The following is a 55,940-nucleotide window of genomic DNA, read 5'->3' as shown; positions in this document are numbered from 1 at the left end:
TCGCCCGCAAAAAATCTGTGAATAATTGAAAAAAGGTATGGAAATTTTGACGCATATCTGCTAGTATATAATGGATAACGCGAAAGATGGCCCCGTATACCGCCGATGCGCGGCGGGACAGGGCTGACAGGAGGAAGTAAACAACATGAATGTCAAGAGCGTCGAGAAGCAGGAGAAGAGCACCGTCGAGCTGGTGATCGAGATCGGCAAGGAGGAGTTCGAGGCCGCTGTCGAGAAGGTCTACAAGAAGCAGCGCGGCAAGATCAGCGTGCCCGGTTTCCGCAAGGGCAAGGCCCCCCGGAAGATCATCGAGGGCATGTACGGCTCCGGCGTGTTTTATGAGGATGCTATCAACGACTTGTACCCCGAGGCCTATGCCCAGGCTATTGAGCAGGAGAAGCTGGATGCCGTGGCGTGGCCCAAGGTGGAGATCGTGGATGTGGGCAAGGAGGGCCTGACCTTCAAGGCCCTGGTCACCGTCCGCCCCGAGGTGAAGCTGGGCGAGTACAAGGGCCTGACTGCTGAGAAGGCCGAGGTCGCCATCTCTGATGAGGACGTCGACAACGAGCTCAAGCCTTTCATCAACCGCGCCACCCGCATGGTGACCGTGGAGCGGGCGGCCGAGACCGGCGACACTGTGGTGATTGACTTCGAGGGCTTCCTGGACGGCAAGCCCTTCGACGGCGGCAAGGCCGAGGGCCACAGCCTGGAGCTGGGCTCCGGTTCCTTTATTCCCGGCTTCGAGGAGCAGCTCGTGGGCACCAAAGCCGGCGACGAGAAGGAGCTGAACGTCACCTTCCCCGAGGATTACCATGCCGCCGAACTGGCCGGCAAACCAGTCGTTTTCAAGGTGAAGGTTCACGAGGTCAAGGCCAAGGAGCTGCCTGAGGTGGACGACGAGTTCGCTAAGGATGTGTCCGAGTTCGATACCCTCGCCGACTTTAAAAAGGATCTGGGTGAGAAGCTGAAGGAACGCCGCGAGACTCAGAACCAGCGTGACTTCGAGGCCGCTCTGATGGAGCAGGTTATGGACAACATGGAGGTCGAGATTCCCGACGCCATGGTGGAGTATGAGGCCGATAACCTGGTCAACGATATGGCCCAGCGCATCCAGGCCCAGGGTATCCCCTTTGACCAGTATCTGGCCATGACCGGCATGACCATGGATATCATGCGGGAGCAGGCCAAGGCCGCTGCTCTGGAGCGCGTGCGCCGTGAGCTGGCGCTGGGCGCCATCGTGGCTGCCGAAAATATCACCATCTCCGACGAGGAGCTGGAGGAGGAGTACAAGCGTCTGGCCGAGCAGTATCACATGGAAGTGGACAAGGTGAAGGCCGCAGTGACCGCCGACAGTATCCGCAAGGAGCAGAGCTACCACAAGGCTGAGCACGTGGTCTACGACAGCGCCAAGGTCGGCAAGGCCCCCGCCAAGAAGAAGTCCACCAAGAAGAAGGCGGAGGAGAGCGCCGAGGGCGAGGAGAAGCCCAAGAAGACCGCCCGCAAGGGCACCTCCCGCAAGAAGGTGGAGGAGACCGCCGAGGCGGCCGTGGAGAAGACGGAGGAATAAGTTTCCAAACGATGGGCATACTCTGTTTGTGAGCCTGCCCGTCTGCGGTAGGATGGTGGGGCGCCCTGCACCCCGACATCAAAATTAAAGGAGATCCTTCATTATGAGCCTAGTTCCTTATGTAGTAGAGCAGACCAACCGCGGCGAGCGTTCCTATGACATCTTTTCCCGCCTGCTAAACGACCGCATTGTGTTCCTGGGAGAAGAGGTCAACGCCACCACGGCCAGCCTGGTGGTGGCCCAGTTGCTGTATCTGGAGGCCCAGGACCCGGACAAGGACATCCAGTTTTACATCAACAGTCCCGGCGGCTCCGTCACCGACGGTATGGCCATTTATGACACGATGCAGTATATTAAGTGCGATGTATCCACTATTTGCATCGGCATGGCTGCCAGCATGGGCGCGTTTCTGCTCTCCTCCGGCGCCAAGGGCAAGCGCTTGGCTCTGCCCAACGCGGAGATCATGATCCATCAGCCCTCCGCCGGCACTCAGGGACAGATCACCGATATGGCCATCCACCTGAAGCGCCTGGAGATTATCAAAAAGCGCATGAACCACATTCTGGCGGACAACACCGGTAAGCCGCTGGAAGTGGTTACAGCCGACTGCGAGCGCGACAATTTCATGTCCGCCGAGGAGGCTAAGGAGTACGGCCTGATTGACAAGGTCATTTATACGCGATAAAATCCAACAGAGGGAGCGGGGAAGCAAACGCCCCGCTCCCTCTGAGCCTTAGAAAGACTTGAGGGAGCAAACCATGCCGAAAAATGACGAGCGCAAATCCGTGCGCTGTTCCTTCTGCGGCAAGCACCAGGAACAGGTCGCCCGCATCATCGCCGGTCCGGGCGCCTATATCTGCAACGAGTGTGTCCACCTGTGCATGAGCATTCTGGACGACACTTACGATCCCGAGGAGCAGGCCGGGCCGGACATCCCCGATGTGATCCCCACCCCCAGGGAGATCCGCGACGTGCTGGACCAGTATATCATCGGGCAGGAGGACGCTAAAATCGCCTTGTCCGTGGCGGTCTACAACCACTATAAGCGCATCTACTTCGGCGGCGGGGAGGACGTGGAGCTCCAGAAGAGCAACATCCTGCTCATGGGGCCTACGGGCTGCGGCAAGACCCTGTTCGCCCAGACCCTGGCCCGGATTCTGAAGGTGCCCTTCGCCATCGCCGACGCCACTACCCTCACCGAGGCCGGATATGTGGGCGACGACGTGGAGAACATCCTCCTGCGACTGGTGCAGGCTGCCGACTACGACATCGAGCTGGCTGAGCGCGGCATCATCTACGTGGACGAGATCGACAAGATCGCCCGCAAGAGTGAGAACACCTCCATTACCCGCGACGTGTCTGGCGAGGGCGTGCAACAGGCCCTGCTGAAAATCCTGGAGGGTACTGTGGCCAACGTTCCGCCCCAGGGCGGCCGCAAGCATCCCCACCAGGAGTTCATCCAGATCAACACCAAGAATATCCTCTTCATCTGCGGCGGCGCTTTCGACGGGATGGAGAAGATCATCGAGCAGCGCCTGGACAAAAAGACCATTGGCTTCGGCGCGGACATCCAGAGTAAGAAGGAGCGGGATACTACCTCGGTGCTCAAGCAGGTACAGCCCCACGATCTGCTCAAGTTCGGAATCATCCCGGAGCTGGTAGGCCGCCTGCCGGTGATCACCACCCTGAACGCTCTGGACAAGGGACAACTGGTGCGCATCCTCACCGAGCCGAAGAATGCCCTGGTGAAGCAGTACCAGAAGCTGTTGGAGTACGACATGGTGGAGCTGGACTTCGATACCCAGGCGCTGGAGGCTGCCGCCGACCGGGCCATCGAGCGCGGCATCGGCGCCCGCGGCCTGCGGGCCGTGCTGGAGGAGGTAATGACCCCTCTGATGTACGAGGTGCCCTCCGATCCAACGATCACCCGGGTGACGATTACGGCTGAGAGCGTGAAAGAACACGTTTCCCCCGCCGTTGAGCACGATCCCGACCGCACCCAGCGGCCCCGTCTTGGCGGTGCCGCCCTCCATGCGGAGCAGGGGGGCGTATCCCCCAAGGGAAATGTCTCTTAAACAGCAACTGAACCGGTGGGGCGGGGGAGCATCCCTCGCCCCATTCTGCATCAAATCCCTGCCCTGGAAGGAAGTGAATGTGTGATGGAAGAACTGAACCGGCAGCAAACTATGCCTGCTCTGGCCCTGCGGGGGCTGACCGTCTTTCCACAGATGCTGCTCCACTTCGATGTGGGACGGCAGGCGTCCATTCAGGCACTGGACGAGTCCATGGCCTCAGGCCAGCCGATTTTCCTGGTGGCCCAGCGGGAGCTGGCCGTTGAAAGCCCGCAGGAAAAGGACCTTTACAGCATTGGGACCATCTGCAATGTGCGCCAGATTCTGCGCCTGCCCGGAGACAACGTGCGGGTGATGGTGGAGGGGATCAGCCGCGGGCGGCTGTGCCTTCTGCCCAAGACCACGCCCTACCTGAACGCCCTGGTGGAGGAGCTTCCGGCGGAACAGCCGGTCCGCCGCTCCGCCCGGACGGAGGCCCTTATCCGCCAGACCTACGAGCTGTTCGAGCGGTTCATCGAGCTGGCTCCCAAGATGACCCCCGATGTGCTCCTCTCGGTGCTCTCCAGTGAGGATCCGGGCTACATCGCCGACTACATCGCCCAGAACCTGCCCATGCGCACGGGGGACAAGCAGGCCATTCTGGAGGAGCTGCGGCCGGTGCGCCGCCTGGAGCGCCTGTGCCAGAGCCTCCGCCGGGAGGTGGAGATTCTGGAGTTGGAACAGGAGATGCAGGGCAAGGTGCGGGAGCAGCTCACCCGCAGCCAGCGGGACTATGTTCTGCGGGAGCAGCTCAAGGTTCTCCGGCAGGAGCTGGGGGAGGAGGGTGCCGGCGGCGACAGCGAGATTGCCGAGTACCGCCAGCGCATCGCCAAGGCCAAGCTGCCCCAGGAGGTGGCGGACAAGCTCACGAAAGAGGTGGGCCGGCTGGAGAAGCAGCCCTTCGGCTCCGCCGAGGCCACCGTTCTGCGCAATTACCTGGATACCGTGCTGGAGCTGCCCTGGGGCAAGCACACCAAGGAGCGGGTCAACGTGGAGGCGGCCCGCAAGGTGCTGGACGCCGACCACTACGGCCTGGAGAAGGTCAAGGAGCGCATTTTGGAGTTCCTGGCGGTCAAGCAGTTGGCCCCCGGGCTGAAGGGACAGATCCTCTGCCTGGTGGGGCCTCCCGGCGTGGGCAAGACCTCCATCGCCATGAGCATGTCGCGGGCCTTAAACCGTAAGCTGGCCCGTATCTCCCTGGGCGGCGTCCATGACGAGGCGGAGATCCGCGGCCACCGCAAGACCTATGTGGGGGCCATGCCGGGCCGCATCATTGCCGCCGTCAAGCAGGCTGAGAGCTGTAATCCGCTGCTGTTGCTGGATGAGATCGACAAGCTGGGCAATGATCAGCGGGGCGATCCCGCCTCGGCCCTGCTGGAGGTGCTGGACGCCGAGCAGAACAGCACCTTCCGCGACCATTTTCTGGAGGTGCCCTTCGATCTCTCCGACGTGCTCTTTATCACCACCGCCAACACCCTGGATACCATCCCCCGGCCCCTGCTGGACCGGATGGAGGTCATTGAACTGACCAGCTATACCGATGAGGAGAAGCTGCAGATCGCCAAGCGGCACCTGCTGCCCAAGGAGCTGAAACGCCACGGGTTGACAAAGGCCCAGCTCAGGCTGACCGACGACGCCATCCGGGAGCTGATTCGGGGCTATACCCGTGAGGCCGGCGTCCGTGTTCTGGAGCGGAAGCTGGGGGCACTGTGCCGGAAGGCGGCTATGGACATTGTGTCAAATGGTGTAAAGTCGATTCACATCACAGGAGATAACCTGGAGGACTATCTGGGTATCCGCCGCTATCACCCGGAGCGGCTGCCCCGGACGGAGCAGGTAGGCGTGGTCAACGGCCTGGCCTGGACCCAGGTGGGGGGCGAGATCCTGGAGGTGGAGGCGGGCGTGGTGCCCGGCTCCGGCAAGGTAGAGCTCACCGGCAACCTGGGCAGCGTCATGAAGGAGTCCGCCCAGGCCGCCCTGTCCTACATCCGCAGCCGCGCCGTCCAACTGGGAATCGAGGCGGATTTTTACAAGACGAAGGACATTCACGTCCACTTCCCGGAGGGAGCAGTGCCCAAGGACGGCCCCTCCGCCGGCATTGCCATCACCACCGCCATGGTGTCCGCCCTCACCGGCGCGCCGGTGAGGCGGGAGATCGCAATGACAGGTGAAGTTACTTTACGGGGCAGAGTGCTGCACATTGGCGGCCTGAAGGAGAAGACCATGGCCGCCTACCGCAACGGCATCAAAACCGTGTTCCTGCCGGCGGACAATGTGCCGGATCTGGAGGAGATCGACCCCACCGTCCGGGCCGCTCTGCACTTTGTTCCGGTGGAGCAGGTGGATTCGGTGCTGGCCGAGGCGCTGGAGCTGAAGACCTGCGACCCCCTTCGGGATGACGCGCTCCCGCCCCCTGAGTCCGGCTCCCGGAGCCGGGAAGTACCCACCTTCCGACAGTGAGGAATTGACATGAGTGTGAATTTACAGAAGGCGGAGTTTGTGCGCTCCGCGGCCAAGGCCGGGGACTTTCCCCGGGATCGCCTGCCTCAGGTGGCCTTTGCCGGCCGCTCCAACGTGGGCAAGTCCTCGGTGATCAACCGGCTGCTCAACCGGAAGAATTTTGCCCGGGTGGGCGCGGCACCGGGCAAGACCACCCACATCAACTACTTTTTGATCGACGGCGCTTTCTACCTGGTGGATCTCCCCGGCTATGGCTACGCCAAGGTGTCCCAGGCGGAGAAAGCCCGCTGGGGTCGCCTGATGGAGGAGTGGTTCGCGGACAACTCCCTGATGACCCTGGGACTGATGATCGTGGATGCCCGGCACAAGCCCACGGCGGACGACTGCACCATGGCGGAGTTTTTCAAGAACAGCGGCCGTCCCTTTGCGGTTGTGGCCAACAAGCTGGATAAGCTGCGCAAGAGCGACATAGAGCCGAACCTGGCGCGCATCCGGGAAACTCTTGAGCTGGACGAGCCTGTAAAGCTGATTCCCTTTTCAACCGAGAAGGGAGACGGCAAACAGGAGCTGCTCAATCTGATCCTGGAGCACGCGGAGGGAAGCGTATGAGATTTGTCAAACTGCTGCGAGAAGGAAGGGGCGTGTGGGGGGTGCTCCACGGCGATGTGGTGCGCACTCTGACAGAGCCGCCCTTTGAGGGTGTCCGTTATGACGGAGAGAGCCTGCCCCTGTCCGGCTGCCGCCTCCTGGCTCCCTGTGAGGCCACAAAAATTGTCTGCATTGGAAAGAACTATTTCGACCACATCCATGAAATGAAGTCCATGTTGGATGCCTCCAACACCCCCGACCGGCCCACCCTGTTTCTCAAGGCCCCCAACGCCCTCAACGCCCACCTGGGGACGGTTCACGCCCCAGACTTTGTAGGGCGGCTGGATTACGAGGGAGAGCTGGCCGTGGTAATGAAGCGGCGTGCCAAGGATGTGCCGGAGGAGGAGGCGCTGGACTATGTGCTGGGCTACACCTGCCTCAACGATATCACCGCCCGGGATGTCCAGAAGGCGGACGGCCAGTGGGCCCGCGGCAAAAATATGGATGGCTTTGCCCCCATGGGGCCTGTCGTCACCGACGAGGTGGACCCGGAACACCTGACCATCACCACCCGACTGAACGGTCAGGTGGTGCAGCAGGGGAGGACAGAGCAGCTCATCACTGGTGTACGGGCGCTCATCTCTTTCATCACCGCCTCCATGACCCTGGAGCCGGGGGACGTGATCGCCACCGGCACCCCCGCCGGTGTGGGCCCCATGCAGCCAGGCGATACAGTAGAGGTGGAGGTTTCAGGCATCGGAATCCTATGCAACTCCATTGTATGAGAGGACGGCGGACGCTCAGGGGAGGGCTCCGCCGCTTTTCCTTGAGTTTCTCCTGGAAATTTGCTATAATTGACACGATCTTTGTGCTAGGGGGGCGGACGCTTGGGCTCCATATCCGACTTTCTCAACAACATGGACTGGTGGGGCCTGCTCACCCTCCTTATCAGCGCCGCGGCAGCTCTGCTGTGCATCACCCTGCACGAGCTGTCCCACGGCTTTGTGGCTTGGCGACTGGGAGATCCCACGGCCAAAAATGCCGGGCGGCTGACCCTCAATCCCATCCGGCATCTGGATGTGGTGGGTCTGCTGATGATGCTCGTGGCCAAGGTGGGCTGGGCCAAGCCGGTGCCGGTGGATATGCGCTATTTTAAGCACCCCAGGCAGGGAATGGCGCTTACCGCCCTAGCCGGACCGGCGGCCAACTTCCTCACCGCCCTGGCGGCGGTGGGAGTCAGCTCCGCCGTGTTCCATCTGGCCCCTCTGGGCCCGGCGGCGGTGTTCGTGCTGTGCTTCCTGTCCAACATGGCCCTGTTGGGGGTGGGGATGGGGCTGTTCAACCTGATCCCCCTGTCGCCCCTGGACGGCTCCAAAATCCTGTTCGCCCTGCTGCCCGACCGAATCTACTACACCATCTTGCGCTATGAGAAGTATGTGATGGGAGTGGTGATCCTCCTGGTGCTGGTGGGGGTGTTCGACAAGCCCCTGTCCTTCCTGATGGTCCATGTCCTACGGGGCTTTTGCACCCTCACCGGAATGCCTCTGGGCGGGTTGCTGCTGTTCCAGGACGCGTCTGCTATTTTAAATCTGTTTTGAGGTGAGGCGCCATCGAAACGCCGATTTTTCATCTGGAAAAGGTGGTCAAGGCCCGGGATGAGGCTATGGAGGACTTCAACGGCCCACTGGATTTGATCCTCCACCTGCTGAGCAAGAACAGGATGGAGATCAAGGACATCCAGATCTCCCTGATCCTAGACCAGTATCTGGAGTGGATGGATCAGCGCAAGCGGCTGGATCTGGAGGTGGCGAGCGAGTTTGTCACTATGGCGGCCCACCTGGTGTTCATCAAGACGCGGATGCTGCTCTCCATCCACGACGAGGAGGCCATCTCCGAGATGGAACAGCTCATTGCCTCTCTGGAGGAGCACCAGCGCCACGAAAACTTTGCCAAGATCAAGGCCATCGTGCCAGAGCTGTCCGACCGCTACGCCATCGGCCGGGACTATATTCCCAAGGTGCCCGAGGCCCTGCCGGTTAATAGGACCTACCGCTACGTCCACAAGCCGGAGGATCTGCTGCGTGCCATGACGGCGGTGCTGGCCCGGGTGGACCACCGCCTCCCGCCACCCATGGCGGCCTTCGAGGGCATCGTGGGCCGGGAGCCCTACCCGGTGGCGGACAAGGCCGGCGAAATTCTGGAACGGCTCAGCCGCTTCGGTGTGACCCGGTTCCGGGCTCTGTTCAAGGGCAACCGGAGCCGCTCGGAGGTGGTGGCCACCTTTATCGCAGTGCTGGAGCTGTGCAAGGCCCGCCGCCTGCGGCTGGCAGGCACGGAGAGCGACTGCACCGTGACCTGTACCGAGGAGGGCGGGGGAGAGCTGGAGCTGACCACCGATGGGGAGAAAACGGCAGATTGAGGGTATACTATGGAATTGAAGGAAATTGAATCCGCCATTGAAGGGGTCCTCTTTGCCGCCGGGGAGCCGGTGGGGGTGGAGCGCCTGTGTTTGGCGCTGGACATCGACCGGATCACGGCGGACTCCGTGTGCCAACGCCTGGCCGATGCCTACCGCTATGAGCGGCGTGGCATCCGCCTGGTGCGGCTGGACAACAGCTATCAGCTCTGCTCTGCGCCGGAGTTTGCCGACTGCATCCGCCGGGCGTTTGAGAGTCGGCGGCCCGCCCGCCTGAGCCAGCCCGCCCTGGAGGTGCTGGCCATCATCGCCTACTACCAGCCTGCCACACGGGCCTATGTGGACCAGATCCGCGGCGTGGACAGCTCCTACACCGTCAGCCTGCTTCTGGAGCGTGACTTGATCGAGGAGTGCGGCCGCTTGGCCGTGCCGGGTCGCCCCATCCAGTACCGCACCACCCAGACCTTCCTGCGCTCCTTCGGACTATCCAATCTGGATGAGCTGCCCGAGCTGCCCAACACCACCCCGGAGGACGGACAGCTTACCCTGGAGATGCAGGCGGCGGTGGAGCGGCTTCAGGCCGCCCAGACCGCGGAGGGGACAGAGGAGGTCACCGAGGAGGAGCTGCTTCAGGCGGCCCGGGAGATAGCACAGGCCGAGGAGGAGGCGTAGGGCCCGATGAAAGCAATCCTGATCCTGGGCGCGGTGCTTCTGGCGCTGGGGGCGCTCCTCCGCCTGGTGCGACTGGGCGCGTTGGCGGAGTACTCCACCGCCGGACTGCGGCTCAAGCTGAAGGTAGGGCCGCTGCGCCTGATGCTCTATCCCAGAAAGCCGAAGCGGCCCCGCCGAAAGGCTGGGAAATCGTCCCAAAGGGAGAAAAAACGGGAGGAACGCCCGCAGCCGGAGCTGGGCGGCGGGCCGCTGGCGCTGGTGAAGCGGTTTCTTCCGCTGATCGCCGAGGCGGCGGGGCGCTTCCGGCGCAAGCTGCGCATCGATGTGTTCCAGCTTGAAGTTACCGCGGCGGCGCCGGACCCCGCCGCCGCCGCCCTGTGCTTCGGCGGGGCGAACGCATTTATCGGTATGATCTGGCCGCTGGTGGAGCAGAATTTTAACGTGAAGGAGCGGAGGCTGCGCACCCGGGTGGACTTTAACGCGGAGCGGCCCTCCGTCTATCTCTACGCGGCGGCCACCCTGACCGCCGGCCAGGCGCTGGCGCTGGGCCTGCGCCTGACCACACGGTTTCTGGCAGAGTTCTCCAAGTACCGCGCCGAGGCCGGGAGCCCGGCGACAAGCAAGCAGAAAGAGGCGGTTTAACGTATGGAAAAGCAGCATCCCATCGGTGATCTGATGACCACCACTATGCAGAAGCTCCGGGAGATCGCGGACGTCAACACCATTGTGGGCAAGCCCATTTTGGCCGGTGAGATCACCATCATTCCCATCTCCAAGCTGACGGTGGGCTTCGCCTCCGGCGGCAGCGACTTTACCTCCAAGAACCAGAAGCCGGAGGACGACAACTCCTTCGGCGGCGGCAGCGGCGCGGGAATGAACCTGTCCCCGGTGGCCTTCCTGATTGTCAAGGGGGACTCGGTGCGCCTGATGCCCGTAGCGCCTCCGCCCGGCACCGCCGTGGACCGGGTGGTAGAGATGGTGCCCGATGTGATTGACAAGGTCACCGGCTTTATCGAGAAGCAGCAGGACAAGGATAAATCCCAGGGCTGACACGCATACTAGCAGCATCTATCCCCTGAGGTGATGCTGTTTGAAACGGTTTGCCGCCGTCCTTTTGACACTGGCTGTTCTGCTCTGTCCCTCCGTCCGGGCCGCCGGGCCCGGCATCTCGGCTGCCTCCGCCATCCTGATCGATGGGGAAAGCGGCCGGGTCCTTTATGCCCAGAACGCGGAGGAGGAGCGCCCCATTGCCAGCATTACCAAGCTGATGACCGCGCTGGTGGCGGTGGAAGCTCACCCTGATCTGTCCGAGGTAGTCACCATCCGGCCCGAGTGGACCGGAGTGGAGGGCTCCTCCATGTATCTGAAGGCGGGGGAGGAGCTGACGCTGGAGGCGCTGCTCTACGGGCTGCTGCTCGCCTCGGGCAATGACGCGGCGGTGGCCATTGCGGGCTTCTGCGCCGGGGACGTAGACACTTTTGTGGCCTGGATGAATGACAAGGCCGCCGAGCTGGGCATGGAGCACACCCACTTTGAAAACCCAAACGGGCTCAACGACGAGGGGCACTACTCCACCGCCGCCGACATGGCTGCCCTGGCCCGGGTGGTGATGGAGCACGAAGCGCTGGCAAAGATCGTGGGTACCCGTTCCATCACGGTGGCAGGGCGCACCCTCACCAATCACAACAAGTTACTCTGGCGGTATGAGGGCTGCACTGGCCTCAAGACCGGCTACACGGACAGGGCGGGGCGGACGTTGGTTTCCTGTGCGGAGCGGGATGGGCAGCGCCTGATTGCCGTTACGCTGAATGATCCCAACGACTGGGCAGACCACGCCGCCCTGTTTGACTATGGCTTTGCCCACTACCGCAGCGCCATGCTGGCCCTGGCGAACCGGACCTTCCGCATGCTCCCGGTGACGGGCAGCCTCAACCGCTTTGTTCCGGTCTATACGGCCTCCGATGTGTACTATCCGCTGACGGAAGGAGAGCTGGTCAAGGCCCGTGTGGAGCTGCCGGAGCGGGTGGAGGCCCCGATCCAGGGCGGAACCATTGCCGGTCGGCTGCTCTTTACGCTGGACGGCGCGGTAATCGGCGAGACCTATCTGCTCTATGCCGGCGATGTGGCGGACGACCGGGCCGGCCGCGGCCTGTTCGGCCGGGTGCTGGACTGGTTCCGGGCGGGGGAGGCCGACACGCTGGCGACGGTCTGCTGCCGCTGGATCTCTGATTCGAATTTATAAAAAGGGGGGAGCGGCCATGGAAGAGCGGCTGCAGAAAATCCTTTCGGCCCACGGCGTGTCCTCCCGGCGGGCGGCGGAGGGCTATCTCTCCGCCGGGCGGGTGACGGTAAACGGATGTACCGCGCGGGTGGGGGACAAGGCCGACCCGGAGCGGGACGACATCCGAGTGGACGGGCGGCCTCTGCGGCGGCCCGCCCGCCGTACTTATCTGATGCTCAACAAGCCCAGGGGCTACGTAACCACCCTCTCTGATGAGAAGGGGCGACGCACCGTGGCGGAGCTGGTGGCCGGCTGCGGCGCCCGGGTGTGGCCGGTGGGGCGGCTGGATCTGGACTCCGAGGGGCTGCTCCTCCTCACCGACGACGGGGCGCTGACCCACGCCCTTCTCCACCCCAGCCACGAGGTGGAGAAGGAATACCGGGTGTGGGTGGAGGGCGACGTGGACACCGCCCTCCCGGTGCTGCGGGGCCCTATGGAGCTGGATGGGTACGCCCTCCGTCCGGCCCAGGTCACTCCGGTGGGGGAGGGGGTGCTCTCCGTGGTCATCCATGAGGGGCGCAACCGGCAGGTGCGCCGGATGTGCGCCACAGCGGGCCTGCGGGTGCGCCGCCTCCAGCGGGTGCGGGAGGGGGAGCTCTGCCTGGGCGCGCTGCCTGTGGGAGCATGGCGGCGCCTGACAGGTGAGGAGCTTTGTCTCCTGCGAAAATGATCTCTTTTTTGCAAGGAGATCAGGAAAACTTGCAGAAAAGGGATTGCTTTTCCGGTCAATTCTCGGTATGATAGGGACGAATCAAAACACAGCGTGGTATCATTCCCGCCACGGGCGGGCAGAAATGCGAGGGATCGTCCACAATGTCCAAAGATATCCTTTCGGTCATTCAGACCAATATGAGTACCTTTTCCAAGGGACAGAAGCTGATTGCCGGCTTTATCCTGGAATCCTATGACAAGGCCGCTTTCATGACTGCCAGCCGCCTGGGCAAGACGGTCAACGTCAGTGAGTCTACCGTGGTGCGCTTTGCCGCTGAACTGGGGTATGACGGTTATCCCGCTATGCAGAAGGCCCTGCAGGAGATGATCCGGAGCAAGCTCACCTCCATCCAGCGCATTGAGGTCTCCAACGACCGCATCGGCAATCAGGACATCCTGTCCATGGTCATGCAGTCGGATATGGATAAGATCCATATGACTCTGGAGGAGACCAACCGGGAGGACTTCGACCGGGCGGTAAGCGCCATTGTGGACGCCCGCCACATCTATATCCTTGGCGTGCGCTCCGCGGCGGCCCTGGCCAGCTTTCTGGGCTTCTACTTCAACCTGATTTTTGACAATGTCACCGTGGTACACGCCACCTCCACCAGTGAGGTATTCGAGCAGCTCTTGCGCATCGGTCCCAACGATGTCATTGTGGGCGTCAGCTTCCCGCGGTATTCCCGCCGGACGGTGAAGGCCATGCAGTTTGCCCACGACCGGGGGGCCGCCACCATCGCCCTCACCGACAGCGAAACCTCCCCCTTGGCTCCCATCTCCACCCTGACCCTGCTGGCCAAGAGCGATATGGCGTCCTTCGTGGACTCCCTGGTGGCTCCGCTGTCGCTGATCAACGCGCTGATTGTGGCCATCGGCCGCAAGAAAAACGACGACCTCTCCCAGACCTTTGAGACACTGGAGCAGATCTGGGATGAATATGAGGTCTATGAGAAAGTGGAAGAGATCACTTGAAGCATGTAATTGTCATCGGCGGCGGTGCGGCCGGCTGTATGGCCGCCGTCGCCGCCGCCCAAAAGGGTGCAGCCGTCACCCTGCTGGAGCGCAATCCCAAGCTGGGGCGCAAGCTCTACATCACCGGAAAGGGCCGCTGCAACGTGACCAACGACTGTGCGGCGCCGGAGGTGCTGCAGAATGTCCCACGCAACAGCCGGTTCCTCACCAGCGCCGTCACCCGCTTTCCCCCGGAGGCGGTGAAGGCGTTTTTTGAGGGCCTGGGAGTGCCGCTGAAAACAGAGCGGGGGAACCGGGTCTTTCCCTGCTCCGACAAAGCCGCCGACATCATCGACGCCCTGCTGTTGGCCCTGCGTCGGTCCGGGGTGCACATTGTGCAGGACCGGGCCCGCGCCCTGCGACGGGAGGGTGAGGTCCTCACCGGCGTGGAGGGGGAGCGCGGCTTTTACCCCGGCGGGGCGGTGGTCATCGCCACCGGCGGGGTTTCCTATCCGCTGACCGGCTCCACCGGTGACGGATATGCCCTGGCTGAGGCGCTGGGCCACACCATTCTGCCGCCCAGAGGCAGCCTTGTGCCACTGGTGGCGGAGGGGGATGCCTGTGCAAAAATGCAGGGCCTGTCGCTGCGCAACGTGGCCATTCAGGTGCGCAACGGCAAAAAGAAGACCGTCTACGCCGGGCAGGGGGAGTTGCTGTTCACCCACTTTGGCCTGTCCGGGCCGCTGATTCTCAGCGCCAGCGCCCATATGCGGGACTTTGACACAGAGCACTACTACATCAATCTGGATTTGAAGCCCGCACTGGATGAGGAGAAGCTGGACCGCCGTCTGCTGCGGGACTTTGAGGAGAACGCCAACCGGGACTTTCACAATGTTCTGGAGGGCCTGGCACCCCGCCTGATGGTGCCGGTGCTGGTGGAGCGTACCGGCATCCCGGCGGCGGAGAAGGTTCATTCGGTGACGAAGGCCCAGCGCCGCCGTCTGCTGGAGGTCCTCAAGTGCCTGCGCATCGACATACAGGGGCCCCGCCCGGTGGAGGAGGCCATCGTCACCTCAGGTGGGATAAAGGTATCCGAGATCAATCCCACCACTTTGGAATCCAAGAAGGCCCCCGGCGTTTATTTTGCCGGGGAGGTGCTGGATGTGGATGCCTACACTGGCGGCTTCAACCTGCAAATTGCCTGGTCCACCGGCCACGCCGCTGGAGAGGCCGCCGCACAAGACATAGGAGGAATCAACCCATGACAAAGCACAAGAGCATCGCCGTGGACGGCCCCTCCGGGGCGGGAAAGTCCACCCTGGCGAAGCTGCTGGCCCGCAGGCTGGGCTTTTTGTATGTGGATACCGGGGCCATCTATCGGACCGTAGGTCTGCGGGCCTACCGGGCCGGAGTGGACCCGGAGGACGAGGCGGCGGTGACCGCTCTGCTGGACGGCCTGGACATCGAGCTGAAGTATGGCGCGGACGGCCTGCAGCATATGTATCTGGACGGCGAGGATGTGACCGATGCCATCCGCCAGCATGTGATCTCCCGGTATACCTCCGGCGTGTCGGCCATCCCGGCGGTGCGGGCCTTTCTCCTGGAGCGTCAGCGGGACATGGCCCGGGAGCACGATGTGATCATGGACGGCCGGGACATCGGCACGGTGGTCCTCCCCGGCGCGGATGTAAAGATTTTCCTCACCGCCTCGCCAGAGGACCGGGCCCGCCGCCGCTTTGACGAGCTGCGGAAGCGGGGGCAGGAGGCGGACTATGACACCGTGCTCCGGGATATCATTCTCCGGGATGAGCACGACACCCGGCGCTCCGCCGCGCCGCTGCGGCAGGCGGAGGACGCCCTGCTGGTGGATACCACCGGAAATTCCCTGGACGAGAGCCTGGACGTCCTTCTGGAAACCATAAAGGAGCGTCTGAAGGCATGAAGAAGCGAAAGAAAAATGTCATTTACTGCATTGCCTATATGGTACTCTGGGTCGTGTTCCGTATCGTGATGCCCACACGGTGCATCAATAAACAGAACAGGCCCGAAGGGGGCGCGCTGCTGTGCGCCAACCACACCCGCACCAATGACCCGCTGTTCATCGCCTATGCACTGGGGTGGCATTACCAGATCCACGTCATGGCCAAGGAGGAGATTATGCACTGGCCCCTCATCGGCTGGGTGCTGAAGCACGGCGGCATTTTCGGCGTCAAGCGGGGCAAGGCGGACGTGGCGGCTATCAAGACGGCGATGAAGTACCTGAAGGACGGTGAACTGCTGCTCATGTTCCCGGAGGGCACCCGCCACCAGGACGGCGAATTCGGCGATGCCAAGACCGGCGCGGCCATGCTGGCCCTGCGTACCGGCGTGCCCATCGTCCCCATCTATCTTCCTGCGGAGAAAAAGTGGTTCCGCTGGAATCCCGTCGTGTTCGGCGAGGCATACTATCCTAAGGCACCCGAGGGGCGTAAGCCCACGCCGGAGGACTACCACGCGGTGGCCGATGATCTGATGGAGCGCATTGAGGCTTTGAAGCCTCAGGCTGGCCGGTGAGGCTGGAGCTGGCCCGCTCCGCCGGCTTCTGCTACGGAGTCCGCCGGGCGGTGCAGATGGCGGAGATGGCGGCGGAGGGGGGCCGGCCGTGCGTCATGCTGGGGCCCATCATCCACAACCGGGACGTGATCGCCTATCTGGAGTCCATAGGGGTGGGCCTGGTGGACACCCCGGAGGAGGTTCCGCCTGGGACGGCGGTGCTTATCCGTTCCCACGGGGAGGGACGGCCCGTCCATGAGGCGCTGGCGCGCCTGGGCCGGCCGGTCATCGACGCCACCTGCCCCAATGTGTCCCGCATACACCAGATCGTCTCCCGCGCTGAGGAGGGGGGGCGGCAGGTGCTCATCATCGGCACCCGCACCCATCCGGAGGTGGCCGCCATCGCCGGATGGTGCCGGCGGCCGGTGGTGCTGGAGGGGGTGGCGGAGCTGTCGAACTGGCTGGAAACCGCGCCGGAACGGCGGGACATACCTCTCACTATGGTCTCACAAACCACCTCCACCCGTTTTATTTGGGATTCCTGCGTAGAAAAAGCAAAAAAAGAGTGTACAAACTTAAAAATTTTTGATACAATATGTAATGCTACGTGTAAACGACAGTCTGAGGCCCAGGCGCTGGCCGCGCGCTCCGATGCTATGGTCGTCATCGGAGGGCGGGAGAGCTCCAATACCAAACGGCTGGCCGAGTTATGCGGGGCACTCTGTCCCATGGTCGTTTGGATCGAACGGGCGGCGGAGCTGGAACCTTCCAACCTGTGTCGGAAGGCTTCTATTGGAATCACTGCGGGCGCGTCCACGCCTGAGTGGATTATAAAGGAGGTCTATGACAAAATGAGCGACGAAAACATTGAGATCGAGGAATCCTTCGCTGAAATGCTGGAGAAGTCGATCAAAACTTTAAATACAGGGGAGAAGGTTACGGGCGTTGTCACTGGCATTACGCCTACTGAGATCTATGTGGATCTCGGCACCAAGCACGCCGGTTACATACCGGTGTCCGAACTGACCGACGACCCTACGGCCAAGGTTGAGGACCTGGTAAAGATCGGCGACGAGATTGAGACCTATGTCATGCGTGTGAACGACCAGGAGGGTGTGGTCACCCTCTCCAAGAAGCGCCTTGACACCGTGAAGAGCTGGGATGACATCGAGCAGGCCCGTGAGGAGCACACCACCGTTGAGGGTGTGGTCACCGAGGAGAACAAGGGCGGCGTCGTTGTGTCCATCAAGGGTGTGCGCGTCTTTGTGCCCGCCTCCCAGACTGGCCTGCCCCGGGAGACCCCGATGAGCCAGCTGCTCAAGCAGCATGTCCGCCTGCGCATCACCGAGGTCAACCGCGCCCGCCGCCGTGTGGTGGGCTCCATCCGCGCCGTTGAGGCCGAGGAGCGCGCCGCCAAGGCCGCCGAGGTGTGGGCCAACATTGAGGAGAACAAGCGCTATACCGGCACTGTGAAGAGCCTGACCTCTTACGGCGCTTTTGTGGACATCGGCGGCGTGGACGGTATGGTTCACATCTCTGAGCTGTCCTGGTCCCGCATCAAGCATCCCTCCGAGGTCGTCTCCGTGGGTGACACCGTGGAGGTCTATGTCATCTCCTTCGACAAGGAGAAGAAGAAGATCTCCCTGGGGATGAAGGACCGCTCCCAGAACCCCTGGGAGGTGTTCACTGGCAAGTATCAGCCCGGCGACGTGGCCAATGTCCGCGTAGTCAAGCTGATGACCTTCGGCGCCTTTGCCGAGGTTGTGCCCGGTGTGGACGGCCTGATCCACATCTCCCAGATCGCCGACCACCGCATCGACAAGCCCGGTGACGTGCTGAGCGAGGGCCAAATGGTGGATGTGAAGATCATCGACATCGACTACGACAATAAGAAGGTCTCCCTGTCCATCCGCGCCCTGCTGGAGGGCGGCGACGAGCCCGCTGAGTCCGAGGATGTCAACGAGGAGTAATCACATTCCTACAATGAAACCGTGCTGTTTCCGCTTGGAAACCGCACGGTTTTTTTCATTTTTACAAATAAGACACACAAAATGACTTGCAAAGGGTGAGGAATGCGTCTATAATACGATATGTAGGGTAAAAATGAAGTTATACGCATCGGAATGTTCTGCTGGGAGGTGGGAGCGTGTTTCAGGTTGGAGACAAGATTGTGCATCCAATGCACGGTGCCGGTATCATTGACAGCATCGTGCAGAAAAAAGTCAACGGCGTGGTAAGGGATTACTACATTCTCAAGCTGCCGGTGGGCGGCATGCTGGTCATGATCCCCACGGCAAACAGTGAGGAGATCGGTGTTCGCCCGGTGGTGAAGGGCGACGAGGCGGACCGGGTGATCGCGGCCATCCCGGACATCGAGGTGGACATGACCCCAAACTGGAACCGGCGCTACCGGGAGAATATGCTTCGCCTCAAGAGCGGGAATCTGCTGGAGGTGGCCCGTGTAGTCAAGGGCCTGATGCTCCGCGAGGAGGAGCGCGGCCTGTCCACCGGGGAGCGGAAGATGCTCCACTCGGCCAAGCAGATTTTGATCTCAGAGATTGTGCTCTCGCAGGATGCCAGTTATGAAGATGTTGAGGCGCGCATAAATACCGCCTTGGCCTAATACAGTCTGTAGGGGCGGTCCGCTGTGACCGCCCACCGGACCCCTGGAGGGAAACGGGGGAGGAGCCGAAACGGCTCTTTTTTTGTGGAGGAGGAATGGACATGGCCGGACTGCTTGGGCGGCTGTTCCGGCGGCAGCGGACACCGGAGCTCCGCTGTTCCGCCGTGGTCCCCGCGGCCGGGAGCTCCACCCGGATGGAGGGCCAGGACAAGCTGCTCCTTCCCCTGGAGGAGCAGCCCGTTTTGCTACATACCCTGCGGGCGCTGGAGCTGTGCCCCTATCTTGCCGAGATTATCGTGGTCACCCGGGAGGATCTGATCGTCCCCATTGGCCAGCTCTGCCGGGATGCCGGCTTGTCCAAGGTCCGCAAGGTGATAGTGGGTGGGGCTACCCGCACCCACTCGGTTCTGGCCGGGCTTGGGGAGCTCTCCTCCGGCGCGGAGTTGGTGGCCATCCACGACGGGGCCCGCCCCCTGGTCAGCCAGGAGGTGCTGGAGACGGTGATTTTCCGCGCCGCAGAGTGCGGCGCAGCCGCCCCGGCGGTGCCGGTGAAGGACACCATAAAGCGGGCGCGGGACGGTCTGGTGGAGGCTACGCTGGAGCGTTCGGAGCTCTTTGCCGTGCAGACACCCCAGGTGTTTCAGGTGGATCTGATCAAGGCCGCCCTGGTCAAGGCCCTGGAGGACGGGGCCGCCCTGACTGACGACTGCGGAGCGGTGGAGCGGCTGGGCATCGGCGTATCCCTGACGCAGGGGGACTACTGCAATTTGAAAATCACCACCCCGGAGGATCTGGCGGTGGCGGAGGCGCTTTTCGCTTGGAGGGAGCAGCAGTGAGAATTGGACATGGATATGACGTACACCGCCTGGTGGAGGGCCGGCGGCTGATTCTGGGCGGTGTGGAGGTGCCCTTTGACAAGGGCCTGCTGGGTCACTCCGACGCGGATGTGCTCACCCACGCGGTGATGGACGCCCTGCTGGGCGCCTGCGCCCTTGGAGATATCGGGCACCTGTTCCCGGACAGCGACCCGGCCTACGCGGGGGCGGACAGCCTGCGGCTGCTGGACGAGGTGGTTTCCCGCCTCCGTCAGAGGGGATACCGGGTAGGCAATGTGGATGCCACCGTGCTGGCCCAGGCCCCAAAACTGGCCCCCTATCTGGAGCAAATGCGCCGGAATCTGGCCTGGCGGCTCCAGGTGCCGGTGGACGCTGTCAGCGTCAAGGCCACCACAGAGGAGGGCCTTGGCTTTACCGGCACGGGAGACGGCATTGCCGCCCATGCCGTCTGCCTGGTGGAGAACCTTCTGTAACCGGCGAACCAGACGCTCCTCCGGTGCATACACTGCACTGAGAGGAGCGTTTCTATATGGTTTACTATCTCATTGTCTGCCGTTCCCTGACCTACGCCCAGCGGACGGCCTCCGCTCTGGAGCGGGCGGGCATTACGGCCCACATCCTCCGCTCGCCAAAGATGATTTCCGGGGAGGGGTGTAGCCACTCCGTCAAGGTTTCGGAACGCAATCTGGCCCCGGCGCTGCTGATTTTGGGCCGCGTCGGGCTGACGCCCAAGCGCATCTATATCATGTCCAGCGACGGCAGCTATAAAGAGGTTCTGCTATGATCTATCTTGACAGCGCGGCCACAACCTTACAAAAACCGCCCGCCGTGGCGCGGGCGGTTTCGTCCGCAGTGGGGCGCCTGGCAACCCCTGGCCGCGGCGGGCATGTTCCCGCCATGCGGGCGGCAGAAACCGCCTTTCTCTGCCGTCAGGCAGCGGCGGAGCTCTTTCAGGTGGAGAGCCCAGAACAGGTGGTGTTCACCTCCAACGCCACCCATGGGCTGAATCTCGCCATTCATTCCCTGTTGAAGCCCGGGGACGCCGTGGTGATCTCCGGCTATGAGCACAACGCCGTCACCCGACCGCTCCACGCCCTTGGTGTCAATATCCGGGTGGCTGCAGGCCCGCTCTTTGATCCGGAGGCTCAAGTCCGCGCCTTTGAGCGCCAGCTGGACGAGACGGTGAGGGCCGTCATTTGTAACCATGTGTCCAACGTGTTCGGCTTCATCCTGCCGGTGGAGGGCATCGCGGCCCTGTGCCGGGAACGTGGAATTCCCTTTGTGCTGGACGCCTCCCAGTCGGCCGGGTGTCTGCCCGTCCACATGGGGGAGCTGGGCGCAGCCTTTGTCGCCATGCCGGGACACAAGGGACTTTACGGTCCCCAGGGCACCGGCCTGCTGCTCTGCGGGGCGGAGACCCACCCACTACTCATGGGCGGCACCGGAAGCGCCTCGGCGCTCCAGGCCATGCCCGATTTCCTGCCCGACCGCCTGGAGGCAGGCACCCACAACATGCCCGGCATTGCCGGCCTGCTGGAGGGACTTCGTTATGTTCAGACACAGGGGACGGAGCGTATTTTGACCCATGAGCGCCGCCTGATCCGCCAAGCGGCTGCCGGACTGTCCCGCATTCCCGGCGTGACTGTCTACGGGGATGGGGGAGCCGTCCAGGCCGGCGTGCTCTCCTTCCAGATAGACGGAATGGACTGTGAAGCGGTAGGCGAGGCCCTGGGCGCCAGAGGGATTGCCGTCCGTGCCGGCCTGCACTGCGCGCCGCTGGCCCATCAGTCGGCCGGGACGCTGGAGGCTGGGACAGTCCGCGCCAGCGTCTCCGCCTTCAATACACCCCGGGAAGTCGAGCGCTTCACACAGGAGGTTGCGCGGCTGACCGCCGGGCAAAAATAGCCGCGTCTGCGGCTATTTTTTGTGTCTGCACACAGGGCCTGTTCACAGAAAATTGATTTCCCTTCTACTTGTCAACCGCCTGTGAATACAGTATAATAAATCAGTTAAAGGATATACATGTACTCTGCGGGAAGCAAGGATGCCGGCGCGGCCGGAAGCGGGAGACGAGGAAATGGAAGGCATTTTGTATTTGCTCCAGGAATTCAAGGGAAAGGTCGTCCTGTTTGGTATCTCTGATGTGGTTGATATCGCGATCATGGCCTTTCTTATCTATAAGGTGATTATGCTGATGCGCCGCACCAACTCCGGCGCGGTGGCCAAGGGCGTACTGCTGCTGCTGTTTGCCCTGGGTGTCTCCACCTTCTTCCACCTCAACACGGTCAGCTATCTGCTTCAGCAGCTCATGGTGTGGGGTGTGGTAGCCCTGGTGGTCATTTTCCAGCCTGAAATCCGCCGCTTTCTGGAGCAGATGGGCCGCACCAGCCTCGGGAAGGTGTTTACACCGGAGGAGGCACGCAACGAGCTGGACAGTGCCATCACTCAGACGGTGGATGCCTATACGTCCCTTTCCAAGAGCAAGACCGGCGCGCTGATGGTGTTTGAGCGGAAAAACATGCTGGATGATGCCATCAAGACCGGAACCGCGCTGGACTGTACGGTGAATGCCGAACTGCTGAAAAATATCTTCTGGAACAAGGCCCCGCTCCACGACGGCGCGGTGATTGTCCGCGCTGGACGGATTGTGGGCGCGGGCTGTATGCTTCCCATGTCGGGCAATGTAAATCTGTCGCGGGAGTTGGGCATGCGCCACCGGGCAGGCATCGGAGCAAGTGAGCACACGGACGCCGTGGTGGCTATTGTCTCGGAGGAGACCGGCTCCATCTCCGTGGCGGTGGGCGGCATGCTCAAGCGCCACCTGGCGCCGGAGACTCTGGAGCGCCTGCTCCGCAATGAGCTGCTTCCGGAACGGGAGAATGACGAGGCCGCGTCCAAATTCAAGCTGGGCAATCTGCTCCGCTTTGGAAAGGGGAAAAAGCAGGATGGGAACGAAAATTCTTAACAGCCGGTGGTTCTATGTGGTGCTCTCCATCCTGCTGGCGTTTCTCCTCTGGGTCTACGTCGGCAACGACCCCAACTCGGTGGACACCGGAACCCTGCGGAATGTCCGGGTGGTATTCAGTGGATTGGAAAAGCTTGAAGAGCGGGGACTGATGATCTCTGAGGGAGCAGAGCAGACGGTCAATTTGCAGCTGTCTGCCCGCGGCGAGGTGTGGAGCCGCCTGAACCAGGGAGATACCACTGTGGTGGTGGATGTCTCCGGTATTACCGAGCCAGGGGAGCAGAGTGTGGCTATTACCTCACGCAACATCAATTTTCCCCGCTCCATCACCATAATCGACTCCATTGACGTACGCTACACCAGCCCAAGTACCATCGACTTCACCGTTTCCCGCTGGAGCAGCAAGGAGATCCCGGTTCAAGGAACCTTTAACGGCAGCGTGGCCGAAGGCTTCCAACGCCGTGACTTCTCCTTCGCGCCGGATACCATTACCGTCAGCGGCCAGGAGGAGTTGGTCAGTCAGGTGGATCACGCCCAAGTCACCATCTCTCAGGAGGATATGAATTCCACCTACAGCGCCGACTGTAGCTATACCCTCATCGGCACCAACGGCCAGCCCATCGCCGCCGGCCTGGTGGAGACGGAACCGGAGACCGTGCTGGTTACCCTCCCGGTGGAGAAGATGAAGGAGGTGGAGCTAACCGTGGATCTCATTCCCGGCGGCGGCGCCACCGCAGATAATGTAACCGTAGACATTGAGCCCAGAACCCTGATGGTAGCGGGCAGCGCAGAGATCCTGGATCAGTTGGACCGCATCAGCCTGGGGGAGATTGACCTGTCCAAGGTATTTGGCACCCTGACACAGTCTATGACGATTAATTTGGACCCATCCCTGACCAATGTCAGCGGCACTACAGAGGCCAAGGTAACCGTCACCGTGGAGGGCTTGGTCACTAAGACACTGGAGGCTGGAAATATTGAGATTATCAATAAGCCGGGCGGCTATGAGATCACACGCAACACCCAGTCCTGCACGGTTTTGATCCGCGGCACCCAGGAAGCCGTAGATGCGGTCACGGCCTCCCAAGTCCGGATTGTGGCCGATCTGTCCAACCTGGATCTGTCCACCGGAAGCCGGACAGTGCCGGTCAAGGTCTATCTGGATGGCAGCAGCGAGGTGGGCGTGGTCGGTGAGTACAACATTTCCATTTCGGTCTCAAGATCGTAGAAATCAGGTGAAAGTATGGTTCAAACAGCAAAGGTAACCCGCGTCCTGGCTGACGGCAGGGCGGAGGTGGCCGTCAAGCGTCAGTCTGCCTGCGGCCACGACTGCTCCAAATGCGGCGGAGGCTGCAGCGAACTGATGGTCAGCTCCACCGTAGCAGTGATTGCCGCCAATCCGGTCCGGGCCATGCCCGGCGACATGGTGACGGTGGAGTCCTCCACCAGCCGGGTACTGGGCGCGGCTGTGATCGTCTATCTGGTGCCCTTCCTGCTCTTTTTCGCCGGCTATTTCCTCTGTGCGGCTTTCCGGCTCTCTTCGGGAGTCAGCGCGGCCGTCGGGGTGGCCGGGTTCGCACTAGGGCTCCTGCTGGCCGTTCTGTGGGACCGCCGGGTGCGCAGGCAGCAGGCCATTTCCTTCTGCATTACCGCCATTGCGCCGGAGGCCTGATGTTCGGCTATGTGCGCCCCAACCGGGACGAGTTGAAAGTGCGCGAGCTGCGGGACTACGAGGCCCTCTACTGCGGACTCTGCCGCGCATTGGGAAGGCGGCACGGCTTTTTCACCCGGTTCTTTCTGAACTACGACTTTACCTTTCTCGCCATGCTCTTGGACGGCTCGAAGCCTACGGCGGAGCGGAAGCGCTGTCCGGCCCGCCTCTGGTGTCGGAAAAAAGGCTGCATCTGCGCCGGAAGCGTGGATGCGGCGGCGGACGCTGGAACCATCCTCAGCTATTGGAAGCTGCGGGACACGGTGGCGGACGGTCCCTTCTGGAAGGGAAATGCCGCCCGGGTTCTGTCCTTTCTGCTCCGACCCGGCTACCGCCGGGCGGCCCAGGCCCGGCCGGAGTTTGACCGGGCGGTGCGAAGCTGTCTGGAGGAGCTCCAGGCCCTGGAGCAGGAGGGCTCTCCCTCGCTGGACCGGACGGCGGACACCTTTGCCCGCATCCTGGCGGCGGCCGCCCTTCCAGAGCAGTCCTCCGCCCGGACCCGCGCCCTGGAGCAGCTCCTCTACCATGTGGGGCGGTGGATTTACCTGGTGGACGCCTGGGACGATCTGGAGGAGGACGGACGCACCGGGTCCTACAACCCCATTGCCGCCCGTTTTCCGGAGCAGGTGGAGGCGAACCGGGATTATCTGCGCACCACCCTTCTCCACTCTCTGAACCTGGCCCGCTCCGCCTGTGCGCTCCTGGAGCTGGGCCACTGGCAGGGCGCCGTGGAGAATATCCTCTATCTGGGGCTGCCTATGGTGGAGGAGCTGGTTTTTACCGGCCGTTGGAAGGCCGTCAATCATCAAAACAGGAGAAGGATTTCATGACAGATCCGTACATTGTGCTGGGGGTCAAGCCCGACGCCAGCGACGAGGAGATCAAACGCGCCTACCGGGAGCTGGCCCGGAAATACCACCCGGACAACTATCAAAACAACCCCCTGGCCGATCTGGCCGAGGAGAAGATGAAGGAGATCAACGAGGCCTACGATACCATTACCAAGATGCGCAGCGGGGGAGGGGCCTCCGGCGGCTACCAGAGCCAGGGGGCCTACCGCGGCTCCTACCAGGGCGGCTATCAGCAGCAGTACTCCAGCGCCTCCTCAGGGAGCCTCTACAACCAGGTACGGCAGGCCATCAACATGGGCGACATCGGCCGGGCCGAGCAGCTCCTCCGCGGCGCTGCCAGCCAGGATGCCGAGTGGCACTTTCTCACCGGGTCCATCGCCTACCGCAAGGGCTGGCTGGACGAGGCCACCCAGCATTTCCAGATGGCCTGCAACATGGACCCGGCCAACGGGGAGTACCGGCAGGCGCTGATGATGATGCGCCAGGGTGGACAGGCCTACCGCCCCTACGGCTACGGCGGTGGGATCGACGCCTGCGACTGCTGTACGGCCTGCCTTTGCATGAACATGTGCTGTGGGAACTGAGCCATGCGAAACCATACTGAAACGGGCGCAAGCCGGGTGGCCTTGGTGGGCGTGCTGGCTGCGCTGTCGCTGATCGCCCTCTATCTCTCCGCCGTCTCGCCCACGGCGCGGATGGGTATTGTAGCCATTGCCGGCCTCTTTCCTGCGGGGGCGGTGGTGTCGGCCGGGCTGAAGGCGGGGTTCTTCTGCTACGGCGCAGCAGGCCTGCTGGGCCTGCTGCTGGTGCCCGACAAGGCCAACGCCCTGCTCTACCTGCTCTTTTTCGGCCTCTGGCCCATGCTCAAGAGCCTGCTGGAGCGCATTCCCGCCCGGCCGCTGGAGTGGCTGTGCAAGCTGGCGGTATTCAACGCCGTTCTGACCCTGTTCTGGTTCGGTCTGCACAGCCTGTTTCTGCCCTTCCTGCCGGAGACGCTGCAAGCGCCTTGGATGGTCTATGCGGCGGGGAACGCAGCCTTTGTGATTTACGACGTGGGCTTCTCCAAGCTTATCTCCTTTTATGTGGCCCGGGTGGACAGGGTATTGCGAAAGACTTCCTAGTCTGGTATAATTTTTGAATAGCCTCAGAACAAAAGACGAATGGAACAGGGGGAACCCGCGTTGGTGAAAAGTATGACGGGCTACGGCAGGGGAGAGGCCGTGGTCCATGGCCGCTCCATCACTGTGGAGCTGCGCTCCGTCAATAACCGCTATCTGGACTGCACCATCAAGCTGCCCCGCATCTATGTGTTTGCGGAGGACGCCATCAAATCCAAGGTACAGGCCCATATCTCCCGGGGCAAGGTGGATGTGTTCGTCACCATCGGCCCGTCGGAGAACGGGGATGTATCCATCTCGGTCAACAAGCCTGCTGCGGATGGCTACTATGCCGCGCTGTGCGCGCTGCGGGACAGCTACGGCTTAAAGGACGACATTTCGGTTTCCCTGCTCTCCCGGTTCCAGGATGTCTTCCTGGTGGAGAAGAGCCAGGAGGATCTGGAGGCCGTGAGCACGGACATCTGCTCCGTGCTGGAGCTGGCCCTTCAGGACTTTGACGCCATGCGGGCGCGGGAGGGCGAAAAGCTCTTCCAGGATGTGACCGGCCGGGCACGCACCATCGAGGCCCTCACTACCAGGGTGGAGGAGCGCGCCCCCGGCATTGTGGCCGACTACCGGGCCCGCCTGAGCGCCAAAATGGCGGAGGTGCTTCAGAACACCCAGCTTGATGAGAGCCGCATCCTCACCGAGGCCGCCATCTATGCCGACAAGGTGGCTGTGGACGAGGAGACCGTCCGCCTGCGCAGTCACCTGTCCCAACTGGACCACATGCTGGCCCAGGAGGGACCCGTAGGCCGCAAGCTGGACTTTCTGATCCAGGAGTTCAACCGGGAGGCCAACACCATCGGCTCCAAATGCAATGATATTGAGACCGCCGGATACGTGGTGGATATCAAGGCCGAGATCGAGAAGATCCGGGAACAGATCCAGAACATCGAGTAAGGCGGTGGGGCAGGATGAAGCTTATCAATATCGGATTTGGAAACATGGTTTCCGCCGGACGGCTCATCGCTATTGTCAGCCCGGAGTCGGCCCCCATTAAGCGCATGGTCCAGGAGGCCCGGGACCGGGGTGTGCTCATTGATGCCACCTATGGGCGGCGCACCCGGGCGGTGCTCATCATGGACAGCGACCACATCGTTCTCTCGGCCCTACAGCCAGAGACAGTGGCCGGGCGGCTGGGCGGCCGGGAGAACGAGCCCGCCCCAGAGGAGGATGAGGACGCATGAACCTGAAAAAGAAAACCAGGGGGCAGCTTATTGTGCTCTCCGGCCCGTCTGGTGTGGGCAAGAGCACGGTGATCTCCGAGCTCCTGAGCGAACGGGAAAACATCTACTTCTCCGTTTCCTTCACCACCCGCCAGCCACGGGTGGGAGAGGAGGACGGCGTCAACTACAATTTTGTCAGCCGGGAGCAGTTTGAGTCCATGATTTCCGGCGGTGAGCTGTTGGAATACGCCGAATATGTCCATAATTACTACGGCACCTCCCTTCGCCTGATCGAGGAGAAGCTGTCCGCCGGCACCGACGTGCTGCTGGATATTGAGGTGCAGGGCGCGGCCAAGGTGCGGGCCAAGTGCCCAGACGCGGTTTTTATCTTTATCATCCCCCCCTCCTTTGAGGAGCTCTCCCGCCGCCTGCACCGCCGGGCCACCGACGCGGAGGAGGTCATCCAGGGCCGCCTCCAGAAGGCCCGTGAGGAGTGCAAGCAGATCCCCAATTATGACTATCTGGTGGTCAACGACAAGGTATCCGAGGCCGCGGGCGAGATCATCGCCATCCTGACGGCGGAGAGCTGCCGTACCAAGCACCGAATCAATCTTGTGGAAGGAGTCTGATCCAATATGATGCTCGAACCCCCGATGAACCAACTGCTCAAGCAGGTACCCAGCCGCTATATGCTGGTGAACGTAGTGGCCCAGCGGGCCCGCCAGGTGGCCAGCGAGGCGGAGGATGCCGGGATTCCGCTGGACGACAAGCCCGTGACCATCGCTATCCGCGAGGTGGCCGAGGGCAAGGTTGAGCTGAACGACGAGGAGTGAGCATAAGGCAAGCGACGGGGAAGCGCCCGGCGCTTGCCTTTTCTGGAGGAAAGGGGGGCGGAGAGATGGAGGGGAATACCGTGGCCAAGATCGCGCTGCAGGCCGCTACCTACGCCATCGACAAGCCCTACGACTACCAGGTACCGCCGGAGCTGCTGGACACCCTGCGCCCCGGTATGCGGGTGATCGTCCCCTTCGGGGCGGGCAACCGCCGGACGGAGGGCATCGTCCTGGCGCTGGAGGGCGGGTACCCGGACGACCCAAGGCACAAGAGCATTCTCACCGTTCTGGACGAAGAGCCGGTGCTGGACGGCGAGGCCCTCCGGCTGGCCCTGTGGATGCGGGAACGCTGGTTCTGCACCGTGTACGACGCGGCCCGGGCCATGCTCCCGGCGGGGCTGTACTTCTCCCTTCAGGATCGCTGGAAGCTGGCCCCCGGCGTGGACCGGGAGGCGGCCTATGCGGCGGCGGGCCGGTCAGAGCACGCCCGGCGCATCGTGGAGTTGCTCTTCGCCTCGGGGCGGGAGGCGGATGTGACCCAAATCAAGGAGGCGTTCGGGACAAAAGATCCCAATCCCGCCCTCAAGCTGCTGCGGGACAAGGGCATTCTCACCTTGGAAACCAGCGCCTCCCGGGGGGTGGGGGACAAGAAAGAGCTGGTGGCCTCGCTGGCCATCCCGCCCGAGGAGGCCATGGCCCTGGTCACGCCAAGGCGCCGCTCCGCGCCCCTGCGGTACGCCGTGACCGAGCTGCTGTGCGCCCTCGGCAGCGCCTCGGCTAAGGAGCTGTGCTACTTCACCGGGGCCGCCAACGCCACCCTGCGCTCTTTGGAAAAGAGCGGTATCCTGCGCCTGGAACACCGTGAGGTGTTCCGTCGGGTGACGGTGGAGGCGGGGGGGCGGGCCGCCCCCCCGGTGCTCAACGCCGAGCAGCAGGCGGCCTTTGAGGGACTGGACGCCCTGGCGGCGGCCGGAAGACCCGCTGCCGCCCTGCTGTACGGGGTGACGGGCAGCGGCAAGACCCAGGTGTATCTCCGGTTGATCTATGAGGCACTGGCCCGGGGCCGTACCGCCATGGTGCTGGTGCCCGAGATCGCCCTGACCCCCCAGCTCCTGCGCATCTTCGCCTCCCACTTCGGGGATGACATCGCTGTGCTCCACTCGTCCCTGCGGGCGGGGGAGCGGTACGACGAGTGGAAGCGGGTGAGGAGCGGGCAGGCCCGGGTGGTCATCGGCACCCGCTCCGCCGTGTTCGCCCCCCTGCGGAATCTGGGGCTGCTGATTCTGGACGAGGAGCAGGAGTCCACCTACAAATCGGAGAACGTCCCGAAATACCACGCCCGCGACGTGGCAAAATACCGCTGTGCTCAGAATGACGCCCTGCTGGTGCTGGGCTCGGCCACCCCCTCGGTGGAGAGCATGTACCACGCCAGGCGGGGGGACTACCGCCTGTTCACCCTGCGCCGCCGGTACAACGAGCAGGCCATGCCGGAGGTGCTCATCGCCGACATGAAACAGGAGCTCCGCGCCGGCAACGGCACCTCCCTCAGCGGGCCCCTCAGGGCCGGGCTGGCCGCCGCCATGGAGGCGGGGGAGCAGAGTATTCTCTTCCTCAACCGCCGGGGGGCCAGCCGCATGGTCACCTGCGGCGAGTGCGGCGAGGTGCCCAAGTGCCCCCGCTGCTCCGTCCACCTGACCTACCACTCGGCCAACGGTCGGCTCATGTGCCACTACTGCGGCCACTCCGAGCCGCTGCCCGACGCCTGCCCCTCCTGCGGCGGGGCGTTGAACTTCCTCGGCTACGGCACCCAGAAGGTGGAGGAGGAGCTCCACGCCGCCTTTCCGGGGCGGGAGATCCTGCGGATGGACACCGACACCGTCTCCGCCACCCAGAGCCACGAGAAGCTGCTCTCCCGGTTTGAGAAGGAGCGGATTCCAGTGCTGGTGGGCACCCAGATGGTGGCCAAGGGGCTGGATTTTGAGAATGTCACCCTGGTGGGGGTGATCTCCGCCGACCTCTCCCTGTATGTGGACGACTACCGGGCGGGGGAGCGCACCTTTTCCCTGCTCACCCAGGTGGTAGGCCGGGCCGGGCGGGGGGCCAAACAGGGGAGGGCGGTCATCCAGACCTTTACCCCGGAGAATGACGTGATCCGCTGCGCCGCCCGTCAGGACTACGACAGCTTCTATGAGCAGGAGATCGAGCTGCGCCGGATGCGCCTGTGCCCGCCCTTTCGGGAGCTGTTTGTCCTGACGGCCTCGGGGCTGCTGGAGAGCGCGGTGCTGCGCACCTGTATGCGCCTGCGGCGCTCCCTGGAGGGGTGGCTGGCCCAGCCGCCGTTTCGGGACTGGGAGCTGACCGTCCTTGGCCCCGCCCCGGCCAGCGTGGCCAAGATCAACGACCGCTACCGCTACCGCCTGACTCTGGCGGCACAAAATACAAAGGAAATTCGCGCCATGGTGGCCCATCTGGTCCGCTGTGCGCAAACCGACAAGGAAAACAAGGGGGTGTCCGTCTCGGCGGACGTGAACCCACTGGATTAAGGAGGAAACACCATGGCCCTGCGCAAGATTTTGACGGATGGAGACCCTGCCCTGCACAAGATGTGCCGCCCGGTCACCAGCTTTGACGCCCGCCTGCACACGCTGCTGGACGATCTGAAGGAGACCCTGGCGGATGCCAACGGGGCTGGCCTGGCCGCCCCCCAGGTGGGGATTCTCCGCCGGGTGGTCATTGTGGTGGACGCCGAGGACAACATGCTGGAGCTGGTCAACCCCGAGATTCTCACCCAGGAGGGGGAGCAGGAGGGCTTTGAGGGCTGCCTGTCGGTGCCCGGCCGCTGGGGCGTGGTCAAGCGCCCCTACAAGGTACGGGTGCGCGCCCAGGACCGCAGCGGCAATTTCTTTGAGGCCGAGGGGGAGGAGATCGTGGCCCGCTGCTTCTGCCACGAGATTGAGCATCTGGACGGCCACCTGTTCACCGAGCATGCCGACCGGCTCTACACCACTGAGGAGCTGGACCGCATGATGGAGGAGCAGGGAGAATGAGAATTCTGTTTATGGGCACCCCCGATTTTGCTGTACCCTCCCTGGAAGCGCTCATTGCCGCCGGGCACACGGTCTGCGGGGTATTCACCCAGCCTGACAAGCCCAGGAACCGTGGCATGAAGCTCCAGGCACCGCCGGTCAAGGTGTGCGCTTTGGCCCACAATATCCCGGTCTATCAGCCCGTCAAGCTGCGGGACGGCGCGGCTCTGGTGCTGATTCAGGAGCTGGCTCCCGAGCTGATTGTGGTGGCCGCCTACGGCCGCATTCTGCCGGACGAGATCCTGGCCGCACCCCCAAAGGGGTGCATCAACGTCCACTCGTCCCTGCTGCCCAACTACCGGGGGGCGGCCCCCATCCACTGGGCGGTGCTCAACGGGGAGCGCGAGACCGGCGTGACCATCATGCACATGGCCCACGATCTGGACGCCGGCGACATCATCGCCCAGGCCGCCACCCCCATTGATCCCGACGAGACTGTGGTGGCCCTTCACGACCGCCTGGCGGTGCTGGGGGCGGAGTTGCTGGTGAACGTGGTGGCGGATATTGCAGCCGGTACCGCTGTCCGCATCCCTCAGGAGCACGACAAGGCCACCCTGGCCCCCATGCTGAGCCGGGAGCTCTCCCCTATGGACTGGAGCCGGCCCGCCCGGGCGCTCCACAATCAGGTGCGGGGGCTGATTCCCTGGCCGGCTGCTGTCACTGAGCTGGGCGGCAATCGCTGTAAAGTATTTTCCACTTCCGTACTGGATGCCACGACTTCCGCCGCCCCCGGCACTATCCTGGCCGCCGGGAAGGAGGGAATTCAGGTGGCCTGCGGGGAAGGCACGGTGCTGCGCATTGACGAGCTCCAGGCCGACGGCGGCAAGCGCATGAAGGCCGCCGACTATCTGCGGGGGCACCCCATCCCTGTGGGATGATCCATCTGCTCTGGACGCTGGCGGTCTCTGGAGTAGTGCTGGCCCTGGGGCTGTCTCTGTTGCTCCGGTGGCTGGGGGCCGCCGGACTTCCGGCGCCCTGTGCCGTACCGGCATCTGCCTCCAGAGGCTGTGAGGTAAGCCGCCGGGAGCTTCTGCATGTGTTCTCCGCCGCCCTGCTCTTCCGCCTGACCGTCTTTCTGGCGGTGGCCGCGCTGGCCTGCCTGGTGCTCTACCCGGGTACCGGTCTGTCCTGGGCCACGGATATCTGGAAGAAATGGGATGCATGGCACTACGTTGGCTTGGCCGAACTGGGCTACACCGGCTATTGGGAGGACGGCAGACCCCTGTTTCTGGTCTTTTTCCCCCTCTATCCCTGGCTGGTGCGGCTGGTTTGCCCCTTGACGGGGCATAATACCATGGCGGCGGGCTTGATGGTGTCCTTTTTGTGCTATTCCGCGGGGTGCGTCTACCTGTACCGGCTGGCGGCCTGGGAGCTGGGGAAAGGTGCCGCCCGGCGGACGGTTCTCTTTTTGTCTCTCTTTCCATATGCCTTTTTCTTCGGCGGGGTGATGACCGAGGGGCTGTTCCTGCTGACTACGGCCGCCGCTCTCTGGCACATCCGCCGCCACCGTTGGTGGCGGGCGGGTATGTGGGGTGTTTTGGCCGCTATGACCCGCATGCATGGTCTGTTACTCATTGGGGCGGCGGGAGCGGAATTGGTAGAGAGTCTGGGGAAATTTGACGGGAGGGCCATCCTCCGCCGCCTGCCGGCGGTACTGCTGCCCGCTGTGGGCAGCCTGGCCTATCTCGGCCTCAACGCCGCCGTGGCGGGGGATCCCTTTGCCTTTACGGTGATGCAGGAACACTGGAGCCAGGGCTTCTGCTGGATCTCAGACACCCTGTGGTATGTGCTGCAAAACGCCCTGTCCTACTATGACGAGGCGATACGGGTTCAGATCTGGATTCCCACCCTGCTACTCTTTGCCGCCTTTTTTGCCCTGCTCTGGTACGCCTGCGGGCGGTTCCGGAGTATGTATACGCTCTATGCCTTCGCCTATCTGGTGCTCAACTACTCCCTGTCCTGGCTGCTCAGCGCCGGGCGCTACCTGTCCTGCGCCCTGCCGTTCTTCCTGTTCGCCGCTGCGCTGACGGAAAAACGGCCCCGGCTCACCGCCCTGCTGGCGGGCGGGATGGGGGTCGGGTTCCTGGCGAACCTGTGGTGCTACCTGTTGGGCGGGCAGATTATGTGAACGGAGGTTTCCATGCCGTTTTTCTACTATTACGATCCCTATTACTGGATGATCCTGGTACCGGCCATGCTGATCGCCCTGCTGGCCCAGCTCAATGTGTCCTCCACCTTCAACCGTTACTCCCGTATGGCCAGCCGCCGGGGCTTTACCGGCGCCCAGGCGGCGGAAGCAGTATTGCGGGCCCACGGCATTCAAAATGTGCGCATTGAGCGGGTCTCCGGCCGGCTGACCGACCACTACGATCCCCGGAGCAATGTGATCCGCCTGTCCGACGCGGTGTACGGCTCCAACAGCATCGCGTCGGTGGGAGTGGCCGCCCACGAGGCGGGCCATGCGGTGCAGTACGCGGTGGGGTACGGCCCCATCAAGCTGCGCTCCGCCCTGGTGCCCATCTGCAATATCGGCTCCCAGCTCTCCCTGATCCTGATCGTCATCGGCCTGCTGCTCTACTCCCAGCCCCTGTTCGGCGTGGGCGTGCTGCTGTTTGCCACGGCGGTGGTGTTCCAGCTTGTAACGCTGCCGGTGGAGTTCAACGCCTCCCGCCGGGCCATTGCCAGCCTGGAGGGTACCCATCTGCTGGAGGACGATGAGCTGCGGGGTGCCCGCAAGGTGCTGGGGGCCGCCGCCATGACTTATGTGGCAGCCCTGCTGGTCTCCCTGGCTCAGCTGCTGCGGTTCCTGCTGGCCTTTGCAGGACGACGGAGGGATTAGATGAAGCAGGCCCGAGAAGTTGCACTGGACGCCCTTACCGCCTGCGAGAGGCAGGGGGCGTGGTCAGACGGATATCTGAAAAAGGCCATCGGCGGAGCGAAGCTGGACGGCCGTGACGCCGCCCTGGCGACCCGGCTGTGCTTCGGTGTACTCCAAAACCGGATGTTGCTGGATTTTTACCTTTCAAAGCTGTGTGCCACCCCGCTGCACAAGCTGGAGGCGTCTATCCGCAACCTGCTGCGCCTGGGAGCCTATCAGCTTTTGTATCTGAACCGGGTGCCGGATCACGCCGCCGTCAGCGAGGCGGTGTCCTTGGCCCGAAAGAAGGCCAAAAATCCTAGGGCCGCAGGGCTGGTCAACGGGGTGCTCCGCAGCCTGATCCGCCAGCGGGAGGCGCTGCAGCCGCCCGCCGACCTCTCCACCCGGTACAGCCATCCTCAGTGGCTGGTGGATTCCTTCGTTGCCCGGCTGGGCAGGGAGGAGGCGGAGGCACTGTTGGCCGCCGATAACCGCGAGCCGCCCACCTGTGCCCAGGTAAACACCCTCAAAATCTCCGCAGAGGAGCTGGCTGCCATGCTGACGGTCGAGGGGGTGGCAGTGGAACCCCATCCCTGGCTGCCGGACTGCCTGTTCCTGAACGGCACCGGGAGTCTGGAACACCTGGAGGCGTTCCAGAAGGGGTACTTTTACATCCAGGATGCCGCCGCCCATCTGGCGGTGCTGGCCGCCGCGCCGCAGCCGGGGTGGAGGGTGCTGGATGCCTGCGCAGCCCCTGGAGGCAAATCCTTCGCCGCCGCTATCGCCATGGAGAACCAGGGGAGCGTCACCTCCTGTGATATTCACCCCCACAAGCTGCGCCTGATCGAGGCGGGCTATCAGCGGCTGGGCCTGGATATCATCCATGCAAACCTGTTGGACGGCAAGGAGCGAAAAGCCGAATTACTTAACAGCTTTGATCTGGTACTCGCCGATGTACCCTGCTCCGGCTTGGGTATCATCCGCAAGAAGCCGGACATTCGCTACAAGGATCCTAAGCCTCTGGAGAACCTGCCCCGTGTGCAGGCCGCCATTCTGGACAATGTGGCGGATTATGTGCGCCCGGACGGCGTGCTTCTCTACGCCACCTGCACCCTGCTGGGGCGGGAGAATGAGGGAGTCGTGAGGGCGTTTTTAGACAAGCGGAGAGACTTTACATTAGATGGATTCCAAGTCCCTGGCCCCTTCTTGGATACAGATACCGGCATGCTCACCTGCTGGCCCCATCGCCATGGCACCGACGGATTTTTCTTTGCCAGGCTGAGGAGGAAAGATGATGGAAACCTTTGAAGTGTATCCAAACAAGGGCATAGGCCCTTTCCGCCTGGGCATGACAGAAGATAAGGTGGTTGAGCTTCAGAACTGTCTGTTTCCCGGAGTCTTTCCGGGCTATTACTGCAGGACGGACTATCTGGACGGCAGGCTGGCCGGGGTTGGCCTGCTTGCGGACGAGAATCGGCAGATACTCTGGGATGGACTGGAACTGACCCATGTGCACGTGGAGGAGCTCATTCCGCGCCTGGCACGAGAGGCCGAGTTTGCCTGCGATTGCGTGGATCCGGAGCTGGCCTGCAACTATCGCTTCCCGACCCTTGGCCTGGAGCTGTGGCGGGAGATGGCCTACCACCCTAAGCTGCTGGATAATCCGGAATTTCAGGCGCACATGCGTGTCCTTCCGGAGAATCTGGAGTATGAGCAGACCCACGGCTGGACGTTCCAGGCGGTATGGGTGCGCAGTTCCGCCTCCATGGCGGCTCTTCCGCTGGAGCCATGCCGGGCCCCTTACGACGGCGGGCCGTACCACCCAACCCCGGAACCACGGCCCGTTACGCCGGAACGGCTGGCAGCGGTGGCAAAAAAATACGGACTGGAGCCGCCGGGGAGGCCCGGCGGGGGAGAGAACGCATGACCGACATCAAATCCATGAATCTGACCGAGATGGCCGCCTATTTCAAGGAGCTGGGGGAGCCGGCGTTTCGAGCCAAGCAGGTGTTCCAGTGGCTTCACCGGGGCGTATTCTCTTTTGACGAGATGACCAACCTCTCCAAGCCTCTGCGGGAGAAGCTGGCCGCCTCCTGTATCCTCTACGCGCCCCAGGTGGAGCGCAAGCAGGTCTCCGCCCTGGACGGCACCATCAAGTACCTGTGGCGGCTGGGAGACGGAAACTGTATTGAAACGGTTTTGATGCGCTATCATCATGGGAATACTGTGTGCATCTCCTCTCAGGTGGGATGCCGCATGGGCTGTGCTTTCTGCGCCTCCACACTAGGGGGCAAGGTGCGGGACTTAACACCCGCTGAGATGCTGGATCAGGTGCTTTTCACCCAGATGGACTCCGGAGCCCCGGTCAGCAACATCGTGCTCATGGGCATTGGGGAGCCGCTGGACAACTTCGACACGGTGCTCCGCTTTCTGGAGCTGGTCAACAGCCCCGATGGACTGAACATCGGTATGCGGCACATCTCGCTGTCCACCTGCGGCCTGACTGAAAAAATTGACAAATTGGCCGACCATCAGTTACAATTAACGTTGTCTGTGTCCCTGCACGCCCCCGACGACGAAACCCGGAGCCGCATCATGCCGGTCAACCGGAGCGTGGGGGTGGAGAAGCTGTTCGCCGCCTGCCGCCGGTATTTTGAAAAGACCGGCCGGCGGATCTCCTATGAATACGCCATGATTGACGGAGTTAACGACGCCGACTGGCAGGCAGATCTGCTGGCTCGGCACCTGAAGGGGACGCCGGGGCATGTGAACCTGATTCCCCTCAACAATGTGGAGGAGAGCCCCCTCAAGCCCAGCAGGCGGGTGGCGGCCTTCCAGAAGCGGCTGGAGAGCCACGGCATCACCGCCACAGTACGCCGCAAGCTGGGGGGCGATATTGACGCCTCCTGCGGTCAGCTCCGCCGCAAGACAATGCAGCAGGAACACACTTAACATAAGTCGGCTCACGCCTGGCCGCGCAGGGCGTGAACAGAGGCAGACTCGCGCGGGAAAGAGGCAAGTTCAGTATGATACACGCATGGGGTATTACCGACAAAGGCGCGGTAAGAACACAAAATCAGGACGGTTTCTACTTAGACGTTCCTTCAGAGCACCTGGCGGTCGGCGTCGTGTGCGACGGGATGGGCGGGGCCAAGGCGGGCAATATCGCCAGTCTCATCGCCGTGGAAACCTTCGTGGACGCCCTGCAGGGCATGCAGCCGGACGGCGATGGCGAGGCCGGGCCAGCCGCCGTTCTTTCGCGGGCGGCGGAGACCGCCAATACGGCAGTCTATCACCGGGCCGTCACCGACCCGGACTGCCGCGGCATGGGCACCACTATGGTGGCGGCCTTGGTGGTGGAGCAGACCGCTTATCTGCTCAACATCGGAGACAGCCGGGCCTATCACATCAATGAAGACGGGATCACCCGCCTGACCCGGGACCACTCGGTGGTGGAGGACATGGTGGCGCGGGGGGACATCACCCCCGAGGAGGCCCGTACTCATCCCCGGAAGAACCTGATCACCCGGGCACTGGGCTCTGAGGAGCGCATCCGGGCAGATCTGTACGAGAAGGAGCTCCAGCCGGGGGACTTCCTGCTGCTCTGCTCCGACGGGCTGAGCAACATCGTCACGGACCAGGAGCTGCTCTACGAGGCCATCCACGGCGGGGAGCCGTCGGACTGCTGCCAGCGCCTGCTCCACATCACTCTGTCCAGAGGCGCGCCGGACAACGTTACGGCGGTCCTCTTTCAGATCGTTTAAAAGGGGGTAATGAACTATGGATCAGTACATAGGGAAATTACTCGACAACCGATATGAGATCATTGAGCGCATCGGGACGGGCGGTATGGCCGTGGTCTACAAGGGACGGGATCACCGCCTCAACCGGCTGGTGGCGGTGAAGATTCTCAAAGAGGAGCTGGCTCAGGACGCCGAGTTCCGCCGCCGGTTCCACGATGAGTCCCAGGCCGTCGCCATGCTCTCCCATCCCAACATCATGGCGGTCTACGATGTGTCCCACTCCACGGAGCTGGATTACATCGTTATGGAGCTCATCGACGGCATCACCCTCAAGCAGTATATGCAGAAGAAGGGAGGCAAGCTGGCCTGGCGGGAGGCGCTGCACTTCATCACTCAGATCATGAAGGCCCTCTCCCACGCCCACAGCCGGGGGATCATCCACCGGGATATCAAGCCCCACAACATGATGGTGTTGCGGGACGGCAGCCTGAAGGTGGCCGATTTCGGCATCGCCCGGCTCACCTCCGCCGCCCAGGCCACCCTGACCCAGGAGGCCCTGGGCTCAGTACACTATATCTCGCCGGAGCAGGCCCGCGGCAGCCATATCGACGCCCGCAGCGATATCTACTCCGCCGGTGTGGTACTCTATGAGATGATCACCGGCCGCCTGCCCTATGAGGGGGAGTCCCCGGTGGCGGTGGCCATCCAGCACATCAACTCCATTCCGCTCTCCCCACGGGAGATCGACCCAGAGATCCCAGAGGCTCTGGAGGCCATCACCATGAAAGCTATGGCCTCGGATGTCAACCAGCGCTATGTATCGGCAGACGCCATGCTGGTGGATCTGGAGGAGTTCCGCAAGAATCCCAGCATCAATTTCGACTATACGCCCGCCGATCTGCTCATCGCCGACGGCGACGAGCCTACTCAGATTCTGGGCGCCAACACACCCCATACCGTGCGCTCCCAGCCGGCCCATGCCAGCCGGGCCGCGTCGGAGGAGCCCTATGCCCGTCCCACACCGAAGCCCCGCAAAAGCCGTGCGGTTCCCCTTGAGGACGAGGTGGACTACGACGACTATCCGGACCGGCGGGATGGGGGCGGCAGTCGTCTGCCCATTATTCTGGCTATTGCAGCAGTGGCCGTGTTTGTAGTCGGCATCGGCGTATTTCTCTGGGTCTCCTTCTTCAGCAGCCCGGGGCAGACTGTCTACAATGTCCCTAATCTGGTGGGTAAGACCATCGAGGAAGCGCGGGCGGACAGCGGCGTAACCGTGGCTCAATTTCAGGTCGTAGAGGGGCAGGAAGTGGACAGCACTTTACCCAAAGGACAGATTGTGAACCAGGATCCGCAATCGGGACGCAACGCTGCGGCGGGAACCACCATCACTGTCGATATCAGCAACGGCAGCGGCAGCACCGACGTGGAGGAGAACCGGATGCCCAACCTGGTGAATCAGGATAAGCGTCTGGCCATCAATACCCTGCGGGAACTCGGCTTCACCGAGGAGGCCGGTAATCTGGTTATCCGGGAGGAGACCTCGGAGGATGTAACCAAGGACTATGTGATTTCCACCGACCCGGTGGCGGAGACCGATCTGGCCGATGTGGAGAAGGTCACTCTTGTAGTCAGCAGCGGTGTCAAGACGGAAACCTCTGTTATTATCCCGTTCCTCGGCATGACAGAGCAGGAGGCCCGCGCTAAGGCCGAGGGAACGCTGGGACTGGTGGTCGTATTTGACGAGCCTCAGTACAGCAATGACTACGCCGAGGGTCTGGTCTGCTGGCAGTCCATCCAGACGGGTACTGAGGTCGATAAGGGTTCCACCATCCATCTGCGCCTGAGCAAAGGGGCAGATCCCTCCACCTCTCCCGACCCGGAGATCACCCCGACTCCCACGCCGGGGGCCTCTACCGACCCGGAGGTTTCCCCCACACCAGGCAGCGGAGGTGCGCTGAAGCCCATCAGCTATACGGTAAATCTGGCCAGCTCCGACAAGGAGACTGTCCGTGTCCGGGTCACAGTCAACGGGCAGGATCAGTTCAATGAGGACGTACAGACCGTACTAGGCGTCCGGGTGGTAACACTTTATGGAACCGGCTTCCAGCAAGTGGATGTCTATCTTGACGGGCAGCTCTCCGAGACCCGCATGATGAACTTCGGCTGATGGAAGGGATTATTTTAAAGGCCCTCAGCGGCTTCTATTACGTGGACGGCGGAGATGGGGTTCTGGTCGCCTGCCGCGGAAGGGGAAAGTTCCGCCATCAGAGGATCACCCCCCTGGTGGGGGACAGGGTCATCTTCACCCCTCTGGATAGCGGGGCGGGGATTCTCGATGAAATCCTGCCCCGCAGGAACGAATTTCAGCGGCCGGCGGTGGCCAACATTGATCAGCTCGTAGTCATTGCCTCCGGCGCCATTCCAGTTACCGACCCATTCCTGATTGACCGCGTGGTTTCCATTGCGGAGGGGCGGAACTGCCAGCCGGTCATCTGCATCAACAAGTGCGACCTGGATGCGGCGGAGGAGCTCTATCAGACCTACCGCGCTGCCGGGTTCCCCACCCTCCGGGTGAGCGCCGAGACAGGAGAGGGACTGGAGGAGCTCTCTGGGGCAATTGCTGGAAAGGTTTCTGCCTTTACAGGAAATTCCGGTGTGGGCAAATCCAGCATACTCAACGCCCTGGAGCCCGGCTTCCGCCTCCTGGTGGGGGAGGTCTCCGACAAGCTGGGCCGTGGCCGCCATACTACCCGCCATGTGGAGCTGTTTCGGCTCCGCTCCGGCGCCATTGTGGCAGATACCCCCGGCTTCTCCTCCTTCGACACGGAGGAGATAGAGCTCCGTCGCCCTGAGGAACTGCAATATACCTTTCGGGAGTTCGCCCCTTATCTGGAGCAATGCCGATTCACCGGCTGTTCTCATGTAAAGGAAAAGGGCTGTGCAGTTCTTGCTGCGGTAAAGGCTGGAGAGATCGCCCCCAGCCGTCACGCCAGCTATGTACGGCTGTATCAGCAGGCAAAGGAAGTGCCCGAATGGGAACGGAAATGAAGCGCGCGCTGCTTTTCGGCTCAGTCCCCTGCGGAGACGGGGCCTTTCTCCGCCCTTATCTGGACGGTGGCGGATGGACGGTCTTCTGTGCCGACGGCGGGGTACGCAACGCCCGTGCGGCCGGACTGCGGCCGGACTATCTGATCGGCGACTGGGACTCCGGCGGTGCGCCGGAGGGCGATGTCCCCTGCATCACGCTTCCGGTGGAAAAGGATATGACAGACCTCCAGGCAGCGGTGGATCAGGCACTGGAGCTGGATTACCGGGAGCTCCTGCTGTGCGGCTGTACTGGGGGACGGCTGGACCATACCGCCTCCAACTTGGTGCTTCTGGAGTGGATCGCCGACCACGGCGGCCGGGCGCTGTTGGTGGATGCCGATAATGAGGTGCGCCTGCTGGACAGTGGAGTGCTGCGGCTAACCAACCGTCCCTGCTATCACTACCTCTCTCTGGTTCCTCTGGATCGCCGCGTGACCGGCGTCACCCTGCGGGGACTCAAATATCCGCTGACCGACGCGGTACTCACTCGCGGCGACACCCTCTCAGTGAGTAATGAGCCGCTGGGCGACGAGGTGGAGATCTGCCTTTCCGCCGGCCGCGCCCTGCTGATCCGGAGCCAGCGCGTCTGATGGACTGGGAACCCTTGGCCGCCTCCTGCGTATACTGGTACAGAACCAGTTGCGAAAGGAGGCGGCCATTTTGACGCTACAAACCAGAAAGCGCCTGGGAACGGCAGCGCTGTGCGTGGGGGGGGCAGCCCTGCTGCTCCATCCGGCCTGTCTGATCGCCTTCGGTGCGGGTGCTTGGGCGGGTAGCCGGGGCAGAGACTGGCTCAAACGAATTTGGGACGACAGGGAGGCTGTGCTATGAAGATCGTCGTGGTTAAATCACCCAAAGCGCTGCGCGGAATACTCAAGACCATTTTCGGCATCCGGGGCGCATGAGCCACGGGCATAGTCTTCCCACCTTGTACATATAGTTCTGTAGCAGAATGCATGAAAAAGGGCTGCGGCCCGTACAAGGAGTGGAACGCTATGGAGCTGGAACTGGATCGGACTCAACGGAGCGGCTATGAGGCCGTACTGGATACAACCGTCTGCCGCGAGGAGACACTGGAGAGCATTGTACCGGATGCCTGTCCGGATATCCTTCGCATCTGCGATACCGAGGGCGTGGTATGCCTGCGGGACAAGGTGCTCCAGGATGGTCGGGTGGAGCTCTCCGGCTCGGTACGGGCGGCGCTGCTCTACCTCCCGGACGGTGAAGAGGGGATACGCCGGATGGAGGTGGAACTGCCCTTTTCCTGTACTCTGGAGCACCCGGCGCTGACGCCTCTGTGCCGCGTGGTAGCCCTGCCGCGGGTACAGGGGGCAGACGCCCGGCTGATCAACCCCCGCAAGGTGCTGGTCCGGGTGGATCTGGCTTTCTGTGTGCAGGTCTATGCCCCGGTGGAGGATGACATCTGCAGCGGAGTGCTGGCTCCGGAGGAAGCTGGTGTGCAGCAGATGTCTGAGCAGTGTGATGCCTGTACCACAGTCTGCGTGCAGGAGAAGCCCTTTACATTTTCTGATGAAATCAGCCTGTCCGGCAGCAAGCCGGAGGCGGAAGAGCTGCTGAAGTGCCGCGCTGCCCTGCGGTGCAGTGAGTCCAAGGTCATCGGAAACAAGCTTATTTTCAAGGGGGAGAGCCAGCTTCAGATGCTCTACCGCTCCTCCGCCGGCGGACTGTGCACAGCGGAATATGAGCTGCCCTTCTCCCAGATCATGGAGATTACCGGGGCGGGGGAGGAGTCCACCTGTGATGTGTACGTGGTTTTGACCGGCCTGGACTGCGCCCTGGACAGCGGCGACGGCCGCACCATCAGCGTCTCCATGGGGCTGCTGGCCCAAGCGGTGGTGCGGGAGGAGCGCACGCTCCAGATGCTGACGGATGTGTACTCTACCGCCTTCCAGCTTACGGCGGAGAGCCGGACCTATACGCTGGGCCGTCTGGTGGAGCACGGGGAGAAGGAGCTGACAGTGCGGGAGATCCTGGAAACCGGGATGCTGGCCCAGGAGGTGTCGGACGCCTATGTGACCATCGGCGCCATCACCCAGAGCCGGGACGGGAGACGGGTGACGCTGACCGCCGAGGCCAACGTGACGGTGCTCTACCTCACGGAGGACGGCGCCCGCACCTCCATCACCCGGCAGCTCCAGGCCGCCTGCCCCCTGGAGCTGCCTGAGGAGGCGTCCTGCTCCTGCCACTGCGGCTGTACCGCCCCTGTCTTTGCCACCCCGACGACGGGTGGCATTGAGGTGCGCTTCCCGGTGGGTTTCCGGTACACGGCCATGACCAGCCGCACCACAGCCGCCGTGTCTGCGGTCCATATGGATGAGGGTACCCCCCGGGATCACTCCGGCCAGCCCTCCATTGTTCTGCGTATGGTAGGAAACGGGGAACGGCTCTGGGACATTGCCAAGTCTTACGGTACCACCGCACAGGACATCATGTGCGCCAACGCGCTGGAGGAGGACGTGGCCCCGGAGGGGCAGCTCCTGCTCATCCCACGCAAGCGGTAAAACCAGCCCGGCCGGCAAATGCCGGGCGGGCTTTTTGGTTCTGTCCGGGGACGAGGCATAATTTACGGCTTATCCCCATAGGTATGTAGAGAAAACGACCGGCTCATGCGGCCGAAGGAGGAATCGCAAGTGGAACAACGCAAGATCTATGAAGATATTGCCCTGCGTACCGAGGGGGATATCTATATCGGCGTCGTGGGGCCGGTGCGGACGGGAAAATCGACCTTTATCAAACGCTTCATGGAGACCATGGTCATCCCCAATATCGACAACGTGTACCGCCGGGAGCGGGCCCGGGATGAGCTGCCCCAGAGCGGCTCCGGGCGCACCATCATGACCGCCGAGCCCAAATTCGTCCCGGAGGAGGCCGTTCAGGTCACCATGGACAACGGGGCGGCCTTCTCCGTCCGCCTCATCGACTGCGTAGGCTATATGGTTCCCGGCGCGGTGGGCTCCCTGGAGGACGACAGCCCCCGCATGGTAACCACCCCCTGGTTTGACTATGAGATCCCCATGACCGAGGCCGCGGAGATCGGCACACGCAAGGTCATTGCGGAGCATTCCACCATCGGTATCGTGGTCACCACAGACGGTTCCATTACCGACATCCCCCGGGAGGACTATCTGGAGGCGGAGGAGCGGGTGATCACCGAGCTCAAGGAGTTGGGAAAGCCCTTCCTGGTGGTGCTCAACTCGTCCTACCCCAATTCCGACCGGGCACAGGCCATCCGGGCGGACATCGCCTCCCGCTATGACGTGACGTGTGTGTGCGCCGACTGCCTGGAGCTGGACGAGGCGGCGGTAACCGCCATCATCAAGGGGGTGCTCTACGAGTTCCCGGTGAAGGAGCTGGATCTGTTCCTGCCCCCCTGGGTGGACGCCCTGCCTTACGACCACCCCATCAAGAGCGGCCTGTATACGGCCATCCGGGAGGGGGCGGCCGGGATGCACCGCATCCGGGATGTGGAGCGTACGGTCACCGCCATTGGGGAGTGCGACACTGTCAGCAGCGCCCGTATCACCTCCATCAGCCTGGGCACCGGTCTGGCCGCCGCCCAGCTGGAGCTGCCCCGGGGGCTGTTCTACGATACGCTCTCCGAGCAGTCCGGCTTCACCATCCACGACGATGGTGATCTCATGGAGCTGCTCTCCAGCCTTGCCCACGTCAAAACGGAGTATGACAAGGTAGCCGGGGCGCTGGAAGAGGTTAAGTCCACCGGTTACGGCATCGTGGTGCCCAGCACCGACGAGCTGGTGCTGGAGGAGCCGGAGATCGTCAAGCAGGGGGGACGCTATGGCGTGCGCCTGAAGGCCTCCGCCCCCTCCATCCACATGATCCGTGCGGACATCGAAACCGAGGTCTCGCCCATCGTGGGCAACGAAAAGCAGAGCGAGGAGATGGTCAATTTCCTGCTTCAGGAGTTCGAGGGGGACACCAAGGCCATCTGGCAGTCCAATATCTTCGGCAAGTCCTTCCATGAGCTGGTCAGCGAGGATTTGAACGGCAAGCTCAAGCGCATGCCCGACGACGCCCGCGCCAAGCTCCAGGAGACACTCCAGCGCATCATCAACGAGGGCTCCGGCGGACTGATCTGCATCATTCTGTAAAACGAGGGGGCGTCCCAGATGGGACCCCCCCTCGTGGTCTATTTCTGAATGAGCTGTGAGGCAGCCAGAACGGCCAGCGGCAGGTACATAAACAGGAGGGTAAGCCGCTGCCATGTGCCCTCCTGGGCCAGCCGGGTGCCACGCCACGCCTCCTTGTCCGCCATAACAAAGAGGGTGAAACAGCACACATCGAGGGCAAAACAGATCAGGGAGAATACCCCGGCCCCGCCGGCACCCTCCCGAAAAGCCAGCAGCGCCACCAGAAGGGGAGCAAAGGCCAGGGCCAGGAAGCCCAGAACCGAGCCGACGCCGTGGATGCGGGAGGCCGCCGTCTCCACCGCTTTGTCGGCATTGACGCTGAACAGCCCGGCCAGTACCCCTGCCCCCAGGGCGAACACGCAGAGCACCGCGATCAGCAGCCCGGTCAGGACAGGGGAGCGGTTTCCAAAGGCAACCCATAGGTCTGGTGTGGCGGCGCACAGAAGCAGCCCCAGCGCCACCAGCCACACCCGGTACACCCACCGCACCGGACTTTCCGGGCTGCCCAGCACACTCATGACCTGCCGCCGGTGGGAGTAGCCGGGGTAAAATGGGGCCAGCAGGAAGGGGAGGAGCAGATCCAGCCCGGCCGCCGCCAGCAAGAAATACCAGCCCACGCTCACCCCACCCCCTCGGTCAGAAAATTCGCAATGGCCTGCCGGTTGCAGAGCTTCAGGCTCTTATAGCCGGTCTCCACCCAGCCCCGCCGGTCGAAGTCCCCCAGCACCCGGCTCACCGTTACACGGCTCACCCCCACAGAGGAGCCGATCTCCTCATGGGTACAGTGGAGCAGACCCCTGGCGTCCGGCTCGAGGGCCAGCAGATGGCGGGCGATGCGCTTGTCCGCCTGCAAAAAGGCGCTGTCTACATGGCCAGAGAGCAGGCGCACCGTGCGGGCCAGATACTCCAGCATGGAGATGGCCAGGTCCGGCCGGCGGGCAAACACCGCCTCCAGATGCTGCCGGTTCACCGAGATCAGCTCGCACGGGGTGACCGCCACGGCGGTGGAGACCCGTGGCTGCCGGTCAAAGAAGGACGCCTCGCCGATGAGCTCCCCGCCGTGGTGGAGGGCCAGGGTGCGCTCGTCCCCGTCGGGAGAGCTGATAAAGCACTTCACCGTTCCGGTGAGGATATAGTAAAACTGCGCGGCCTCCGTGTCCTGTAAATAGATCATCTGCCCCGGCTCCCGATGGTGGGTGGGCTGCCCCTCCGCCAGCGGCGCCCAGATGTGGTCCTGCGCCATTGCGTTCACCTCCTGTTTGGTCAATTGTAACACGCTTTACATTCTTTTGGCAAGGGGCCATGCTATTCTGGTGCCACTGAAATAAAAAGGAGGCACCCAACCATGGGAATGACCATGACCCAAAAGATCCTGGCCAGGCACGCCGGCCTGGAGCATGTTGTCCCCGGCCAGCTGGTGGAGGGCAAGCTGGATCTGGTGCTGGGCAACGATATCACCACCCCGGTGGCCATCGCCGAGTTCAACAAGGCGGGGCTGACCCAGGTGTTCGACCGGGAAAAGATCGCGCTGGTTCTGGATCACTACACCCCCTGCAAGGACATCAAGGCCGCCCAGCTCTGCGCCCAGGTGCGGGAGTTCGCCAAGCGCTTTGACATCACCCATTTCTACGATGTGGGCTGCATGGGGGTAGAGCACGCCCTCCTGCCCGAGCAGGGCCTGACCGCCCCCGGCGAGGCCATGATCGGCGCCGACTCCCACACCTGTACCTATGGCGCGGTGAACATGTTCTCCACCGGCGTGGGCTCTACCGATATGGCCGCGGGCATGGCCACAGGACTGGCCTGGTTCCGCATCCCCTCCGCCATCAAGGTCACCCTCAAGGGCAAACTCCAGCCCTGTGTATCCGGCAAGGACGTGATCCTCCACCTTATCGGCACCATCGGCGTGGACGGCGCCCTTTACAAGTCCCTGGAGTTCGGCGGGGAGGGGGTAGCCTCCCTGTCCATGGACGACCGCTTCACCATCGCCAACATGGCCATTGAAGCCGGGGCCAAAAACGGCATCTTCCCCGTGGACGACAAGACCCGGGCCTATCTGGACGGCCGGGTCACCCGCCCCTGGGAGGCCGTGGAGCCCGATGCCGACGCCGAGTACGAGCGGGAGGTGGTCATCGATCTGGATACCCTCCAGCCCACGGTTGCCCTGCCGCACCTGCCCTCCAACACCCGCACCGTGGATCAGGTGGCGGGCACCCACATTGACCAGGTGGTAATCGGCTCCTGCACCAACGGCCGTCTGGAGGATCTCCGCCAGGCCGCGGCAGTGCTTAAGGGCCGCAAAGTGGCCGCCGGAGTGCGCTGCATCGTCATCCCCGCCACCCAGCAGATCACCCTGGACGCCATGGCAGAGGGGCTGATCCAGACCTTTATCGAGGCCGGCTGCGCCGTGTCCACCCCCACCTGCGGCCCCTGCCTGGGCGGCCACATGGGCGTGCTCTCCGACGGGGAGCGGGCCATCTCCACCACCAACCGCAACTTCGTGGGCCGCATGGGCCCTGTCAGCTCCGAGATCATCCTGGCCAACCCCGCGGTGGCCGCCGCGTCCGCCGTGGCGGGCTGTGTGGCGGATCCCCGCAAGCTCTGATGGAGGTGTAAGGCAATGAAGGTTTACAAATACGGCGACAACGTGGATACCGACGTAATCATTCCCGCCCGGTATCTCAACGCCCCCGATGAAAAGTCCCTGGCCTCCCACTGTATGGAGGACATCGACACCAGCTTCGCCTCCACGGTGGAGCCGGGCGACATCATCGTGGCCGGGGCCAACTTCGGCTGCGGCTCCTCCCGGGAGCACGCCCCCCTGGCCATCAAGGCCTGCGGCGTCAAGTGCGTCATCGCGCCTTCCTTCGCCCGCATCTTCTACCGCAACGCCATCAACATCGGTTTCCCCATTCTGGAGTGCGCCGAGGCGGCGGAGGGCATCCAGGCCGGCGACACGGTGAGCGTGGACTTCAGCACCGGCGTGATCACCGACGAGACCACCGGCAAGACCTATCAGGCCGCGCCCCTGCCCGCCTTCGTCCAGGGCATCGTGGACAACGGCGGCCTGCTCAAATCCCTGAAGGCGAGAGGTGCGGCGAAATGAATTATAAAATTGCGCTCATCCGCGGCGACGGCATTGGCCCCGAAGTGGTGGGGGAGGCCGTCAAGGTGCTGGAGGCCGTCGGCCAGAAGTTCGGCCACAGCTTCACCTATGAGGAGGTGCTGCTGGGCGGCTGCGCCACCGACGCGGTGGGGAAGAGCTATCCCGACGGCACCGCCGAGAAGTGTCGGGCCTGCGACGCGGTGCTGCTGGGCGCTGTGGGCGGCCCCAAGTGGGGCTCCGACAAGCCCGCCGAGCAGCGGCCCGAGACCGCCCTGCTGGCCATCCGAAAGGATCTGGGCCTGTATGCCAATCTGCGCCCCGCCGCCCTGCGCCCCGCCATGGCGGACGCCTGCCCTTTGAAGAAGGAGACGGCGGAGAAGGGCATCGACCTGATGATGGTGCGGGAGCTGACCGGCGGCATCTACTTCGGCCAGAGGGAGCGGTACGACACCCCTGACCGGGGTGTGGAGTGCGCCGACCGGATGGCCTATTCCGAGCAGGAGATTGAGCGCATCGGCCGCCGGGCCTTTGAGCTGGCCAGCCTCCGCCGCAAGAAGGTGTCCAGTGTGGACAAGGCCAATGTGCTGGAGACCTCCCGCCTGTGGCGCTCCGTCATGCACCGGCTGGCGGAGGAGTATCCCGACGTGCAGTACGAGGATGTGCTGGTGGACAACTGCGCCATGCAGCTCGTGAAAGACCCCGGCCAGTTCGACGTGGTGGTTACTGAGAACATGTTCGGCGACATTCTCTCCGATGAGGCGAGCATGGTCACCGGCTCCATCGGCCTGCTGCCATCCGCCTCCATCGGCGATACCGCCCCCGGCCTCTACGAGCCGATCCACGGCTCCGCCCCCGACATTGCGGGTCAGGACAAGGCCAACCCCATCGCCACCATCCTGTCGGTGGCCATGATGTTCCGCTACTCCTTCCACCTGGCCGCCGAGGCCGACGCGGTGGAGGCGGCAGTGGACGCGGTACTGGCCGAAGGCTGGCGCACCCCCGACATCGCCGGGCCGGGCGTCACCCCCATCGGCACCCAAAAGATGGGCGAACTCATCTGCCGTCATATTGGATGAAAACAGGGCAGCCAAAAGGCTGCCCTGTTTCTTGTGTTTGCCCACTTCATATGGTATACTGGCTCTATCTTGTAACGGAGAGGGGAACAAACCAATGAAATATATCTGCGCACTTCTGTCTGTCAGGGACATTCACGCTGCAAAAGCGTTTTATCAGGAATTGTTTGGTCTGGAGGTGGCCCAGGATTACGGGAGAAATATTGCCTTTACCTGTGGGCTGGCGCTGCAACAGGATTTTGACTGGCTAATTGGAGTGCCGAGTATGCACGTGCGGAAAAAGCCCAACAATATGGAATTGGTCTTTGAAGAGACGGATTTTGATGGATTTATTGAAAAGCTGGATGCCTATCCGGGTATAGAACGGCTTGGCGGCATCATCGAACACGACTGGGGCCAGCGGGTGGCACGCTTTTACGATCCAGATGGGCACCTCATTGAAGTGGGGGAGGACATGGGGATGGTAATCCGCCGTTTTCTGGCTTCCGGCATGACTATGGAGGAGGTTTCGGTCAAAATGGGTGCCTCCATAGGAGACTTGACCAAACTCCTGAACACAGTTCCAAGCTCCGAAAAGGGGTAGGAACAGCAGATACCAGCTTGATCTTTCGCTGTATTTATTGCTATAATAATAAAAATATTTGTGGGGAGGGGGATATGTTATGATTCTGGCGGTAGACGTGGGCAATTCCAATACGACGGTCGGCCTGTTCAACGGTACAGGGGAGTTATTGTTCCGCGCCCTGCTGGAGACCTCCCGCAGCAAGACCCGGGATCAGTGCGCCATCGAGCTCCTGGGCGTCTTTCAGCTCTATGGGGCGGATGCGTGCACGGTAGACGGGGCCATCCTCTCCAGCGTCGTTCCGCCGCTGACTGCCATCTTCACCGATGCCATCGCCCGCCTGACCGGCATCCCCCCCATGGTGGTGGGCCCTGGCATCAGGACCGGTTTGAACATCAAGGCCGAGATCCACAACCAGTTGGGCAGTGACATCGTGGCCTCTTCGGTGGCGGCGATCGCCAAATATCCAAGCCCCATTGTCATGGTGGACATGGGTACGGCCACCTCTTTGTCCCTCATTGTAGGCAGCGTATACGAGGGCTGCATCATTATGCCGGGGCTGGCCCTGGCGCTGGACGCTCTGTCGGAGCGGGCGGCCGCTCTTCCGCCTATCTCCATTGAAACCGCCTCCCCGGTGGGCCTCATGGGCCACACCACAGAGGAGGCCATGCGCTCCGGCGTGCTCTACGGGCATGCAAGCATGGTGGACGGGATGCTGGAGCGCATTGAGGAGAGCATAGGCCAAAGCGTCACCACCGTGGCCACCGGCGGAAATGCCCCTCGGATTCTGCGCTACTGCAAGCGTCCCATTCAATATGACGCCGATCTGATCATGACCGGACTTTATTTGCTCTACCAGAAAAACGCAAAAAAGTACCGGAAAGCTTGACCGGCCACGCCGTTTTTTGTACTCAACGGCTGTCTGCCGTGGGTAAATAAATTGCGCTGCATCCTTCCAGATAAAGAGCGGCAGCAGGAGGTAATTTCATATGAGAGCAAGCGAAAAGACCAGACGCCTGACCGGACTGGCCCTGATGACGGCCATTATTGTTGTCCTGCAGGTAGTCGCCAGTTTTGTCAAGTTCGGCCCCTTCACCATCACGCTGGCCCTGGCGCCGATCCTGATCGGCGCGGCCCTGTACGGCCCGAAGGCGGGCGCGTGCCTGGGCGGGGTGTTCGGCGCCGTCGTATTGTTGGCCTGCATTTTGGGCTGGGACCCCGGTGGAGCGATCCTGTGGAATGCCAATCCCTTCCTGACCGCCTTGGTCTGCTTGGGCAAGGGCATCCTGGCCGGTCTGGCTGCCGGCCTGGTCTATCGGGCCATCGCCTGGGGCGGCAAATCCCACAGCAGCGGTCGTATGCTGGGCGGCTCCATTGCCGCTGGCATCGTCAGCCCGGTGGTCAATACCGGCCTGTTCCTGCTGGGTCTGTTTTTCCTGTTCCCGACCTATTTGGAGGCATGGGCCACCGGTGCTGGGCAGACGGTCATTACTTATATGATCTTTACTATGGTCAGCATCAATTTTGTTCTGGAACTGTTGATTAACCTGGTGCTCAGCACGGTGATTGTCCGCGTGGTCAGCGCCCGGAGCCACTCCTGAGTTTATCGGGGGCTGCCAGTCGGCAGACCCCGATTTTGCATTTTTAGGATTAAGGACTTGCAAAACGTCGCAAAGCCGCATATAATAAAATACGATTTTAAAGTACAAGGGAGCGATTTCAGTGAAAGAGCTGTCCAGGATTGCATCGGCCGTACAGGCCTCCACCACCATGGCTATCGACGCCATGTTCAAGCAGATGAAGGCCGACGGTGTGGATGTGATCGGCTTCGGAGCGGGGGAGCCCGACTTCAACACCCCCGACAACATCAAGGCAGCCGGCATTGCGGCCATTGAGCAGAACATCACCCGCTATACCCCCGCAGCCGGCACGGTGGAGCTGCGTCAGGCGGTGTGCGGCCGCATGAAGGCCGACTACGGACTGGAGTACAAGCCCAGCCAAGTGGTGGTGAGCAGCGGCGCCAAGCACCTGGTCTACCTGGCTCTGCGGGCAGTGGTCAACCCCGGTGACGAGGTCATTCTGCCGGCGCCCTACTGGGTGAGCTACATTGAGCTCATCAAGATGGTGGGCGGCGTGCCGGTGGTGGTGACCGCCACCGAGGCAGAACACTTCAAGCTGACAGCGGAAAAGCTCTCTGCCGCCATCACCCCCAGGACCAAGGCCATTCTGCTCAACAATCCCTCCAACCCAACCGGCATGATGTACGACCGGGAGGAGCTGGAGGCCATCGCCGCTGTGTGTACCCAGGCGGATATTTATGTGATTTCCGACGAGATCTACGCCTGCCTGGCCTACGACGGCCGCACCTTCACCAGCTTCGCCTCCCTCAGCGCCGACGCCAAGGAGCGCACCATCCTGGTCAACGGCGTATCCAAGGCATACGCCATGACCGGCTGGCGCATCGGTTACGCCTGCGCCAACGACGCCATCGCCAAGGTGATGGCCAATTACGTCAGCCACTCCACCGGTTCTCCGGTGGCCATCTCCCAGAGGGCCGCCGCTGTGGCCCTCTCCGGTTCCCAGGCGGAGATTGAGACCATGCGCCAGGCCTTTGAGCAGCGCCGCAACTACATTGTGGAGCGGATGAACGCCATCCCCGGCGTGAGCTGCATCCAGCCGGAGGGGGCGTTCTATGTGATGATGAACCTGGAGCAGCTTCTCGGCAAGACCATTCACGGGGTGGAGATCACCAATGACGACGTGTTCGCCGACGCCTTCCTGAAGTACGGCCTGGTGGCGGTGGTACCTGGCTCCGGCTTCGGAGCGCCCAACTTCGTCCGCTGGTCCTACGCCACTTCTATGGAAAATATCAAAGAGGGCCTGGACCGTCTGGAAAAATTTTTGGCGGAATGACAACGGCAAAAACAGGGGGCGGAACTTGTGTCCGCCCCCGTTTTATGATATTCTAGCCAGTGAAATCTGAGGAGAAAGAGGTCTTTGCATGCACGACCGTTATGAGAGCCCGCTGTCCTCCCGCTACGCCAGCGACGAGATGCAGTATATCTTTTCGCCCGACAAGAAATTTTCCACCTGGCGCCGCCTGTGGGTCGCCCTGGCCCGGGCCGAGATGGAGCTGGGACTGCCGGTGACCCAGGAGCAGGTGGACGAGCTGGAGGCCCACCTCACCGACATTGACTACGACAAAGCCGCGGCGTATGAAAAGAAGCTCCGCCACGACGTGATGGCACACGTCCACACCTATGGCGAGGCGTGCCCCAAAGCTATGCCCATCATCCACCTGGGAGCCACGAGCTGCTATGTGGGGGACAACACCGATGTGATCCTCATGCGGGAAGCCCTTCTGCTGGTGCGCGACAAGCTGGTACGGGTGCTGGCCCGCCTGACGGAGTTCGCGGAGCAGTACAAGGCCCTGCCCACCCTGGGCTTCACCCACTTCCAGCCCGCCCAACTGGTGACGGTGGGGAAGCGGGCCACCCTCTGGATGAACGAGCTGCTGATGGATCTGGAGGAGGTGGAGCACCGCATCGCCTCTCTGAAGCTGCTGGGCAGCAAGGGCACCACCGGCACTCAGGCATCCTTCCTGGAGCTGTTCGAGGGAGACCATGAGAAATGCCGGGCGCTGGAGCGGAAGATCGCCGCCGAGATGGGCTTCGACGCCGTGGTGCCCGTTTCGGGTCAGACCTATTCCCGCAAGATGGACTATGCGGTGTTGTCCACCCTCTCCGGCATTGCCCAGTCTGCCAGCAAGTTCGCCACCGATCTGCGCCTGCTCTGCCACCTGAAGGAGGTGGAGGAGCCCTTTGAGAAAAACCAGATCGGTTCCTCCGCCATGCCCTACAAGCGCAATCCCATGCGCTGCGAGCGCATCTGCGCCCTGGCCCGCTATGTGATGGCCGACGCGGTCAACCCTGCGGTCACCGCCTCCGCCCAGTGGTTCGAGCGTACTCTGGACGACTCGGCCAACAAGCGTCTGTCCGTGCCCGAGGCTTTCCTGGCGGTGGATGCCATTCTGAGCATCTATGCCAACGTGGCCGGAGGACTGGTGGTCCATGAGAAAGTGATCGAGCGCCACGTGCGGGAGGAGCTGCCCTTCATGGCCAGTGAGAACATCCTGATGGACGCTGTGAAGCGGGGCGGCAACCGGCAAGAGCTCCACGAGCGTATCCGCGTGCTCTCCCAGGAGGCAGGAGCCAACGTAAAGGACTGTGGCCTTAGCAACAACCTGATCGAGCTCATCGCCGCCGACCCGGCTTTCTCCATGCTGAGCCGGGAGGAGCTGACCGCCCATTTGGAGCCGGCCCGCTATATTGGGCGCTGCCCGCAGCAGGTGGAGGATTTCCTTGCTTACGATGTCCAGCCCGTGTTGGAGCGCTATGCTGCCGCCCTACAGGGCAAAGAGACGGAACTGAAGGTTTAAGAGGAGGATATTGAATATGGAAAAAGCAGTACGCCGCATCGGCGTGTTTACCAGCGGGGGCGATGCCCCTGGTATGAATGCCGCCATCCGGGCAGTGGTGCGTACCTCTCTGCACATGGGGATTGAATGTGTGGGCATCCGCCGGGGCTACCACGGTCTGATCAACGGCGATTTCACCAAGCTGACCTTTGAGAGCGTAAGCGACTTGTCCCGCCGGGGCGGCACCATGCTCTACTCCGCCCGCAGTGAGGAGTTCAAAACCCCCGCTGGCCAGGAGAGGGCGGTGGCTACCTGCAAGATGCTGGGGCTGGACGCCCTAGTGGGCATCGGCGGCGATGGCACCTTCAGCGGCTTGCTCTGCCTGGCCAAGAGAGGACTTTCCGTTGTGGGCATTCCCGGCACCATTGACAACGACATTGCCTGTTCCAGCTATACCATCGGCTATGACACCGCCTGCAACACCGCGCTGGAGTCCATCGACAAGCTAAGGGACACCATGCAGTCTCACGAGCGCTGTTCCGTGGTGGAGGTCATGGGCCACCGGGCGGGCCATCTGGCCCTCACCGTGGGCGTGGCCTGCGGCGCTACTGCCGTGATCGTCCCGGAGCACCCTGTGGACTATGAAGCCGACCTGCTGGAGCCCATCCGCCGGGCCCGTCTGGCCGGCCGTACCCACTTCATGATCATCGTGGCCGAGGGCGTAGAGGGCGGCGCCTACTCCATCGGCAAGGTCATCGAGGAGGCTACCGCCCTGGATACCCGTGTCACTGTGCTGGGACACATCCAGCGGGGCGGCTCCCCCTCCTCACGCGACCGGATCACCGCTACCTACATGGGCTATGAGGCGGTGCGCCTGCTGGCCGAGGGCAAGACCTGCCGGGTGGTGGCCCTTCAGGGGGAGAACTATGTGGACTATGACATCACCGAGGCCCTCCAGATGACCAAGAGCCTGGATCAGCACACCTATGAGGTCATGCGCGCCCTCACCGGCGTGCATTGAGCGGAGAGCGGGCATGAAAAAGTGGTACGATGAGGAGTACGAGTTTCAGGTCGAGGTAACCGGCTTCCTCCGGGGCGACCATACTGAGCGGTATTGCCGCAACGGAGAGGAGGTCGGAGATCGGTATACCTGTACCTATGGCTGCCCGGTCAATCAGGACGGGCAGGGGATCTGCTCCAAGGCCATGCTACTGCTTTTCCCCCTCATGGAGGCCGTCCGAAGCGGCGGCGATCTGGAAAACGTAGGCGGAAGCGGCCCCTACTGCAAGGATATTGTGTGCCCCGACGGCTGCGTTCTCTTTCGCCTGACGGCAAAAAAGCTGGGAAACGAGAACTTTTTCAAAGGAAATTTCCTGGACTGAGCCAGATAAAAAGCGGGCCTGTGC

General features: G+C 62.6%; 61 protein-coding genes (1 of these 61 running past the window's edge). 59 read left to right on the top strand and 2 right to left on the bottom strand.

Annotation, left to right across the window (positions count from 1 at the left end):
* The 49 genes from ACESY8_RS10370 to spoIVA form a co-directional block, all read left to right on the top strand.
* Window positions 1-25, top strand: partial view of a metallophosphoesterase gene (locus ACESY8_RS10370; protein ID WP_044940275.1) — the 3' portion only. The gene continues 656 nt to the left of window position 1, outside the view; 25 of the gene's 681 nt are visible here — the last part of the coding sequence; its start codon lies beyond the left edge, outside the window; the stop codon is at window positions 23-25.
* Between the two features lie 120 nt (window positions 26-145).
* Window positions 146-1,567, top strand: coding sequence for a trigger factor (gene tig, locus ACESY8_RS10365; protein WP_054338322.1), 1,422 nt, complete (start codon window positions 146-148; stop codon window positions 1,565-1,567).
* A 103-nt stretch (window positions 1,568-1,670) separates the two neighbouring features.
* Window positions 1,671-2,252: an ATP-dependent Clp endopeptidase proteolytic subunit ClpP gene (clpP, locus tag ACESY8_RS10360; RefSeq protein WP_007488747.1), complete on the top strand. Its 582-nt coding sequence runs from the start codon at window positions 1,671-1,673 to the stop codon at window positions 2,250-2,252.
* Window positions 2,253-2,325: 73 nt separating this feature from the next.
* Window positions 2,326-3,642, top strand: coding sequence for an ATP-dependent Clp protease ATP-binding subunit ClpX (clpX, locus tag ACESY8_RS10355; protein WP_054338323.1), 1,317 nt, complete (start codon window positions 2,326-2,328; stop codon window positions 3,640-3,642).
* An 84-nt stretch (window positions 3,643-3,726) separates the two neighbouring features.
* A complete protein-coding gene (gene lon, locus ACESY8_RS10350; RefSeq protein WP_054338324.1) occupies window positions 3,727-6,138 on the top strand; it encodes an endopeptidase La in 2,412 nt (803 codons plus the stop codon).
* Between the two features lie 9 nt (window positions 6,139-6,147).
* A complete protein-coding gene (gene yihA, locus ACESY8_RS10345; protein WP_054338325.1) occupies window positions 6,148-6,747 on the top strand; it encodes a ribosome biogenesis GTP-binding protein YihA/YsxC in 600 nt (199 codons plus the stop codon).
* Window positions 6,744-7,511: a fumarylacetoacetate hydrolase family protein gene (locus tag ACESY8_RS10340; RefSeq protein ID WP_054338326.1), complete on the top strand. Its 768-nt coding sequence runs from the start codon at window positions 6,744-6,746 to the stop codon at window positions 7,509-7,511. Before yihA ends, ACESY8_RS10340 begins: the two co-directional genes overlap by 4 nt.
* A 102-nt stretch (window positions 7,512-7,613) precedes the next feature.
* Window positions 7,614-8,324 carry a site-2 protease family protein gene (locus ACESY8_RS10335; protein WP_007488757.1) on the top strand — a complete coding sequence of 237 codons (711 nt, stop codon included), beginning with the start codon at window positions 7,614-7,616 and terminating at the stop codon, window positions 8,322-8,324.
* Between the two features lie 65 nt (window positions 8,325-8,389).
* Window positions 8,390-9,145 (top strand): segregation and condensation protein A, encoded by a 756-nt coding sequence (locus ACESY8_RS10330; protein WP_009256898.1) that lies wholly within the window; start codon window positions 8,390-8,392, stop codon window positions 9,143-9,145.
* Window positions 9,146-9,154: 9 nt separating this feature from the next.
* Window positions 9,155-9,814 (top strand): SMC-Scp complex subunit ScpB, encoded by a 660-nt coding sequence (scpB, locus tag ACESY8_RS10325; protein ID WP_021632361.1) that lies wholly within the window; start codon window positions 9,155-9,157, stop codon window positions 9,812-9,814.
* 6 nt (window positions 9,815-9,820) lie between these two features.
* The gene (locus ACESY8_RS10320; RefSeq protein WP_054338327.1) at window positions 9,821-10,456 is read left to right on the top strand and encodes a DUF2953 domain-containing protein; all 636 of its coding nucleotides are present in this window, start codon (window positions 9,821-9,823) and stop codon (window positions 10,454-10,456) included.
* Between the two features lie 3 nt (window positions 10,457-10,459).
* On the top strand, window positions 10,460-10,864 hold the full coding sequence (gene ytfJ / locus ACESY8_RS10315; RefSeq protein ID WP_007488761.1) for a GerW family sporulation protein: 405 nt from the start codon (window positions 10,460-10,462) through the stop codon (window positions 10,862-10,864).
* A gap of 40 nt (window positions 10,865-10,904) precedes the next feature.
* Window positions 10,905-12,056, top strand: a complete 1,152-nt coding sequence (locus tag ACESY8_RS10310; RefSeq protein WP_054338328.1) for a D-alanyl-D-alanine carboxypeptidase family protein — start codon at window positions 10,905-10,907, stop codon at window positions 12,054-12,056.
* Window positions 12,057-12,072: 16 nt separating this feature from the next.
* Entirely contained in the window at window positions 12,073-12,765 is a 693-nt protein-coding gene (locus tag ACESY8_RS10305) for a pseudouridine synthase (protein WP_204681735.1), read from the top strand.
* 143 nt (window positions 12,766-12,908) lie between these two features.
* Entirely contained in the window at window positions 12,909-13,778 is an 870-nt protein-coding gene (locus tag ACESY8_RS10300; RefSeq protein ID WP_007488764.1) for a MurR/RpiR family transcriptional regulator, read from the top strand.
* Entirely contained in the window at window positions 13,775-15,022 is a 1,248-nt protein-coding gene (locus ACESY8_RS10295; protein ID WP_082382816.1) for a BaiN/RdsA family NAD(P)/FAD-dependent oxidoreductase, read from the top strand. Before ACESY8_RS10300 ends, ACESY8_RS10295 begins: the two co-directional genes overlap by 4 nt.
* Window positions 15,019-15,699, top strand: coding sequence for a (d)CMP kinase (gene cmk, locus ACESY8_RS10290; RefSeq protein ID WP_024724114.1), 681 nt, complete (start codon window positions 15,019-15,021; stop codon window positions 15,697-15,699). The genes ACESY8_RS10295 and cmk overlap by 4 nt, the downstream gene beginning before the upstream one ends.
* Entirely contained in the window at window positions 15,696-16,310 is a 615-nt protein-coding gene (locus ACESY8_RS10285) for a lysophospholipid acyltransferase family protein (protein ID WP_054338329.1), read from the top strand. The genes cmk and ACESY8_RS10285 overlap by 4 nt, the downstream gene beginning before the upstream one ends.
* Window positions 16,307-18,259, top strand: coding sequence for a bifunctional 4-hydroxy-3-methylbut-2-enyl diphosphate reductase/30S ribosomal protein S1 (locus ACESY8_RS10280; protein ID WP_024724112.1), 1,953 nt, complete (start codon window positions 16,307-16,309; stop codon window positions 18,257-18,259). Before ACESY8_RS10285 ends, ACESY8_RS10280 begins: the two co-directional genes overlap by 4 nt.
* A 176-nt stretch (window positions 18,260-18,435) precedes the next feature.
* Window positions 18,436-18,912: a CarD family transcriptional regulator gene (locus ACESY8_RS10275; protein ID WP_009256892.1), complete on the top strand. Its 477-nt coding sequence runs from the start codon at window positions 18,436-18,438 to the stop codon at window positions 18,910-18,912.
* Window positions 18,913-19,013: 101 nt separating this feature from the next.
* Window positions 19,014-19,748: a 2-C-methyl-D-erythritol 4-phosphate cytidylyltransferase gene (gene ispD, locus ACESY8_RS10270; RefSeq protein ID WP_009256891.1), complete on the top strand. Its 735-nt coding sequence runs from the start codon at window positions 19,014-19,016 to the stop codon at window positions 19,746-19,748.
* Complete coding sequence (gene ispF / locus ACESY8_RS10265; RefSeq protein WP_009256890.1) at window positions 19,745-20,221, top strand: 2-C-methyl-D-erythritol 2,4-cyclodiphosphate synthase; 477 nt, start codon at window positions 19,745-19,747, stop codon at window positions 20,219-20,221. The genes ispD and ispF overlap by 4 nt, the downstream gene beginning before the upstream one ends.
* A 56-nt stretch (window positions 20,222-20,277) precedes the next feature.
* Window positions 20,278-20,532, top strand: a complete 255-nt coding sequence (locus ACESY8_RS10260) for a putative Se/S carrier protein (protein ID WP_007488777.1) — start codon at window positions 20,278-20,280, stop codon at window positions 20,530-20,532.
* Window positions 20,529-21,653 (top strand): aminotransferase class V-fold PLP-dependent enzyme, encoded by a 1,125-nt coding sequence (locus ACESY8_RS10255; RefSeq protein WP_009256889.1) that lies wholly within the window; start codon window positions 20,529-20,531, stop codon window positions 21,651-21,653. Before ACESY8_RS10260 ends, ACESY8_RS10255 begins: the two co-directional genes overlap by 4 nt.
* 172 nt (window positions 21,654-21,825) lie before the next feature.
* The gene (gene cdaA / locus ACESY8_RS10250) at window positions 21,826-22,713 is read left to right on the top strand and encodes a diadenylate cyclase CdaA (protein WP_044940654.1); all 888 of its coding nucleotides are present in this window, start codon (window positions 21,826-21,828) and stop codon (window positions 22,711-22,713) included.
* On the top strand, window positions 22,694-23,941 hold the full coding sequence (locus ACESY8_RS10245) for a CdaR family protein (protein WP_054338330.1): 1,248 nt from the start codon (window positions 22,694-22,696) through the stop codon (window positions 23,939-23,941). The genes cdaA and ACESY8_RS10245 overlap by 20 nt, the downstream gene beginning before the upstream one ends.
* A 15-nt stretch (window positions 23,942-23,956) precedes the next feature.
* On the top strand, window positions 23,957-24,385 hold the full coding sequence (locus tag ACESY8_RS10240; protein WP_007488783.1) for a SoxR reducing system RseC family protein: 429 nt from the start codon (window positions 23,957-23,959) through the stop codon (window positions 24,383-24,385).
* Window positions 24,385-25,254 (top strand): DUF5685 family protein, encoded by an 870-nt coding sequence (locus tag ACESY8_RS10235; protein WP_054338331.1) that lies wholly within the window; start codon window positions 24,385-24,387, stop codon window positions 25,252-25,254. Before ACESY8_RS10240 ends, ACESY8_RS10235 begins: the two co-directional genes overlap by 1 nt.
* On the top strand, window positions 25,251-25,859 hold the full coding sequence (locus tag ACESY8_RS10230; protein ID WP_021632372.1) for a J domain-containing protein: 609 nt from the start codon (window positions 25,251-25,253) through the stop codon (window positions 25,857-25,859). Before ACESY8_RS10235 ends, ACESY8_RS10230 begins: the two co-directional genes overlap by 4 nt.
* Window positions 25,860-25,862: 3 nt before the next feature.
* Window positions 25,863-26,396 (top strand): hypothetical protein, encoded by a 534-nt coding sequence (locus tag ACESY8_RS10225; protein WP_054338332.1) that lies wholly within the window; start codon window positions 25,863-25,865, stop codon window positions 26,394-26,396.
* 72 nt (window positions 26,397-26,468) lie between these two features.
* Window positions 26,469-27,335 (top strand): YicC/YloC family endoribonuclease, encoded by an 867-nt coding sequence (locus ACESY8_RS10220; protein ID WP_243427618.1) that lies wholly within the window; start codon window positions 26,469-26,471, stop codon window positions 27,333-27,335.
* A 14-nt stretch (window positions 27,336-27,349) separates the two neighbouring features.
* A complete protein-coding gene (gene remA / locus ACESY8_RS10215) occupies window positions 27,350-27,622 on the top strand; it encodes an extracellular matrix/biofilm regulator RemA (RefSeq protein WP_007489025.1) in 273 nt (90 codons plus the stop codon).
* Entirely contained in the window at window positions 27,619-28,230 is a 612-nt protein-coding gene (gene gmk / locus ACESY8_RS10210) for a guanylate kinase (RefSeq protein ID WP_007489024.1), read from the top strand. Before remA ends, gmk begins: the two co-directional genes overlap by 4 nt.
* Window positions 28,231-28,236: 6 nt before the next feature.
* Window positions 28,237-28,434 carry a DNA-directed RNA polymerase subunit omega gene (gene rpoZ, locus ACESY8_RS10205; protein WP_007489023.1) on the top strand — a complete coding sequence of 66 codons (198 nt, stop codon included), beginning with the start codon at window positions 28,237-28,239 and terminating at the stop codon, window positions 28,432-28,434.
* Between the two features lie 65 nt (window positions 28,435-28,499).
* On the top strand, window positions 28,500-30,977 hold the full coding sequence (priA, locus tag ACESY8_RS10200; protein ID WP_498794726.1) for a replication restart helicase PriA: 2,478 nt from the start codon (window positions 28,500-28,502) through the stop codon (window positions 30,975-30,977).
* Window positions 30,978-30,989: 12 nt separating this feature from the next.
* Window positions 30,990-31,481 (top strand): peptide deformylase, encoded by a 492-nt coding sequence (gene def, locus ACESY8_RS10195; protein ID WP_054338334.1) that lies wholly within the window; start codon window positions 30,990-30,992, stop codon window positions 31,479-31,481.
* On the top strand, window positions 31,478-32,398 hold the full coding sequence (gene fmt / locus ACESY8_RS10190) for a methionyl-tRNA formyltransferase (RefSeq protein WP_204682277.1): 921 nt from the start codon (window positions 31,478-31,480) through the stop codon (window positions 32,396-32,398). Before def ends, fmt begins: the two co-directional genes overlap by 4 nt.
* Window positions 32,395-33,648, top strand: coding sequence for a glycosyltransferase family 39 protein (locus tag ACESY8_RS10185; protein WP_434307660.1), 1,254 nt, complete (start codon window positions 32,395-32,397; stop codon window positions 33,646-33,648). The genes fmt and ACESY8_RS10185 overlap by 4 nt, the downstream gene beginning before the upstream one ends.
* Before the next feature lie 12 nt (window positions 33,649-33,660).
* Window positions 33,661-34,359: a zinc metallopeptidase gene (locus ACESY8_RS10180; RefSeq protein ID WP_021632380.1), complete on the top strand. Its 699-nt coding sequence runs from the start codon at window positions 33,661-33,663 to the stop codon at window positions 34,357-34,359.
* The gene (rsmB, locus tag ACESY8_RS10175) at window positions 34,360-35,685 is read left to right on the top strand and encodes a 16S rRNA (cytosine(967)-C(5))-methyltransferase RsmB (protein WP_204682275.1); all 1,326 of its coding nucleotides are present in this window, start codon (window positions 34,360-34,362) and stop codon (window positions 35,683-35,685) included.
* Window positions 35,672-36,304, top strand: coding sequence for a hypothetical protein (locus ACESY8_RS10170; RefSeq protein WP_204682273.1), 633 nt, complete (start codon window positions 35,672-35,674; stop codon window positions 36,302-36,304). Before rsmB ends, ACESY8_RS10170 begins: the two co-directional genes overlap by 14 nt.
* Complete coding sequence (gene rlmN, locus ACESY8_RS10165; protein ID WP_054338335.1) at window positions 36,301-37,329, top strand: dual-specificity RNA methyltransferase RlmN; 1,029 nt, start codon at window positions 36,301-36,303, stop codon at window positions 37,327-37,329. The genes ACESY8_RS10170 and rlmN overlap by 4 nt, the downstream gene beginning before the upstream one ends.
* 74 nt (window positions 37,330-37,403) lie before the next feature.
* Window positions 37,404-38,141 carry a Stp1/IreP family PP2C-type Ser/Thr phosphatase gene (locus ACESY8_RS10160; protein ID WP_007489010.1) on the top strand — a complete coding sequence of 246 codons (738 nt, stop codon included), beginning with the start codon at window positions 37,404-37,406 and terminating at the stop codon, window positions 38,139-38,141.
* A 16-nt stretch (window positions 38,142-38,157) separates the two neighbouring features.
* Window positions 38,158-40,287 carry a Stk1 family PASTA domain-containing Ser/Thr kinase gene (gene pknB, locus ACESY8_RS10155; RefSeq protein WP_054338336.1) on the top strand — a complete coding sequence of 710 codons (2,130 nt, stop codon included), beginning with the start codon at window positions 38,158-38,160 and terminating at the stop codon, window positions 40,285-40,287.
* Window positions 40,287-41,168 carry a ribosome small subunit-dependent GTPase A gene (gene rsgA / locus ACESY8_RS10150; protein ID WP_054338337.1) on the top strand — a complete coding sequence of 294 codons (882 nt, stop codon included), beginning with the start codon at window positions 40,287-40,289 and terminating at the stop codon, window positions 41,166-41,168. Before pknB ends, rsgA begins: the two co-directional genes overlap by 1 nt.
* The gene (locus ACESY8_RS10145) at window positions 41,153-41,797 is read left to right on the top strand and encodes a thiamine diphosphokinase (protein WP_009256875.1); all 645 of its coding nucleotides are present in this window, start codon (window positions 41,153-41,155) and stop codon (window positions 41,795-41,797) included. Before rsgA ends, ACESY8_RS10145 begins: the two co-directional genes overlap by 16 nt.
* Window positions 41,798-41,867: 70 nt before the next feature.
* On the top strand, window positions 41,868-42,038 hold the full coding sequence (locus ACESY8_RS10140; RefSeq protein ID WP_021632386.1) for a hypothetical protein: 171 nt from the start codon (window positions 41,868-41,870) through the stop codon (window positions 42,036-42,038).
* 164 nt (window positions 42,039-42,202) lie between these two features.
* A complete protein-coding gene (locus tag ACESY8_RS10135) occupies window positions 42,203-43,729 on the top strand; it encodes a DUF3794 and LysM peptidoglycan-binding domain-containing protein (protein WP_035300770.1) in 1,527 nt (508 codons plus the stop codon).
* Between the two features lie 129 nt (window positions 43,730-43,858).
* Complete coding sequence (spoIVA, locus tag ACESY8_RS10130) at window positions 43,859-45,337, top strand: stage IV sporulation protein A (RefSeq protein ID WP_009256873.1); 1,479 nt, start codon at window positions 43,859-43,861, stop codon at window positions 45,335-45,337.
* 38 nt (window positions 45,338-45,375) lie between these two features.
* Here the strand turns inward: spoIVA and ACESY8_RS10125 are convergent, their stop codons facing one another.
* Together ACESY8_RS10125 and ACESY8_RS10120 are read right to left on the bottom strand one after the other, a co-directional pair.
* Window positions 45,376-45,993, bottom strand: a complete 618-nt coding sequence (locus ACESY8_RS10125) for a DUF998 domain-containing protein (RefSeq protein WP_054338338.1) — start codon at window positions 45,991-45,993, stop codon at window positions 45,376-45,378.
* Between the two features lie 2 nt (window positions 45,994-45,995).
* Complete coding sequence (locus tag ACESY8_RS10120; RefSeq protein WP_054338339.1) at window positions 45,996-46,619, bottom strand: Crp/Fnr family transcriptional regulator; 624 nt, start codon at window positions 46,617-46,619, stop codon at window positions 45,996-45,998.
* Between the two features lie 102 nt (window positions 46,620-46,721).
* Between ACESY8_RS10120 and leuC the strand changes: the two genes are divergently transcribed.
* From leuC to ACESY8_RS10070, 10 genes are all read left to right on the top strand, one after another.
* Window positions 46,722-47,981 (top strand): 3-isopropylmalate dehydratase large subunit, encoded by a 1,260-nt coding sequence (gene leuC / locus ACESY8_RS10115; protein ID WP_054338340.1) that lies wholly within the window; start codon window positions 46,722-46,724, stop codon window positions 47,979-47,981.
* A gap of 15 nt (window positions 47,982-47,996) precedes the next feature.
* Window positions 47,997-48,482 carry a 3-isopropylmalate dehydratase small subunit gene (locus ACESY8_RS10110; RefSeq protein ID WP_054338341.1) on the top strand — a complete coding sequence of 162 codons (486 nt, stop codon included), beginning with the start codon at window positions 47,997-47,999 and terminating at the stop codon, window positions 48,480-48,482.
* Window positions 48,479-49,558: a 3-isopropylmalate dehydrogenase gene (gene leuB, locus ACESY8_RS10105; protein WP_007488997.1), complete on the top strand. Its 1,080-nt coding sequence runs from the start codon at window positions 48,479-48,481 to the stop codon at window positions 49,556-49,558. The genes ACESY8_RS10110 and leuB overlap by 4 nt, the downstream gene beginning before the upstream one ends.
* A gap of 94 nt (window positions 49,559-49,652) precedes the next feature.
* Window positions 49,653-50,138: a VOC family protein gene (locus ACESY8_RS10100; protein ID WP_007488996.1), complete on the top strand. Its 486-nt coding sequence runs from the start codon at window positions 49,653-49,655 to the stop codon at window positions 50,136-50,138.
* Between the two features lie 79 nt (window positions 50,139-50,217).
* Window positions 50,218-51,006, top strand: a complete 789-nt coding sequence (locus ACESY8_RS10095; protein WP_138306995.1) for a type III pantothenate kinase — start codon at window positions 50,218-50,220, stop codon at window positions 51,004-51,006.
* A 100-nt stretch (window positions 51,007-51,106) separates the two neighbouring features.
* Window positions 51,107-51,718, top strand: coding sequence for an ECF transporter S component (locus ACESY8_RS10090; RefSeq protein WP_007488994.1), 612 nt, complete (start codon window positions 51,107-51,109; stop codon window positions 51,716-51,718).
* Between the two features lie 121 nt (window positions 51,719-51,839).
* The gene (locus ACESY8_RS10085; protein WP_131970232.1) at window positions 51,840-53,030 is read left to right on the top strand and encodes a pyridoxal phosphate-dependent aminotransferase; all 1,191 of its coding nucleotides are present in this window, start codon (window positions 51,840-51,842) and stop codon (window positions 53,028-53,030) included.
* A gap of 88 nt (window positions 53,031-53,118) precedes the next feature.
* A complete protein-coding gene (gene purB / locus ACESY8_RS10080) occupies window positions 53,119-54,555 on the top strand; it encodes an adenylosuccinate lyase (RefSeq protein WP_054338342.1) in 1,437 nt (478 codons plus the stop codon).
* 16 nt (window positions 54,556-54,571) lie between these two features.
* The gene (gene pfkA, locus ACESY8_RS10075; RefSeq protein WP_007488991.1) at window positions 54,572-55,555 is read left to right on the top strand and encodes a 6-phosphofructokinase; all 984 of its coding nucleotides are present in this window, start codon (window positions 54,572-54,574) and stop codon (window positions 55,553-55,555) included.
* A gap of 13 nt (window positions 55,556-55,568) precedes the next feature.
* Window positions 55,569-55,916, top strand: a complete 348-nt coding sequence (locus ACESY8_RS10070) for a TIGR04076 family protein (RefSeq protein WP_007488989.1) — start codon at window positions 55,569-55,571, stop codon at window positions 55,914-55,916.
* Window positions 55,917-55,940 lie beyond the last annotated feature (24 nt).

The organism is Clostridium sp. ATCC BAA-442, assembly GCF_964239415.1.
In the GTDB taxonomy this organism is placed as follows: Bacteria; Bacillota; Clostridia; order Oscillospirales; family Oscillospiraceae; genus Flavonifractor; species Flavonifractor plautii.
This window is presented reverse-complemented; position numbering and strand designations above follow the sequence as displayed.

Excerpts from the sequence above, each read along its gene's own strand:
- tig (WP_054338322.1), top strand. The coding sequence starts at position 146 with ATGAATGTCAAGAGCGTCGAGAAGCAGGAGAAGAGCACCGTCGAGCTG.
- clpP (WP_007488747.1), top strand. The coding sequence starts at position 1,671 with ATGAGCCTAGTTCCTTATGTAGTAGAGCAGACCAACCGCGGCGAGCGT.
- clpX (WP_054338323.1), top strand. The coding sequence starts at position 2,326 with ATGCCGAAAAATGACGAGCGCAAATCCGTGCGCTGTTCCTTCTGCGGC.
- lon (WP_054338324.1), top strand. The coding sequence starts at position 3,727 with ATGGAAGAACTGAACCGGCAGCAAACTATGCCTGCTCTGGCCCTGCGG.
- yihA (WP_054338325.1), top strand. The coding sequence starts at position 6,148 with ATGAGTGTGAATTTACAGAAGGCGGAGTTTGTGCGCTCCGCGGCCAAG.
- ACESY8_RS10340 (WP_054338326.1), top strand. The coding sequence starts at position 6,744 with ATGAGATTTGTCAAACTGCTGCGAGAAGGAAGGGGCGTGTGGGGGGTG.
- ACESY8_RS10330 (WP_009256898.1), top strand. The coding sequence starts at position 8,390 with ATGGAGGACTTCAACGGCCCACTGGATTTGATCCTCCACCTGCTGAGC.
- scpB (WP_021632361.1), top strand. The coding sequence starts at position 9,155 with ATGGAATTGAAGGAAATTGAATCCGCCATTGAAGGGGTCCTCTTTGCC.
- ACESY8_RS10320 (WP_054338327.1), top strand. The coding sequence starts at position 9,821 with ATGAAAGCAATCCTGATCCTGGGCGCGGTGCTTCTGGCGCTGGGGGCG.
- ytfJ (WP_007488761.1), top strand. The coding sequence starts at position 10,460 with ATGGAAAAGCAGCATCCCATCGGTGATCTGATGACCACCACTATGCAG.
- ACESY8_RS10305 (WP_204681735.1), top strand. The coding sequence starts at position 12,073 with ATGGAAGAGCGGCTGCAGAAAATCCTTTCGGCCCACGGCGTGTCCTCC.
- ACESY8_RS10300 (WP_007488764.1), top strand. The coding sequence starts at position 12,909 with ATGTCCAAAGATATCCTTTCGGTCATTCAGACCAATATGAGTACCTTT.
- cmk (WP_024724114.1), top strand. The coding sequence starts at position 15,019 with ATGACAAAGCACAAGAGCATCGCCGTGGACGGCCCCTCCGGGGCGGGA.
- ACESY8_RS10285 (WP_054338329.1), top strand. The coding sequence starts at position 15,696 with ATGAAGAAGCGAAAGAAAAATGTCATTTACTGCATTGCCTATATGGTA.
- ispD (WP_009256891.1), top strand. The coding sequence starts at position 19,014 with ATGGCCGGACTGCTTGGGCGGCTGTTCCGGCGGCAGCGGACACCGGAG.
- ACESY8_RS10260 (WP_007488777.1), top strand. The coding sequence starts at position 20,278 with ATGGTTTACTATCTCATTGTCTGCCGTTCCCTGACCTACGCCCAGCGG.
- ACESY8_RS10255 (WP_009256889.1), top strand. The coding sequence starts at position 20,529 with ATGATCTATCTTGACAGCGCGGCCACAACCTTACAAAAACCGCCCGCC.
- cdaA (WP_044940654.1), top strand. The coding sequence starts at position 21,826 with ATGGAAGGCATTTTGTATTTGCTCCAGGAATTCAAGGGAAAGGTCGTC.
- ACESY8_RS10245 (WP_054338330.1), top strand. The coding sequence starts at position 22,694 with ATGGGAACGAAAATTCTTAACAGCCGGTGGTTCTATGTGGTGCTCTCC.
- ACESY8_RS10240 (WP_007488783.1), top strand. The coding sequence starts at position 23,957 with ATGGTTCAAACAGCAAAGGTAACCCGCGTCCTGGCTGACGGCAGGGCG.
- ACESY8_RS10235 (WP_054338331.1), top strand. The coding sequence starts at position 24,385 with ATGTTCGGCTATGTGCGCCCCAACCGGGACGAGTTGAAAGTGCGCGAG.
- ACESY8_RS10230 (WP_021632372.1), top strand. The coding sequence starts at position 25,251 with ATGACAGATCCGTACATTGTGCTGGGGGTCAAGCCCGACGCCAGCGAC.
- ACESY8_RS10225 (WP_054338332.1), top strand. The coding sequence starts at position 25,863 with ATGCGAAACCATACTGAAACGGGCGCAAGCCGGGTGGCCTTGGTGGGC.
- ACESY8_RS10220 (WP_243427618.1), top strand. The coding sequence starts at position 26,469 with ATGACGGGCTACGGCAGGGGAGAGGCCGTGGTCCATGGCCGCTCCATC.
- remA (WP_007489025.1), top strand. The coding sequence starts at position 27,350 with ATGAAGCTTATCAATATCGGATTTGGAAACATGGTTTCCGCCGGACGG.
- gmk (WP_007489024.1), top strand. The coding sequence starts at position 27,619 with ATGAACCTGAAAAAGAAAACCAGGGGGCAGCTTATTGTGCTCTCCGGC.
- rpoZ (WP_007489023.1), top strand. The coding sequence starts at position 28,237 with ATGATGCTCGAACCCCCGATGAACCAACTGCTCAAGCAGGTACCCAGC.
- priA (WP_498794726.1), top strand. The coding sequence starts at position 28,500 with ATGGAGGGGAATACCGTGGCCAAGATCGCGCTGCAGGCCGCTACCTAC.
- def (WP_054338334.1), top strand. The coding sequence starts at position 30,990 with ATGGCCCTGCGCAAGATTTTGACGGATGGAGACCCTGCCCTGCACAAG.
- fmt (WP_204682277.1), top strand. The coding sequence starts at position 31,478 with ATGAGAATTCTGTTTATGGGCACCCCCGATTTTGCTGTACCCTCCCTG.
- ACESY8_RS10185 (WP_434307660.1), top strand. The coding sequence starts at position 32,395 with ATGATCCATCTGCTCTGGACGCTGGCGGTCTCTGGAGTAGTGCTGGCC.
- ACESY8_RS10180 (WP_021632380.1), top strand. The coding sequence starts at position 33,661 with ATGCCGTTTTTCTACTATTACGATCCCTATTACTGGATGATCCTGGTA.
- rsmB (WP_204682275.1), top strand. The coding sequence starts at position 34,360 with ATGAAGCAGGCCCGAGAAGTTGCACTGGACGCCCTTACCGCCTGCGAG.
- ACESY8_RS10170 (WP_204682273.1), top strand. The coding sequence starts at position 35,672 with ATGGAAACCTTTGAAGTGTATCCAAACAAGGGCATAGGCCCTTTCCGC.
- rlmN (WP_054338335.1), top strand. The coding sequence starts at position 36,301 with ATGACCGACATCAAATCCATGAATCTGACCGAGATGGCCGCCTATTTC.
- ACESY8_RS10160 (WP_007489010.1), top strand. The coding sequence starts at position 37,404 with ATGATACACGCATGGGGTATTACCGACAAAGGCGCGGTAAGAACACAA.
- pknB (WP_054338336.1), top strand. The coding sequence starts at position 38,158 with ATGGATCAGTACATAGGGAAATTACTCGACAACCGATATGAGATCATT.
- rsgA (WP_054338337.1), top strand. The coding sequence starts at position 40,287 with ATGGAAGGGATTATTTTAAAGGCCCTCAGCGGCTTCTATTACGTGGAC.
- ACESY8_RS10145 (WP_009256875.1), top strand. The coding sequence starts at position 41,153 with ATGGGAACGGAAATGAAGCGCGCGCTGCTTTTCGGCTCAGTCCCCTGC.
- ACESY8_RS10135 (WP_035300770.1), top strand. The coding sequence starts at position 42,203 with ATGGAGCTGGAACTGGATCGGACTCAACGGAGCGGCTATGAGGCCGTA.
- ACESY8_RS10120 (WP_054338339.1), bottom strand. The coding sequence starts at position 46,619 with ATGGCGCAGGACCACATCTGGGCGCCGCTGGCGGAGGGGCAGCCCACC.
- leuC (WP_054338340.1), top strand. The coding sequence starts at position 46,722 with ATGGGAATGACCATGACCCAAAAGATCCTGGCCAGGCACGCCGGCCTG.
- ACESY8_RS10110 (WP_054338341.1), top strand. The coding sequence starts at position 47,997 with ATGAAGGTTTACAAATACGGCGACAACGTGGATACCGACGTAATCATT.
- leuB (WP_007488997.1), top strand. The coding sequence starts at position 48,479 with ATGAATTATAAAATTGCGCTCATCCGCGGCGACGGCATTGGCCCCGAA.
- ACESY8_RS10100 (WP_007488996.1), top strand. The coding sequence starts at position 49,653 with ATGAAATATATCTGCGCACTTCTGTCTGTCAGGGACATTCACGCTGCA.
- ACESY8_RS10095 (WP_138306995.1), top strand. The coding sequence starts at position 50,218 with ATGATTCTGGCGGTAGACGTGGGCAATTCCAATACGACGGTCGGCCTG.
- ACESY8_RS10090 (WP_007488994.1), top strand. The coding sequence starts at position 51,107 with ATGAGAGCAAGCGAAAAGACCAGACGCCTGACCGGACTGGCCCTGATG.
- purB (WP_054338342.1), top strand. The coding sequence starts at position 53,119 with ATGCACGACCGTTATGAGAGCCCGCTGTCCTCCCGCTACGCCAGCGAC.
- pfkA (WP_007488991.1), top strand. The coding sequence starts at position 54,572 with ATGGAAAAAGCAGTACGCCGCATCGGCGTGTTTACCAGCGGGGGCGAT.
- ACESY8_RS10070 (WP_007488989.1), top strand. The coding sequence starts at position 55,569 with ATGAAAAAGTGGTACGATGAGGAGTACGAGTTTCAGGTCGAGGTAACC.